We start from the raw sequence: 56,203 nt of genomic DNA, 5'->3' as shown, positions 1-56,203 counted from the left end.
CGGGCACCGCCCTGCCGTTGCGCGCCGTGCACGCCGCGCAGGCCCTCGGCTTCCTCCGCTCGGACGCCCCGGCGACGGTGCTGAGCAGCGGCGCCTGGCTGCGGCTCGGCACCCCGCTCGGCTCGATCGCGGTCCGCGGCTCCGGCGTACGGGGACTGTCGGTCACCCCGCTGTAGCATGGGTTGTGCGTGGCGCACCACGGAGCGCGATGCGCAACAGACCACGACGGGGTGCGCATGACGGACCTGGATGACCGGCGCGCGGGTTCCGCGAGGTCCGCGGGTCGCGGGCGGGACCCTGAGCGAGCCGGAGCCGGAGAGCGGGCCAGCTCCGTGCAGTCCGTGGACCGCGCCGTCGGGGTGCTCGAGGTGCTCGCCCGACACGGCGGTGCCGGGGTGACGCAGATCGCGGACGAGCTCGGGGTGCACAAGTCGACGGCGTTCCGGCTGGTCGGCGTGCTGGAGCAGCACGGTCTGGTGGACCAGGAACGGGAGCGAGGCAAGTACCACCTGGGGGCGGGCATCCTGCGGCTGGCCGGCGCGGCCGCCATCCGGCTCGACGTTTCGCAGGAGAGCGGCCCGGTGTGCCGGCGGCTGGCCGAGGAGGTCGGCGAGACGGCGAACCTCGCGGTGCTCGACGGCGACGCGGCGGTCAACATCACGCAGGCCAGGGGCGCGGCCGAGGTCAGCGCCCACAACTGGCTGGGCCGCCGCACCCCGCTGCACGCGACGGCCAGCGGCAAGGTGCTGCTGGCCCAGCTGCCGACGGCGGTGGGTGACCGGCTGGTCGCCGGCGTCCTGCCGCGCTTCACCGACGCCACGGTGACCGACGCCGGGGAGCTGCGCGCGCAGCTGGAGACGGCCCGCCGGGACGGCTACGCCGTCACCAGCGAGGAGCTGGAGGAGGGCCTCAACGCGGTCGCCGCGCCGGTGCGCGGGCACGACGGCGGCGTGATCGCCGCGATCGGCGTCTCCGGCCCCGTCTACCGCATGACCGAGGACCGGCTCCCCACCCTCACCCAAGCCACGGTCACCGCCGCCGCCGACCTCTCCCACCGCATGGGCTACCCCGGCCCCTGACCCGGGCCCTGCCGGCCCGCACCCCGCGCCCGTTCGGCCCGGCGGCCGGCTCGCGTCCCGCGTCCGGTGGGCGGGGCTGTGCCGCCGCGTGGGCGCCGTCCGAAAGACGTCCCGCGCGGGGCCTGGCGACGGCCCGCCTGTCCCCGCGCCCACGCGAAGCCGCACGGGCCTGCCGGCCCGGGCCGCCCACTCGGCCTGGCGGCCGACCCCGGGCAACGCACCGCCGGCGAGGGCGGCCCGACCGTAGCGCCGCACCTGGTCGGCCTGGCGGCCGGTCCGCGGCTCCGCCGCGTTCTGCTGACGTGTCCCGCGTCCGGCGTGCGGGGCTGTGCCGCCGGGTGGGCGCCGTCCGAAAGACGTACCGCGCGGGGCCCGGCGACGGCCCGCCTGTCCCCGCGCCCACGCGAAGCCGGATGGGCCTGGCCGGCCCGGGTGGCCGCTCGGCCTGGCGGCCGACCCGCGGGCGTGGCGGTTCGCCGACGTGCGTGCCGCGCCCGCCTTGTCCGCCTCGGACGCCCCCGAACCGGGCGTCCGAGGCCGCGCTCGCGCGGGGCCGCGGCGTCGCGGCTGGCGAAGAATGCCGGCAAGGCAGCTGTGGGGCCTTGACGGGTGGTGGATCGCGTTCCCATCATGTCCCACATAGCGCAACCTTCCGCGTAGTACGCAACAGAAGGGCGGCGGTCATGGTGCAGAGGCCGGCGGACGCCGGACCGGAGGTCGTCGTCATCGGGGCCGGCATCGTCGGCTGTGCCCTGGCCGACGAGCTGACCGCGCGCGGCTGGCGGAACGTCACCGTGCTGGAGCGCGGCCCGCTGCCGACCGAGGGCCGCACGGTCGGCTCCAGCGGCCACGCGCCGGGTCTGGTCTTCGCCACCAGCCCGTCCCGCACCCTCACCCACCTGGCGCGCTACACCATCGAGAAGTACGCCGCGCTCGGCTGCTTCGACGCCGTCGGCGGCCTGGAGGTGGCCACCACCCGGGAGCGGTGGGCGGACCTGGCGCGCAGAGCCGGGCTCGCCGCCTCCTGGGGGGTGACCGCCGAACTGCTCACACCCGAGCAGTGCGGCCGGCGCTGGCCGCTGCTGGACGCCGCCCGGGTGCTCGGCGGCTTCCACACCCCGGGCGACGGCCTGGCCGACTCGCCGCTCGCCTGCCGGCGGCAGGCCGAGCGCGCCATCGCCCGCGGCGCCACGTTCCTGGGGCGGCACGCCGTCACGGGCGTCGAGCGGACGCCGGACGGCCGCCGGGTCGCGGGCGTCGTCACGGACCAGGGGACGTTCGCCGCCGACGTCGTGGTCTCGGCCGCCGGCTTCTGGGGTCCGGTGATCGGCGCCCTGGCCGGGCTCTCCGTGCCGCTGCAGCCGCTCGCCCACCAGTACGCGCGCAGCACCCCGGTGCCCGGCCTGGACCCCGGGCCGAGGCTGCCGATCCTGCGCCACCAGGACCGCGACCTCTACCTCAGGCAGCACGGCGACCGGCTGGGCATCGGCTCCTACGCGCACCGGCCGATGCCCGTCGATCCTTTCGCCACCCCCGCCTCGGAACTGCCCTTCGGTGCGGAGGAGTTCGCCGCCTCCTGGGCCGACGCCGCGGAGCTGGTCCCGGCGTTGGCCGAGGCCCGGATCGCCGAGGGCCTGGACGGCGTCTTCTCCTTCACCCCCGACGGCATGCCGTTGCTCGGCGAGTCGCCCGAGCTGCGCGGCTTCTGGCTGGCCGAGGCCGTCTGGGTCACCCACTCCGCCGGCGCCGCCCGGGCCGTCGCCGAATGGCTGGTCGACGGCCGGCCCGGCAGCGACGTGCACGCCTGCGAGGCCGACCGCTTCGAGGAGGCACAGCGCTCCCCGCGCTACGTGGCCGAGCGCGGCGCGCAGAACTTCGTCGAGGTCTACGACGTCATCCATCCCCTGGACCCGCCGGCCCGCCCCCGCCCGCTGCGCACCAGCCCGTTCCACACCCGGCAGCGGGAGCTCGGCGGTTACTTCCTGGAGGGCGGCGGCTGGGAGCGGCCGCACTGGTTCGAGGCCAACGCCCCGCTGCTGTCCGCCCTGGAACCGGGCGCCGTGCCGGCCCGCGGCGCGTGGGCCGCCCGGCACTGGTCGCCGATCGCCGTGGCCGAGGCGCGCGCCACCCGGGAGCGGGTCGCGCTGTTCGACATGACCCCGCTGACCCGGCTGGAGGTCACCGGGCCCGGCGCCCTCGCCCTCCTGCGGCGGCTGACCACCGGCCGGCTGAACCGCAGGACCGGCTCCGTCACGTACACCCTGATGCTGGACGAGGCGGGCGGCGTGCGCTCCGACATCACCGCGGCCCGGCTCGGCCCCGAGCACTGGCAGATCGGCTGCAACGGCCCGCGCGACCTGGTCTGGTTGCGCCGCCGGATGCCGGACGACGGCTCCGTGGCGGTGCGCGACATCACCGCCGGCACCTGCTGCCTGGGCGTCTGGGGCCCGCGCGCCCGGGACCTGGTGCAGCCGCTGACCGACGAGGACTTCTCGCACCGCGGCTTCCCCTACTTCACCGCGAAACGGGCGTTCGTCGGCCACGTCCCGGTCACCGCGCTGCGGGTGAGCTACGTCGGCGAGCTGGGTTGGGAGCTGTACACCACCGCCGATCTCGGGGCGGCGCTGTGGGACACGCTGTGGCGGGAGGCCGAGGAGCGGGGGCTCGGGCTGGTCGCGGCCGGCCGGGCGGCGTTCGACAGCCTGCGCCTGGAGAAGGGGTACCGCGCCTGGGGCCGGGACCTGAGCTACGAGCACGACCCGTACGAGGCGGGGCTCGGCTTCGCCGTCCGCGAGGACAGGGCGGAGGACTTCGTCGGCCGGGCCGCGCTCGCCGGGCGGTCCGCGCGGACCGCCCGGCGCCGGCTGGTCTGCCTCACCCTGGACGATCCGGCCGCCGTGGTCCTCGGCGGGGAGCCCGTCAGGCTGCCGGGCGAGACCGCCGCGGCGGGCTACGTCACCAGCGCGGGGTACGGGGCCACCGTGGGCCGCACCGTCGCCTACGCCTGGTTGCCGGCCGCGGCGGCCGACCCCGGCACCGCCGTGCACGTCGAGTACTTCGGGGAGAAGGTGCCGGCCACCGTGCGCGAGGAACCGCTCGTCGATCCGGAGATGGCCCGCCTACGCTGCTAGGCGGCCGGCCGCGCGGCGTCCGCGCCGCGCGCCGCACCTCCACCCGCACCGCCCACCCCGGGAGACCACCGTGCCCCCTACCACCCACGACGGCCACGACGGCAGCAACGGCAGCGCCGGCGGCGCCGGTTACGACGTCATCGTCCTCGGCGTCGGCGGCATGGGCAGCGCCGCCGCGCACCACCTCGCCGCGCGCGGCGCCCGGGTGCTGGGCCTGGAACGCTTCGGGCCCGCGCACAACCGCGGCTCCAGCCACGGCGGCTCCCGCATCATCCGGCAGTCGTACTTCGAGGGCGCCGAGTACGTGCCGCTGCTGCTGCGCAGCTACGAGCTCTTCGAGCGGCTGGAACGGGACAGCGGCCGGGACCTGACGCTGCTGTGCGGCGGGCTGATGCTGGGCCGCCCGGACAGCACCACCGTGGCCGGCAGCCTGCGCTCGGCCACCGCCTGGGACCTGCCGCACGAGATGCTGGACGCGGCGGAGGTGCGCCGCCGTTTCCCCACCTTCACCCCCGCCGACGACGAGGTGGCGCTGTTCGAGGACCGGGCCGGGCTGGTCCGCCCCGAGGCGACGGTGGCCGCGCAGATCGAACTGGCCACCCGGGCCGGGGCGGAGCTGCGCTTCGAGGAGCCGGCCACCGAGTGGTCGGAACTGCCCGGCGGGGCCGGGGTGCGGGTGCGCACCCCGGCGGGCAGCTACACCGCCGGACACCTGGTGATCTGCCCGGGCGCCTGGGCGCCGGGGCTGCTCGCCGACCTGGGCGTGCCGTTCACCGTGGAGCGGCAGATCATGCACTGGTTCCAGCCGACGGGCGGCACCGAGCCCTACGCGCCCGACCGGCACCCCATCTACATCTGGGAGGAGCCGGACGGCATGCAGGTCTACGGCTTCCCGGCCATCGACGGACCCGACGGCGGCGCCAAGGTGGCGTTCTTCCGCAGGGGCTCGGCGTGCACCCCCGACAGCATCGACCGGACGGTGCACCCCGAGGAGGTCGCGGCGATGGCCGAGCACGCCGGACGCCGGCTGCCCAGCCTGCCCGGCCGCCCGCTGCACGCCGCCACCTGCATGTACACCACCACGCAGGACGAGCACTTCGTGATCGCGCCGCATCCCGCGCACCGGTCGGTGACCGTGGCCTGCGGCTTCTCCGGGCACGGCTTCAAGTTCGTGCCCGTGGTCGGCGAGATCCTGGCCGACCTCGCGCTCACCGGCACCACGGACCACCCCATCGAGCTCTTCCACCCGCGGCGACTGACCTCCGTCTGAGCGCCCGTCCGCGCCCCGCGCGCGCCCGGCTCCCGTGCGGAGCGGACCGCGAGGAGAGAAAGGAGCACCGGCCATGACCGCACCGCCCCGGCCCAGCCTGCTGCCCACCCTGCCGGGCTCGGCCTACACGGACCCGGAGATCTTCCGCCGGGAACAGGAGCTGATCTTCGAACGCCGATGGTTCTGCGCGGTGCGCGCCGGCGACCTGCTCACCCCGGGCTCCTTCCGCACCGCCACCGTCGGCCGGGAGAACGTGCTGGTGATCCGCGGCAGGGACGGCCGGCTGCGGGCGTTCCTCAACGTCTGCCGGCACCGCGGCGCCCGGCTCTGCACCGAGGAGGCCGGCGAGGTGCGGCGGAACCTGCGCTGCCCGTACCACGCGTGGAGCTACGCGCCGGACGGCCGGCTGGTCGCCGCCCCGAACCTCAGGGAACTGCCGGACGTCGAGCGGCGGGACTACGGGCTGGTCCCGGTCGCGCTGCGGGAGTGGCTGGGCTACGCGTGGCTGTGCCTGGCGGACGAGCCGCCGTCGTTCGAGGAGACCGTGGTCGACGCGGTCACCGAGCGGCTGGGCGACCCCCTGACGGTCGAGCGGTACCGGCCCGCCGACCTGGTGCTCGGCCGGCGCGTCGGCTACCGGGTGCGGGCCAACTGGAAGCTGATCGTCGAGAACTTCATGGAGTGCTACCACTGCGCCACCATCCATCCGGAGCTCGTCGGCGTGCTGCCGGAGTTCGCCGGGGGGTACGCGGCGCAGTCGTACGTCGGCCACGGCGCGGAGTTCGCCGAGGACGTCACGGGCTTCACGGTCGACGGGGGAGCCGGCTTCGGGCGGCTCCCCGGTCTGACCGACGCGCAGGACCGGCGCTACTTCGCCGCCACCGTCCGCCCCCAGGTCTTCCTGAACCTGGTGCCCGACCACGTCATCCTGCACCGGATGTTCCCGCTCGCCGTGGACCTCACGGTGGTGGAGTGCGACTGGCTGTACGCGGCCGAGGTCGTCGACGCGGGCGTGGACGTCTCGCGCTCCGTCGAGCTGTTCCACCGCGTCAACGAGCAGGACTTCGCCGCCTGCGAGCGGACCCAGCCCGCCATGAGCTCCCGCGCGTACCGCGCCGGCGGCGTCCTGGTGCCCACCGAGCACCATCTCGCGGAGTTCCACGGCTGGGTGCGCGGCCTGCTGTCGGCCGGCTGACGCCCTGCCCCGCAGGGGTCCGCCGGGGCCGCGGCCGGGGCTACTTGCCGCCCTTGCTCAGCCGGTTCGCCTCGCTCTGCGCGTTCACCTTCTTGACCTTCTCGCGCAGCTGGTCCGCGGTGCTCGATGAGTCGTTCTGACTGCCGGGGGTGGTCGGTTGTGGTGCGGTCGACATGTGAGGTGCCCTTCGCCGTTGGGGAAGCAGCCTCGCGAGGGTGTCAGAGACCGGGCACCGCCCCGGCTCGCTGACGTACAGCAACGGTAGCGCTACAGGACGGCCACGGCAACAGTATCCCGGGATACCGTTGTCAAATTGCTCGCCGTTTTGATATAGAGCGATTGCCTCGCATATGACCGCCGCACGTCGGTGCGCGAGTCGAACATGAGGAAGGCCCCTCGTCCGGTGTGGGGAGGGGCCAGGGGGAGCGTCGCGTCGGGCGGTCAGTCCGTGAGGCGGTCGAAGCCTCCCCTCTTGGAGCTGGCGAGCAGCGCGGCGAGACGCGCTCGGCTCGCGGAGATGACGATCTGCGGTGCGTCACTCTCCCTGATCGCGATGTCCGCCCCGTGCCACGCGATCTCGACGCAATTGTCCCCAGTGCTCGAATAGGTCGACTTCTGCCAGGTGAACTCTGCGGTCATACTCCTGCTCACATCTCTCGGGTGATGTACCGGACGAGCTGCCGTGAGTCCTCTGGATCCAACGCCAGGGCGCTGGCCGTCTCGAACAGGGTCCGATACTTCTTCAGTTCGGGCTCGGTGTGCAGGAAGGCGCCGCCGAACGGGGTGTCCACCTGCACGGTGTCCAGTTGCGGTACCGGCCCTTCCGTATAGAGCATAGACTGCGCGTGACCGGGGATCTCCTCCAGCGCGAACGGGATCACCCGTAGGGTGACGGACGGCCAGTCCGCCACCACCAGCAGGTGTTCCAGCTGGGCACGGGCCACGCTCCGGCCGCCGTATCGCATGCGCAGCGCGGCCTCGTGGATGATCGCCTCGCAGGGCGGCGGGTCCTGCCGATGAAAGATCTGACTGCGACTCACCCGGTGCTCCACCCGGGCGTCGAGTTCCTCCTCGCGCGGCCGGGGGATGGCGCTGCCGAAGATCGCCCTGGCGTATCCCGGAGTCTGGAAGAGACCGGGAACGAGAAGCATGTGCACGATGTTCAGACGGAGCGCGTTGTGTTCCAGTTCCGCCATGTCGAGTGCGCCGGGTGGCAGAATTCCGCGATACCGCTCCCACCAGTGCTGCCCGCGGTGTTCGCGCGCGATGGCGCACAACGCCTCGATCAGGGGCTCGTCGTCGCACAGATAGAACGCGGAGAGCGCGCGAATGCGCTCCTCGCTGATTCCGCGCCGTCCCGACTCTATGTTCGACATTTTCGCCCGGTCGGTGCCGATGTGCGCCGCCGCCTCGTGCGCTGCCTTCCCGGCCCGTTCCCGCAACTTGCGCAACTCGGCACCGAGGCGTGCCTCGCGTGCGGTCGGAACGTCCCTCGGCGGCATGTGGCCCCTCCAGTCCTGAGGCTGTCCTGATGATCAAGCCCGGCGCGTCAAGCCCTGAAGTCTGCCGCTCCGCCTCGGGTCCGGTCCACTTGGAGGGAAGAATGCTACGGGGCACAGGTGCCCCGCTCTGCGCCCCGTGCGCCGTCGGAAACGGGCCGCCGCCGGCCGTTCCGGGGGATCTGCGACCATGGGGGTGTGACGGAGATGCCGGAGCAGTCTTTTTACGACCAGGTCGGGGGCGAGGAGACCTTCCGGAAGCTGGTGCGCCGCTTCTACGAGGGGGTCGCCGCGGACCCGGTGCTGCGCCCGATGTACCCGGAGGAGGACCTCGGCCCGGCCGAGGAGCGTCTTCGACTCTTCCTGATGCAGTACTGGGGCGGGCCCCGGACGTACAGCGACAGTCGGGGCCATCCGCGGCTGCGCATGCGGCACGCCCCGTTCACGGTGAACCGCGCCGCCCACGACGCCTGGCTCGGACACATGCGCGACGCGGTGGACAGCCTCGGTCTCCCACCGGAGCAGCAGCGCCAACTGTGGGACTACCTGGTCTACGCCGCCGCCTCGATGGTCAACACGCCCGGCTAGGCCCTGTCCGGGCCTCGGCGGCCCGGGCCGGATGCGTGCTGGCCGGAAAGCGCCCTAGGACCGGGGCCCGGCGAGCGCCGGCGCCTCGCCGGGATCGGGGAGCACCGTCGACGGCGCGATCGGGATCTGGGAATCGGTGACGCGGGTGCGTTGTCCCTCGCCCGGCCGGTCGGGGCCGGCGGGCGGCGCCGGTTCGGCGCGGAACAGCCACGGCAGGCGCGGCTGGACCAGCGGCCTGGCCAGCCAGCGCACCGGTGGCGAGGCCAGCACGGTGGCGAGCACGAAGGCCAGGCCCAGCATCGCCACCTGGTCGAGGTTGGAGTCGATCCAGTCGAGGGCGCCCCGGTCCTGCAGCGGCCTCAGCACCAGCGGGTGCAGCAGGTAGATGTACAGGCCGCCGGCGCCGAGGTAGGTGATCACCGGCAGCCGCCGGCGCGGCACCAGCCGGACGAAGCTGAGCGCGACGACCATGCCGCCGAGCAGGACGGCGCCGCGGATGGTCCACGCGAACGGGTCCTGCCAGGGCGCGCCGCCCTCGTACGGCCCCTTCATCCGCAGCCAGTTCGCGCTGATGTCCAGGTGCGCGTACGCCATGACCAGGAAGGTGGTCGCCAGCACCCCGACCGCCGCCGGCTTCGTCCAGGCGGCCCGCAGTTCCCGGGCGAAGAGCCCCTGGCGGAGCTTCCAGCCGAGCAGGAAGAACGGCAGGAAGGACAGCGTCCGGGAGAGCGAGCCCGCGGTGCCGAAGTCGGAGACGTAGCCGGCCACGAGGGCCACCAGCACGGACGTGGCCATCGGGTAGCGCAGCCGGGCGAGGTACGGCAGCGCCATCCGCCAGCACATCAGGGACAGCAGGAACCACATGCCCCAGGCCGGCTCGACGATGTGGAACCGGAACTCCCCGTCGGGGGCCCGGCCCATCTGCGCGGTGTGCAGCAGCCCGATGAGCAGGTACGGCACCAGGATCGACTCGATCAGCCGGCGCGCCTCCCGGTTCGTCAGCGCGTCGGCCCGGCTGAAGTAGCCGGCGACGATCACGAACGCCGGCACCCGCATCGCCCAGGTGGACATGTACAGCCAGTGGAACAGCTCCAGCCGGCTCAGCTCGTTCGTCATGTGCACGAAGAGCACCAGGGTGCCGGAGAGGAAGCGGATGTTGTCCCAGTGCGGGTTCCGGCTCGTCCCGCGTCGGGCGGTCGCGGCCCGCCGTTTCCTCAGTCGTTCCAACATCCGCCAGCCCCCGTGCCGGTCCGCGTCGGCGTGCCGCCGAACGCGTTGCTGCCTGTTCACGTCCTGTTGGACGACCGAAAGGCGGCAGGGGATGTACTCCAGCGGTGTATGTAGCGCAACGATCTTGTCACCGGATTGCGATACGTGCCGATCAGGTGCCCGTCACGTGCCCGGTCGGGTGAACCCCGACCGTCTCGTCAGGCGCGATAGACCGTCAGCGTCGTCCAGGCGCCGATGTGGATGCGGTCGCCCTCCTTCAGCGACACCGGCACGAAGGGCTGGATCGGGTCGTCCGCGCCGTTGACCGTGGTGCCGTTGGTGGAATCCTGGTCCACCACCGCCCAGCTGCCGTCCGGCTGCTGCACCAGGATCGCGTGCTGGTGCGAGACGCCCGGGTCCTCCGGGGGGCGGGCCAGGTCGATGTCGGGGGACTCGCCGGTCGACTGCCGGCGCCGGCCGATGGTGATCTGCGGCTTGTTCAGCGGCACCTGCTGTTCGGGCGAGTACGCCGGCAGGTTCAGCTGCGACGCCTCGGGCCCGGAGCGGCGCATCATCGCCGAGAAGTACTGCGGGTCGGCACCTATCGACACCATCCAGCCCGCGGGCTGCGGGCCGCCGGGGTAGCCGGGCTGCGGAGGCCCGGGCTGCGGCGGGACGCCCTGGTACTGCGGCGGGGCCCCGGGGGGCGCGCCGGGGGGCGCTCCAGGGCCGCCGGGCGGGGAGATGACCCAGTCGCCGGTCTGCCCCGGGCCCTGTCCGGGGTGCTGGCCCGGGTGCTGTCCGGGGTGTTGTCCGGGCGGCGGCTGCGGCGAGGGGTACATCGGCTGGCCGGGGCCGCCCATCGGCGGTCCGCCCATCGGCTGTCCGGGCTGGCCCTGCGGTCCGGGTGGCGTCGGCGGTATGTAGGTGGTGGGGGAGTTGGTCAGGAAGTTGAACCGGCACCCCTCACAGAACGGCGCCTGCGCCTCGCGCGGCGTGCCGCACTGCGGGCAGAGCTCGCCGGGGGCACCGGGCATCCCCGGGCCGCCTCCGTGCATCGGGGCGCCGCCCGGAACTCCGGGGCCGCCGGGGCCCCCAGGGCCCGGGGGAGGGTAGCCGTAGCCAGCGGGCGGAGGGGGCGGGGGCATCGCGGCCGCCGCCGGCGCGAGCATGCGGTGGCCGCACACCTCGCACCAGTCCTCGGCCACCGTCTGGTGGCCGTTCGGGCAAGTCGGCATGGTTATGCCTCCCCCTTACGTCACAACGTCTCGGGGTGTGGCCACACCCCGAGCACTTCTCTGCGGTCCTGACTACGTCTGCCGCGTCACTTCTTCACCCGGACGGTCTTCGTTGACCGCGTCTCCAGGGTCATCTCGTCGGCCTCGGTCACTCGGGCCTTCAAACGAACAGTACCTCCCGCCGCGTCCTCCACGTCCACCACCTTCGCAAGCAGTTTCGCGGTGTCCCCGTTTCCGGACTCGTGGGCCAGCTGAACGGCCCGCCCCAGCCTGGCCGTCGCGCCCTCCACATCGCCGTCCTTGCGCAGCTGGAGACCCTCCTGGATGGCGTCGGCCAGCTCCGCCTGCCCCGTGTAGTGGGCCACCTGGGAGTTGATCCGGGTCGAGGCCGCCAGGTCGTCGGTCCACACCGCGCGGATCAGGCCCTGCCCCAGCGTGGTCGCCGGTGGGCCCGCGGGGGCGGCCGGCTCCCGGATGACCAGCGCGACCCGGGCCGCGAGCATCTCGTGACCGACCTCCGCCGTCGGCACCCGGACGCACACGTGATAGTCACGGGACTCGTCGCCCCAGGAGCCGGTCGGATAGTCGCCGGAGCGTGGCGGGGACTCGGTCCGGCGCCCGGTGAGGTCCTCGACGGCGGGCGCGACCTGCTTGACGAACTGGACCTCCGCGCCCTGCGGGGTCCACAGCCGCAGGCTGACGTCGCCCACCTCCTTGCCCATCGCCGTCTCCATCATCGCGGTGAAGTCGGCGGCCAGGCCGTCCGGCTCGGCGACGATGTCGGCGGTGCCGAGCAGCGCCGAGGCGATGCCGGTGACCTCCCTGACCTCCCAGTCGGTGCCGACCCCGCGGGCGTCGCAGGTGAACCGGCCGGCGCAGGCGTCCAACGCCTCCCGCAGCTTCTCGGGCTCCTCGTGCTCGTTGCGCCCGTCGGTCAGCAGGATGCCGTGCCGGATCTCGGCGTTCGACGAACCGAACAGCCGCTCGGCCAGCCGCAACCAGGTGCCGATCGCGGTGCCGCCCGAGGGCGTCAGCCGGCGCAGCGCCTGCCGGGCGTCGGCGCGGGTCTCGTTCGAGGCGAGTGCGAGTTGGCCGTCGCCCGGGTAGATCTCGACGGCCTTGTGGGTTCCGGCGATCACGGCGAAGGCGACGCCGTCGCGGAGCGTGTCGATGGCCGCCTCGGTGGCCTGCCGGGCCCCGCGCATCTTCGTCGGCGGATAGTCCATGGAGCCCGAGCAGTCCACCATGATCACCACGGCGGCGTGCGCGCCCCCTCCGGCGCTTCCCCCAGGCCCTTGGGGGCCTGGGAGGTGCCCCCATCGCTCACTCGCCGGCAGCGGGCGGCCGCCGGTCGTGCCACCGCCGGTCGAGGTGACCGTGACGATGGCGTTGACCTCCCCGGCGGACTGCGGCAGGTACTCGTTCTGGTAGACGTCGATGCTGAACCGCGGCACGTTCGACTTGGCGAAGTTGGCCATCAGCGGACCCTCCTCCTCGCGCGGAACGGGGGCACCTCCCGGGCCCCCTGGGGCCGGGGGGCGCACTGCCGCCTGGTCAAGCCGTTCCTGCCCGGTCGGTGGTCACCGGGAACGGGATGACCGCCACCGTTACGTTGTCGTGGCCGCCCGAGTCGAGCGCGTGTTGCACGAGGCTGCGGGCCGAGGTCAGCGGCGCCACGCGCGCCTCCGACGGCACGATGTGGGCCATCTGCTCGGCGCTCTCCGCGTAGTTCCACAGCCCGTCCGTGCAGACGATGACCACTCCCGGACGGTCCGGCTTGAACGAGGCGGTGTGCGGGTCGATCTCCTGCGCGTCCGCGCCCAGCCAGGCGGTGATGGCGTGCGCCCGGTGGTCGGCCATCGCCTCGGCCTCGCTCAGCAGCCCGGCCGCCACCATCTGCGCGGCCCAGGAGTCGTCCTCGGTGAGCCGGGCCGGGGCGCCGCCGCCGGTGCGGTCCTCCGGCACCCAGTAGGCCCGGCTGTCGCCGATCCAGCCGACGGTGAGGGTGCCCTGCGCGGTCACGGCGCTGACGATGGTGCACGCCGGGGCGTTGCGTCCGGGCTGCCGCTCCTCGCTGGTCGCCAGGTCGGTGACCGCGTGGGCTGCGGCGAACAGGGCGTCGTGCATCGCCTGTTGCCCGGACACCCCGCGCGGCAGCGCGATCAGCAGCGACTCCTGGGCCGCCTCTGCGGCGGCGGCGGACGCGTCGTCGGGGCGGCTGGAGGAGGACACGCCGTCGCAGACCACGGCGATCACCGCGGGTGAGCCGTCGGGTAGCGCGGTGGCGGAGACGGCGAACGCGTCCTCGTTGCGGTGGTGGCGCAGGCCGAGGTCGCTGACGGCGGCCACGCCGCCCAGCGCGCGTTCCACGTGGTCCCGCTCGCCCGGCTGGGCGCGCCCGCATTCCTCGCAGTAGCCGTCGTGATCGATCCGGCCGGTGCCGCACACGGTGCAGGTGACCGGGTGGGTGTCGCGTCCCGGCGGGCTGGCGTCCCGGGTGCGGGGGTCCTGTGCGGCGGGCTGTGCGGCCGGCGCGGACCGGGGGTCGGCGGCGGCCGCCGGGGCGGGTGCCGGCGGGGGAGCGGGTGGGGCGGGGGAGTTCCGCGGGTCGAAGGAGGGCAGCCGGGTGCCCGCGGGCCGCTGCGGCGGTGGCTGCACGGGCTGGGCGGGCTGCGGATGCGGCCGCGGCGGCTCGGCGGGCGGATGGGGCGCCAGCTGCGGCTGCGGCTGCGGGGGCGGCAGGGTGAAGTCGGGTTCGGTCGGCGTGCGCACCGGCTCGCGGGGCGGCGCGGCCGCCCCGGCCTGCTCCCGGGAGCCGGCCTCCGCACGGGCAAGCGTTTGCAGATCGGTCCCGCAGACGCCGCAGTAGCGGTCGTCCTGCTCCAGCGGCTCACCGCAGCCGGGGCAGGCGGAGACTTGGTCGAGCTGCGGCATTGTCACACCCATGTCCTAGGGCGGAAGCGGTTGGCCGCTTCCACTAGTTCGATCCGTTCCGTGCTGCTGGGCGCCAGCCTGGCCAGCCGCCGGTAGCAGCGTTCCAGGCCGAGCCGGACGCCGGTCTCGTCCAGCGTCACACCAAGCAATTGCTGTTGCACATGCATTTGCTGTTGCGACTGATTTTGCCGTCCTGCGAGCACCCAGTCCAACGCGGAACCCAGCACTTCACAGGACAGCTGTTCACCCAGTGACGGTTCCAAGCCTGCCGCACGCAAACTGGCAACCTGTCGTCCGGCGGCCAGCAGATCGGGCAGCAGGTCCTCGTGCGGCGACCGCTGCCGCAGCCGGGCCCGCACCGCGGCCACCCGGGCGGCGGTGCAGTGCGCCGAGGTCTCCGGCACCGACTCCAGGGCGGCCACCGCGCGGAGCCGGTCCCCGGACGCCAGCCGGACCCGGGCGAGGCCGAAGCCGGCGCTGACGTGGCTGGGGTCGGTGCGCCACACCAGTTCGTAGTAGTCGGCGGCGTTGTCCAGCTGACCCAGCACCTCGGCGCAGACGCCGAGCGCCAGCTTCGGCGCCACCTCGCCGGGGAACGCGTCGTAGACCGCGTCGAACGCCAGCGCGGCCGTCTCCCAGTCCTCGGTCACCAGCGCGGACAGCCCGCGGTACCACACCACCCGCCAGTCGTCGGCGTGCTGGTCCTCCAGCTCGGCCAGCGCCTGCCGGGCCGAGGCCACGGCGGACGCGTCGGCCAACTCCAGCCAGGCGCGGAGCTCCCGGAGCCGGCGCTCGACCGAGTCGGTGGGCGCGGAGCGCAGCGCCGTGATCAGGTCGGCCGAGGAGGTCGCCATCAGCCCGGCCAGGAAGCCGGCGTTCGGGTCGCCGGGGTCGACCCGGGGCACCGGCAGGGCGAGCGCGGTCTCCCGCACCGCCGGCGGGACGGTCCGCGGGGCGCCCGCGGGGACCTGGAAGGTGCCCCCGTGCGGGACGGCGGGATGCGTCGCGGCGGGGTGCGCCGGCGGACCGCCGGGTCCGGGAACGGCCTGCGGCGGGCGCTGGCCGGGCAGCGGCAACGCCCCCTGCCCCGGCGGTCCGCCGGGCGCGGGGACCGCCGTCGCGGCGGCGATCCGGCGGCGGTCGTTCCGCCCGCCGAGCGCGGACTCCTCGCCCTGCCGGCGGGCCGGCACCAGCTCGGTGTCCACCACCCGCAGCTCGGGTCCGAACAGCTGGGACATCGCGGGCTGCGGCTGCCCGGTGTCGATCGCCACCACCTCGCGCAGCACCCCGGTCAGCTGCTCGGCCATCTCCTGCGCGGAGGCGAACCTGCGCTGCGGGTCGGGGTCGGTGGCCCGCACCAGGAAGCGGTAGAACGACTCGTAGCGTTGGAAGACCTCGACGCTGTCCGGCTCCGGCAGGCCGTCCGCGTAGACCGAGGTGTAGCCCTGGAAGTCGAAGGTCAGCACGGCCAGGGTGCGGGCCACCGTGTACAGGTCGGAGGGCACCGTCGGGCCGGTCTCGGCGACCTCGGGCGCCTGGTAGCCGATGGTGCCGTATATGGCGCTCTCCTCGTCGTCCGCCCGCCGCACCGCGCCCATGTCGATCAGCTTCAGCTGGTCGTCCTGCTGGATCGCGTTGTCCACCTTGAAGTCGCAGTACAGCAGGTTGCGGCCGTGCAGGTAGCCGAGCGCGTCCAGCGCCTCGATGCCGTACGCGCAGGCCTGGGCGACCGGCAGCGGGTCCCGGCGACCCTCCGGGGTGCGCCGGGAGTTGGCGATCTCCTTCAGCGACTTGCCGCCCACGTACTCCATGACGATGTAGCCGTCGAGGCTGCCGGTGCGCTGGTCGAGGTGCTCGACGAAGTTGTAGATGCGCACGATGCTGGGGTGCTGGATCTCGGCGAGGAACTGCCGCTCCGAGATGGCCGCGGCCCGCGCGTCCTCGTCGCCGGTGTCGAGCAGGCCCTTGAGCACCACCCACCGGTTCGACACCCTCAGGTCCTTGGCCAGGTAGATCCAGCCGAGGCCGCCGTGCGCCAGGCAGCCGGCGATCTCGTACTGGCCGTGGTGCACCGCGTCGCCCGGGCTCAGCTTCGGGACGAACGAGTACGGGTGGCCGCACTTGGTGCAGAAGCCCTCGGTCCGTCCTGGCCGGCCGCCGCGGGCCCGGCCCACGGGCGCGCCGCAGTCGCTGTTCCCGCAGAACCGCTTGCGCTCCGGCACCTCGGCCTGCTCCAGCACCGCCTCCCGCGGATCCGGGCGCGGCACCTCGGGCACCGCGACGACGCCCACGCCGAGCCGGGAGCGCCCGCCGGCGCCGGTGGAGGAGCGCGAGCTGCGCACCGAGACCGAACGCGAGGTGAGCTGCCCGGAGACGGAGCGGGACAGCCGGCCCGAAACCGAGCGGCGGGAGAACTGCGACCGGGAGGACCGCGAGGACCGCGAGGACTGGGACGACTGGGAGGAGCGCGACGAACTGGGCGTGGAGCCGGAGCCGCTCCCGCTGCTCCGGCCGCTGCCCGAGCTGCCGGAGCCGGCGGCGGCGCCGGTCACGCCGGTGGGCGCGGAGCCGATCATGCCGCCCGGCGAGACCACCGGCGCCATGCCGCAGGTGTCGCAGTACAGCTCCCCGCCGCCGACGTCCTCGTAGGACCCCTCGCATCCAGGCCGCTGGCAGGGTCGGGTCCGCAGGTTCGTCTGGTCGCTCACGGCGCACCCTCCGAAGGGGTAGGGGGCTGAGGGCTCAGGACCTCCAGCGTGGCGTCCTGGTAGCGGCGGACCGCGTGCTCCGCGGCCCGGAGATCGCACGGGGCGGTCCACAGCATCCGCCGGGCCACGTCGTAGCGCTCCACCAGCAGCGGTTCCTCGGCCCTGCCGAGCCGGGCCGCCTTCGCCTTGTACGCGTCGAGCCGGCCGCGCAGCTCCGCCCGCACCGCCAGCGGCGCGGTGACCGCGGACAGCGAGTCGCGGGCGCGTTCCAGCTCCTCCTCGGCGCGCTGCTCCAGCGACTCCAGCAGCGGCGAGAGCCGGTGCCACTGGGCCCTCCTGCGGAACTCCGCCGCCGCCGAGAGCTGTTCGTGCAGGGCGGTGGGCGGGCCGTTGACCGCCGGCACCTCGGAGGCGGCGATCTTCGCCAGCACCTCGCCGCGCGCCGTGCGGGCCTCGGCGAGCGTGCGGTCGGCGCGCGAGAGCACGTCGCGCAGCCGGGCCAGCCGCTCCTCCGCGTCCTTCCGCACCCCGATCACCGCGTCCACCTCGCGCCTGATGTCGTCGAGCGCGCGGGCCGACTGGTCGTACCTGGTGGTGTCCGGGCGCCCGCCGCCGGGGGCGCTGCTGCCGCCGGCCGGGCGCCAGAACGCCAGCGGGTCGGCGATCACCTCCGCGCGCAGCGAGGTGAGCTCCTCGGTGACGCGCCGCAGCTCGTCCCCCGCGGGGTGGGCGCCGGGGCGCACCCCGACGGAGTGGGCGAGCTCGCTGAGCCGGTGCAGCTCGGCGGCGAGCAGGTCTATCCGGGCCGGCAGCGCGGACCACACCGCGTCGGCGGCGACCACCACGTCGAGCACCTGGGCGTAGCCGGTGTTCATCCGTTCCACGAGCTCGGGCCAGCCGAACCGCTCGGCCAGCCGGTCGCCACCGGAGACCAGCAGGTTCTCGCCGTCCAGCAGTTCGCTGAGCCGGACCAGGTCCTCGCGGTTCGGGGAACGCCGGCGGGACCGGAGCTCCCGCGCGGTGGTGATGGCCTCGGTGCAGGTGTCGAAGTACGACCACAGCAGGGTCACGGTCCGCTCGGCCCGCGCCCAACGGTCCCTGGTGAGGCCCGTGAGCTCGGCGCCCTCCAGCAGTCGACGGCCCGCGTGGTCCTGCAGGGCGAGCAGGGAGGACTCGATCGCCTCGTGTTCGGCGCCGAGCCGCACCAGTGCGCGGTCCACCTCCTCCCGGCTCAACACCGTGCCGCCGGAATCCGGGGCCATCGCTCTCCCCTCTGGCCGCTCAAGCCGGCCACCACAGTTGCTTCCCTCTTCGCGTGGACATCAGTCCAGGTACAGCGGCTCCGGCGCCGTCGACTGCCCCTCCGGCAGGTAGGCGGCGAGCCAGTCCGCGTACGACTCGGCCCACGCGCCGCCGGTCGTGTAGTCCTGCAGCACCTCGTTGACCCGGCGCACCAGGTCAACGTCCTCCAGGTTCATGGCGACACCGTAGGACTCGACCGTGATCGGCTCTCCCACCAGGTGCACCGTCGGGTCCTGGGCGGCGTGTCCGGCGGCCAGTGCGCTGTCGGTCATCAGCGCGTCGGCCTGGCCGAGCTGGATCGCCACCAGGCAGTCCAGATGGTTGCCGCGGGTGATCAGCTCCACGTCCAGCGCCTGCGTCCTGGCCCGCAGCTCCGTCTCGGCGGTGGTGTCCTCGCCGCTGCACACGGTGGTGCCGTTGAGCGACTCGTTGACGCCGTCGATCCCGGAGTTGACGGGGGCCAGCAGCTGCTGCCCGGTCTCGAAGTAGGCGGCGGAGAAGGCGACGTCGTCCCACCGGTCGCAGGTGATGGACATCGACCGCACCACCATGTCCACGTCGCCCGACTGGATCGCCGGGATCCGCTGGGCGGTCGGGATGGCCTTGAAGACGATGTCCGGGTTCGGGCCGAGCAGGTCCTCGCCGATCGCCCGCACCAGGTCGATGTCGAAGCCCACGATGTCGCCGGTGTCCGGCTCCCGGTAGCCCCAGCGGTAGCTGTTCTGGTCCACGCCCACCACCAGCTGGTCGGCGTCCTGGATGCGCTGCACCGCCTCGCCGTCGATGCCGTCGGGCGCGTAGCTCTCCGCGGGGTTCCGGCCGTCGTCGCAGACCTCGGGCTCGGCCACCGCGCCGATCTCGCCCGGGGCGTCGTCGACCTGGTCGAGCAGCATCCGGCGGGTGAGATCGCCGCCGGCGGCGTCGACGGAATCCTCCGCGGCGCCCGGGTCGGACGGCGGCAGCGACGCCACGACCATCGTGCCGGCCAACACCAGCCCGCTGACGGCGATGGCCAGGGCGCGCGCGTTCGGCGAGCCGTACCGCCGCGATCCGGACCCCGCGGCCCGGCCGGCCCTCCGCTCGGCCTCCCTCTCGACCTGCCCCTCCATGGTCACTGGCTCGCCCTCCCTCGCCCCGCGCACCGGCCTCACCGGTACTCCGACAGCCGGCGGCCGATGCCCTGCAACGCTCCCACCGCGCCCAGCACGGCGAGCGCCGCGGCACCGACGACCAGGCCGGTCAGCGCGCCGCGCCCGCTCTCCGCCGCCTGGTCGAACTCCGCCTGCTCGTGCTCCACGGCCTGCCGCAACGACTCGTCCACCGCGTCGAACGCCTCGCCCGTCGAGCCCTCCGCGCCGATGACCAGCTCCAACGCCGCGTCGTACTCGCCGGACGTCTCCTGGCCCAGCGCGCTCTCATGCCGCTCCCGCCAGTCCGCCGTCGCGTCGAGCGCGTCCCTGACGGGCTGCCTGCCCTCCGCGTCGTCGGCCAGGTCGGCGGCCTGCTCCAGCAGGTTCGGGCCGCCGTCCTCGCCGTCGCCGGCGACCCTGGTCATGTGTTCCTGGTAGTCCTGCTCGAACTCGTCGCCCGCGCCGCGCGCCACCAGCCACAGGTTCTCGAAGCCGCGGGCCTTCAGCGACTCCGTCCACGCCGCGTTGATCGCGCCGAGCGACTCGGCGGCGCCGGCGTCCGCGTCGGACAGGTGGCCGCGGGCCAGTGTCTGCGACCCCGCCAGCCACACCAGCAGCACCAGGGTCGCGGCGCTGGCGCCGAGCAGGCCGGGGTTGAACACCCGGTTGGTGCGGCGGTAGCCGCGCCGCTGGGCCCAGCCGAGCACGAGCAGCGCCGCCACGCCGGTGCCGAGCGCCAGCCACGGCCAGGCGGTGGCCTCGGCGAAGTCGTCCCGCAGCCGCGCGGTCTCCAGTTCGTACAGGTCCTCGGCCAGCGGCAGCATCTCCTGCATCCGCTCGTCCGCGTAGCGCAGGTAGGCGCCGCCCAGCGGGAAGCCCTGGCGGTTGTTCGCCCGGGCCGTCTCGACCAGACCCGTGTAGACCGGAAGCTCCTGGCTGAGGCGCTCGATGAGCTCCTGGGAGCTGCCGGTGCCGGAGCCGTGCGCGGCCGCCTCGGCGAGCAGCCGTCCCGCGCGTTCGACGTCCTCCTCGTACCGGTCCCGGACCACCGGGTCCTCGTCGGCGCCGGCGAGGAAGCCGGTGGCGGCCATGGTGTTGGCGTCGGCCAGGCTGCGGTAGATCTCCGCGGCGTCCGCGCTCAGCGGCTGGCTGGACTCGACCACGGTGTCGGCGGCCGCCGAACGGGCGGACACCTGCCACGCGGTGACCGCGCCGAACAGCACCAGCAGACCGGCCACGACGGCCCCGATGATGCGGAGCCTGCCCGGCTCGGTGCGGGCGGCGGCGCGGAGCCGCGCCCTGCCGTCGGCGAACGCGGAGCGCCTGGGCGGTTCGGGACCCGGAGCCGAACCGGGCGGCGCGTGCGGGTGGGGCGGTGCCGTCGCAGCCGGCGGTCGCGCGGGCGGTGCGGTCGGCAGATGCGTCACGGTCCGGGCCCTCCCCCTTACGAATCCGGTCGCCCCACCCCGCCACGACGGGCGACGGCACGAGCCACGGCCAGCAGTATGACCGCTCGGTGCGGCAACGACACAGCCCTTTCCGGGATCTTGTCAAGACCGGGTTCCGGCGGCCGGCGGCGCGGCGCTTGTCCCTTCCTAGTGGACACGCGCCGGATTCGCGGGCGGTTCCGTGTTTTCCGCTGGGTCGTACGGATTTTCGCGGGTGCGCGACGGTGCGTCAGTCCAGCCGGTAGCCGAGACAGGCGATGGAGTCGTCCCGGTCCTCGGTCAGGGGGAGTTCGGTGAAGCCGATGCGGTCGTAGAAGGCGGCGGCGTCGGTGTTCTCGCGGCTCATGTTGAGGTGCACGCCGGGCACCCCGCGCTCGCGCAGGGCGTCGAAGAGGGTGTGCATCAGGCGGCGGCCCAGGCCCTGCCGCTGGCCCTCGGGCAGCAGGTCGATGTGCAGGTGGGCGGGGTAGTCGTCGGCGATCTCCGGGACCAGCATCCGCTCGGCGTGGTGCAGCAGGTCGGCGAAGACCTCGTCCAGGTCCGCGGGCGGTCCGGCGGGGGCGGGGAAGCGCTCGGCGTAGCGGGGCAGCCAACGGGCGCGCAACTCGGCGTAGTGGGCGGCGGAGTCGGCGGCGCAGACGACGTAACCGATGACGCGTCTGCCGTTGTCGGCGACGAAGACCAGGCCGGGATCGAACTCCGCGTAGGGCGCCGCGAAGAGCACGGGCAGGATGTCCGGGTCCCTGAGGTGCCCGGTGGCGTCGCGGCCCACCAGGCCGGTCCGTATACAGATGTCGTGGAGGTCGTCGAGGTCGGCCGGTCGGTAAGGGCGGATGAGGGTGCTCATGGCGGTCATTGTGCTCACTGGTTCGACGGGTGTGGACAGCCGGCCCCGGGCGACTTAGTGTCAACACGAGTTGGCCTCTGGGCGTGGGTCAACCAGGGCAACGGCTGCGGCGCGGGTGGCACGGAGGCACGATGAGCGGCGACGAGGTGCGGGTGGACGACGTGGCCTGGGCACCCCGGCGTCGCTTCGGGCCGCGCTCCGCGCCCGCCAGGCGGGCGATCCTGGAGGCGGCGAGGTCCCGCTTCGCGGCCGACGGATACGAGCGCACCACGATCCGCGCCATCGCGACCGACGCGGGCGTGGACCCCGCCATGGTGATGCGGTACTACGGCAGCAAGGCGGATCTCTTCGCCGCGATCGTGCAGGTGACCAGCGATCTGGCCGACCTCTCCCAGGTGCCGCGAGCGGAGGTCGGCGCGCGGCTGGCCCGCGCCATGCTCGGGCGCTGGGAGCGCGGCGAGAACCAGCCGGAGGCGGCGGTGCTGCGGGCGGCCCCCACCCACCCCGAGGCGGCCCGGGCCATCCAGACCATCTACGAGGAGCAGCTGCGCCCGGCGCTGGGCCGCGCCTTCCCCGACGACCCGGACCTCGACGTCCGGGTCGGGTTGGTGCTGACCCAGGGCATCGGCGTCGCCCTGCTGCGGTACGTGCTGCGCATCGAGCCCGTCGCGTCCATGGACTTCGAGCAACTGGTCGACGCGATCGGCGCCAGCATGCAGCAGCACCTCACCCGCCCCATGGGGGGCGGGAAGTAGGCGCGCGCCCGGCCTCGCCCACGCGCGTTACGGCCCTCGGCGGCCCGCGCGCCGGGACCCGGGCCGAGCCGGACCCGAGCGGCCCCGGGTTCCTGCCCGTCCGAGGACAGGAGGGCCGCCCCGGGCGCGGCGTCTCCCGGCCTGTGCCTCGGCCGTTGGGTCCTGCCCGGTGGGTCGATGGGGGCACGGGGCACCTCCCAGCCTTCCAGGCTGAGCCAGGCCCTCAGGGCCTGGTGGATGCCCCCCATCCGCTGGTGTCGGGGGGCGCGAAGCTCCACCGGACAGGGCCTGGCGCCGAGCGGCGCTTCGTCCCGGCGTTTCTCGGACTCGGGAGCACGGAGCCTGCCACCTCCGGCGCCCCGGGCCGCGGGGGCCTTCGCGGCCGATGGGCCGACGGTCCGGGGCCCGCGCCCGGGAAGGGCCACGTCAGGGCTGCAGGCGTTGGTGAGTCCAGTTCCAGCGGGGAGAGGGGCCGCGTTCGTAGCGGAGGCGGCGGTGGAGGCGGTCGGGGCTGCCCTGCCAGAACTCGATGGTCTCGGGCACCAGCCGCCAGCCGGTCCACCGGTCGGCCCGCCGCACCGTGCCGTCGCCCGCCGCCTCGGCGACCTCCCGGGCCGCGGCGCGGAACGCCGCCTCGTCGGGCAGCGGCTCGCTCTGCCGGGAGACGGCGGACACCGCCAGTTCGATGTTCCGGCCGCCCTTCGCGAAGAGCCTGTCGGACTCCTCGGGGGCGAGGCGCTCGACCACGCCGGCGACCGTGAGCTGCTGGAACGTCTCGAACCAGAAGAACGTCGCCGAGGCGTAGGGGCGGGCGGCCAGGTCCCTGCCCTTCCGGCTCTCGCCGTCGCCGCCGAAGACCAGGCCGCGGCTGTCCGGCTCGGCGAGGTGCAGCACCCGGGTGGACGGCCGCCCGTTGGCGTCCGCCGTCGCGAGCACCGCGGCGAACGGGTCGGCCACGCCGTACTGGACCGCACCCTGTATCCAGCCGCGCATCAGCTCCCAGGGGCTGTCCGGCGGGTTGTCGAACTCCGGCAGGCGCGGCGCCTCCGGGGCACCCTCCGCGCGCTCCCCGCTCGAACGGTTCGCGGCCGTCTCCGTGTCAGTCATGCGACGGGCACCTCGTCTCCCTCACGGCGTCTCTCCGGTCCGGCGCCGGCTTCCGACTCCCGGCCCACCCGCCGAATGGTGGCGGGCTCCGCTTGGACACCGCTCGTATCACGCTCGTGGCCGGCGTCGGCGTCGCCGACCACGCACCGCCACCTGGGCGTTCGGGAGCCGCCGGAAGCCGGGCGGCGAGCCGACGCGGGGTCCCGTCCCGGTCAGCCGAGGTGCGCCGGAAGGGACGGACCGCGCTCGTCCCGTCCGTCGCCCTCGCCGGCGAGGCGCTCCGCGTCGGGCCGGCGCCGCGGGCGCGGGGTGTTCATCAGCACGCCCACGATCAGCGCGGCGGCGACCAGGATGCCGGAGGCCCAGGCGAACGCCGTGGTGTAGCCCTCGACCAGCCCCTCGTCGACCAGCGTCGGATCGCCGGCGGCGCGCGGGCCGAGCGCGGCCAGGTGGTCCTCCGTGGCGTTGGTGGCCAGGGTGTTGAGCAGCGCGGTGGCGATCGACCCGCCGACCTGCTGGGCGGTGTTGACGGTGCCGGAGGCGACGCCGGCGTCCGCCGGGAGCACGCCGTGGGTGGCGTAGTTCATGGCCGGGGCCATGGTCAGCCCCATGCCGGTGCCGATGATCAGCATTCCGGTCAACGGGCCCGCCGCGTAGGAGGTGTCGGGCCGCAACGTGCTCAGCCAGCCGAGCCCGCCGGCGACGATCAGCAGGCCCGGCACCATCAGCGCCCGCGGCGCCACCCGCGGCAGCAGGCGGGTGGCGATCCCGCCGGCCGAGACGCCGACCGCGAGGGTCAGCGGCAGGAACGCCAGACCGGCCTTGACCGGCGAGTACCCCATGATCAGCTGCACGTGGTAGGTGAGGAAGAACAGCGTGCCGAGCATGCCGACGAGGGCGAAGCCCACCGCCAGGTACGCGCTGCCGCGGGTGCGGTCCAGGATCACCCGCAGCGGCAGCAGCGGGTGCGCCGAGCGCCGCTCCACCAGCAGGAAGACGACCAGCAGCAGGACGCCGGCGAGCAGTGGCGTCAGCACCGTGCCCGAGGTCCAGCCCTCCGACTCCGCCTCGCTCAGCCCGTAGACCACGGCCACCAGGCCGACGGTGACCAGCAGCGCGCCCGGGATGTCGAGCCGGGGCCGCTCGGCGGGGCGCGACTCCCGCATCAGCCCGGTGCCGGCCAGCGCGGCGACGGCGATCAGCACGTTGACGTACATGCACCAGCGCCAGTCGAAGGCGTCGGTCAACCAGCCGCCGAGCAGCAGGCCGATCGCACCGCCGCCGGCCGAGATGCCGCCGAAGAAGCCGAACGCCCTGGCCCGCTCCCGGGTCTCGGTGAAGCTCGTGCTGATCAGCGACAGCGCGGCCGGGGCCAGCAGCGCCCCGAAGACGCCCTGCAGGGCGCGGGCGGCGAGCAGCAGTTCGAAGCTGCCCGCGGCGCCGCCCAGCGCGGAGGCGCCGGCGAAACCGACGGCGCCGATGGCGAAGGCCCGCCGGCGCCCGGTGTAGTCGGCGATCCGGCCGCCGAGCAGCAGCAGGCTGCCGAAGGCCAGCGTGTAGGCGGTGACCACCCACTGGCGGTCGCCGTCGGAGAAGCCGAGGTCCCGCTGGGCCGAGGGCAGCGCGATGTTCACGATGGTCACGTCGAGCACGACCATCAGCTGCGCCAGGCAGATGAAGAACAGCGCCAGCCAGCGCCGGCCGTCCGGCTCTGCGGAGGGGGAGAGGGCGGGGGACGGGCCCTGGGGTGGGGCGGAGCCTGCTGCGGCCATGACGACGACCCTTCCTGAAACCAGCGACGCCAACGAGCTGTGCCAACGTCGATTGCCAACGACTGTTGTCAACGCTCGTTGTCACCGTAGCCCCGCCGGAGGTCAACGTCAACGGGCGTTGGCACATATGCGTTCGGTGACTCTTGGATCACGGATCGTCCGGATCGCTGGTGGGGTTCGCCCGGGCGTGACACGATCCGCCCATGTTGACGACAGCCAGTACTGGATTGATGAAGGTCCTGGCCGATCCGCTCCGACTGCGGATCGTCACCCTGCTGGCCGGCGAGACGCTCTGCACGTCGCATCTCGTCGCCGAGACCGGCGCGCGGCAGACCAACCTCTCCAACCACCTCCGCGTGCTGCGCGAGGCGGGCGTGGTGGACACCGAGGCGTGCGGCCGTTTCACCTACTACCGGCTCAGGCCGGAGGGCCTGGCCTGTCTGGCCGGCCACTTCGCGGAGCTGGCCGAGTCCGCGCACACCACGGCCGTGCTCGACCGCCGACGGCCCTGTCCCTGAACGTGAACGGCCGGGTCAGCGGGCGGTGAGCAGCGCCCCCATGGCGGCCAGCACCGTGGGCGCGACCCGGTAGTAGACCCAGGTGCCCCGCCGTTGCGAGGTCAGCAGCCCGGCCTCGCGCAGCTTCTTCAGGTGGTGGCTGACGGTCGGCTGGGACACCCCGACGTCGGAGATGTCGCAGACGCACGCCTCGCCGCCCTCGTGCGAGGCGATCAGCGAGAACAGCCGCAGCCGCACCGGATCGCCCAGCGCCTTGAACATCGCCGCGGTGCGCTCCGCCTCGGGGGCGGTCAACGGCCGCTCGGTCAACGGCGGACAGCAGGGCTCGACGCCCGACTCCACCAGGTCGGCACTCGGGTGCGACATGGCCTCATGGTGACACGCGCGCGGCGTCCTCACTCCGGCGCCGACTCCCCGGTCAGCTTGCGCAGGGTCAGGCCCGGCTCGTCCACCTGCTCGATGCCGGCCGCGTCCAGCGCCCGCTTGACGCGCCAGCGCAGCTCGCGCTCCACCTGAAGGGCCTTGCCCGGCTGGGTCTTGGCGACGACCTTGATCACCATCGTCTCCATCGAGACGGAGTCCAGGCCGAGCACTTCGACCGGCTCCCACAGCAGTTCGTCGAACGGGGACACGTGGGAGAGCTCCTCGCCGGCGTCCGCGATCACCTTGCGCACCCGGTCCAGATCGGCGTCCGCGCTGACCTGGACGTCGAGCGACGCCGTGGACCAGCCCTGGCTGAGGTTCCCGACCCGCTTGATCTCGCCGTTGCGCACGTACCACATCTCGCCGCCGTCGCCGCGCAGCGTGGTGACCCGCATCCCGATCTCCAGCACCGTGCCGGTGGCCTCGCCCACGTCGATGCGGTCGCCGACGCCGTACTGGTCCTCCAGCAGCATGAACATGCCGCTGAGCACGTCGGTGACGAGGTTACGAGCGCCGAAGCCGATCGCCACGCCGATGATGCCGGCGCTGGCCACCAACGGGCCCAGCTCTATGCCGAGCTGGGAGAGCACCATCAGCGCCGCCGTGCCGAGCACCAGCACCGAGCCGGCGCTGCGCAGCACCGAGCCGATGGTCTCCGAGCGCTGCCGGCGGCGCTCGGAGTTCGCCAGCAACAGGCCGCCGCGCTGCCGGTCCTGGCGGTTGAGCCGGCGGAGCAGCCGGGTGATCGCGCGCCGCAGCAGGAAGCGCACGGTGAAGGCGATCACCAGGATCAGGAGGATGCGCAGACCCGCCGCGAGCCACGCCTCCCAGTTGTCTCCCATCAGTCCTCTTCAGGTCGGCTCTTCGGGTCGGCTCTTCGCGTCGGCCTCTTCGGCTCATGCGGTCGTTCGCGCCGTCGGTCCGCGCTCCCGGTTCCGCCGGGTGCGGGTCCACCGTAAGTGGCCGGCGCGTGGGGCCCGTGGGGAGGATGAGAAGGATGTGGTGAACGACACAATCGGCGCATTTCGCGATCGTGGTGGCGCTGACGGCCCGACCCGGGACACACTGTGGGAGATCGTCCCGGCGCGAGCCACGTGCCGCCGACGGAAACGGAGGGCGTTCGTAGTGCCACACGTCTTGGTCCTCAACGCGTCGTACGAACCACTCGGTGTCGTGCCGGTCCGCCGCGCACTCATCCTGTTGCTGAACGACAAGGCCGTCAGCCTGGAGAACTCGGGCGCCCTGATGCGTAGCGCCACCCACGTCATACCCACCCCGAGCGTCGTGCGGCTCAAGCGCTTCGTCCGGGTACCGTACCGCAGCGCCGTGCCGCTCACCCGTCGAGCGCTCTTCGCCCGGGACGGCGGCCGCTGCGCCTACTGCGGCGGCGTGGCCACCAGCGTGGACCACGTGATCCCGCGCAGCCGCGGCGGCGAGCACGCCTGGGACAACGTGGTCGCCGCCTGCCGCAGCTGTAACCACATCAAGGCCGACCGGCACGTCGCCGAGCTCGGCTGGAGACTCCGACACCAGCCGGGCCCGCCCTCCGGGCTGGCCTGGCGGATCATCGGCACCGGCCACCGCGATCCGCGGTGGCTGCCGTACCTCAGGCCCTATGGCGCGGACGACGCGCTGGCCCGGATCGAGGGGCGCAGCGCCTGACCGGGGTGGGCGGGCCGTCACGCCAATGGCGGCGCGTGTAAGAAATGTCAGCAGGAGGGTCACGGGCGGCAGCTTTTGCGCGGAATCGGGGGTGAGCTCGGCCACTTTTCTCGCGGGAACCCATAATTTCCGGCCGCTGTCCGTGGCAATCCCGGATGGGGTGGCGTTGACTGGGTAGGGACGACCGCAGCCCGCACCGCCCCTCCGCGATCGGAGTGAACTTCCGTGGCCGCAGCCACCAGGCTCGAAGCTCCCCCGCTGATCTCGCTGCCCGCCTCCTCCGAGCGGGTGCCGCTGACCAGCGAGCCGCCGCTGGCCGACGCGGCTCCCCTCACCAGTGAGCCGCCGCTCGGCGGCGAGCCGGCCCTGACCGCGGAGTCCACCGTGACCTGCCACTGCTGCGCGGACGACGAGGACATGTGGGTGCCGCCCGGGCCTCCGGCTCTGTACGGGGCCGGGGGAGGCGCGGAGGCCGCCAGACCCTGATGGAGCACCTGGCACGGCTTGCCGCCGCGCACGGCGTCGCCACCCACCACGAACCCGGCCCCGGGATCAGGGCCGCCGTGCCCGAGTCCACGCTGCGCGCCGTGCTGCACGCCCTCGGCGTGGACCCCGCGGCCCCGCCGTCCGCCGAGCCGGCCGAGCTGCTGCCGCCCGTCGTCGCGTTATCCCGCGGCGGCGGGCCGCGCGCGTCCGGGGCCACGGACCCGGGGCCGCCCGAACTGCCGGAGCTGCCGGAGCTGCCGGGCCTGCCGGTCGGCAGCGAGGTCGGCGTCACCACGGAGGACGGGCGCGAGCTGTCCTGGGGCGCCGAGCCGTTGCCCCCGGGCTACCACACGCTGCGCGCGACCGCGCCGGACGGCCGCTCCGCCCGGGCGCTGCTGATCGTTCCGCCGGAGCGGCTCCCGGTCCCCGAACGCCGCGGGCTCGGCCTGCTGGTGCGGCTGGACTCGGTGCTCTCCACCCGCTCCTGGGGCATGGGCGACCTGGTCGACCTCGCGGAGCTCACCAGCTGGGCCGGGCACTCGCTCGGCGCCTCGTTCGTCCAGCTCGACCCCCTGCACGCGGCCGTGCCCGACATCGCCGACGCCGCCACCCCGTGCCGCCCGGGCAGCCGGCGCTTCGCCGACCCGGTGCACCTGCGGATCGAGGACATACCCGAGTACGCGTACCTGGACGCGACGGACCGGCGACGCCTGGAGCCGCTGCTCACGCGGGCCGCCGCGCTGCGCGAGGCGGTGCTGGAGAAGCGCGCGCCGATCGACCGGGACGCGGTCTGGGACCTGAAGCGGCGGGCGCTGGAGATCGTCAGGACCGTCCCGCTGGGACCCGGCCGGGCCGCGTCCTACCACGCCTTCCTCGCCGCCCAGGGCCAGGCCCTGGAGGACCACGCCACCTGGCACGCCCTGGCCGAGTTACACGGCCCCGACTGGCGCTCCTGGCCGGTCGGGCTCCGCGACCCGCGTTCGTCGCGCACCGCCAGGGCCCGGGCCGAGCATCTGGAGCGCATCGACTTCCACAGCTGGCTGGCCTGGCTCGCCGACACCCAGCTGGCCCGCGCCCGCCGGGTCGCGCAGGCGTCGGGGATGACCGTCGGCCTGATGCACGGCCTCGCGGTCGGCGTGCACCCGCACGGCTCCGACGCCTGGGCGCAGCAGGCGGTGCTGGCGCCCGCCATGTCGGTGGGCGCGCCGCCGGACGCGGACCACCCCGAGGGCCAGGACTGGGGGATGCCGCCGTGGCGTCCCGACGCGCTGGCCCGCGCCGGGTACGCGCCGTACCGCGAGTTGCTCGGCTGCCTGCTGCGCAACGCGGGCGCGCTGCGGGTCGACCATGTGACGGGGCAGTACCGGCTGTGGTGGATCCCGCGGGGGGCGGAGCCCGCCGCGGGCACCTACGTCTCCTTCGACGCCGACGCCATGTTCGGCGTGCTGTCCCTGGAGGCGCAGCGGGCCGGGGCCGTGGTGGTGGGCGAGGAGCACGGCACGGTCGATCCCGGGATCCGCGAGGACCTGCGGCGGCGCGGGATCCTGGGCAGCTCGGTGCTCTGGTCCGAACGCGACCACGGCGGCCCGCCCCGCGCCCCCGCCCCGCCGCCGCTGGCGCCCGCGGCGTGGCGCGTCGACTGCCTGGCCACGGCGGCCCGGCACGACCCGCCGCCCACGGCGGCGGAGCGCGCGGAGTGGCTCCAGTTGTTCGCCCGGCTCGGCCTGCTGCCGCCGGGCGCGGACGAGGAACGGCGGATCGCCGCCGCCTACCGGTTCCTGGTGCGCACCCCGGCCCGGCTGATCGGGGTCTGGCTGCCGGACGGGGTGGGCGACCGCCGGCGGCGGAACGTGCCGGGCCCCCGGCGCGCGCCGGCCGAGGCGCGGCTGCCGATCGCCGATCCGGCGGGCGTCCCGCTGACCCTGGAGCAGCTGGCCGCGTCCCCGCGGATGGCGGCCCTGATGCGGATGCTGCGCGAGGACCTCGCGGCCTCGCCCGGTCCTGGTCGCGGCTCCGCCCGGGGCGTTGGTTAGGGTGTGGGTGTGGTCGACATCAGTGAGAAGCGCCAGAAGAACCTTGAGAAGAACGAGGCACGCCGCGGGCGCCGCGCGGTGCGCGCGACCGGCGTCGCCGGCGGCACGGTGCTGGTCTCGCTGCTGGCGTCCCCCGCGGCGCAGGCCCTGCAGCGGGACGACGGCGACGATCCGGGCACCGGCCTGAGCATCTTCGAGACCCTGAGCCTCTTCGTGGTGGCCCCGATCCTCCTCTTCGCGGTGATCGCCGGCCTGGTCGTCCTCGCCGAGCGCAAGAGCGCGTAGCCGCTTCCCGCGGCGGCCCGGCGCGGTCGGCTCCTGGGGTCTGTCCCCCGATCCACGAAGATCCGAACGCCAGATCCTGAGGCTAGACTGAGCGAGATTTCTCGCATTTCGGTCAAAGCATGAGAAACGGGTCCGATCGATGGCCGCATCCGACCGTGCGGGGCAGCAGGCGGGTGACGCCGAGGTCGGCCCGCTGCTGGCGGCGCTCGTGTACCGCTCTCCGGTGGGCGTCAGCATCTACGACACCGAGCTGCGGCTGCGCTGGATGAACGACACGTCCGCACGGCAGACGGAGCGGTCGGAGCGGCATCTCGGGCACCGGCTCGCGGAGCACCCCGCGGGTTTCGACGCCCCGTCCCTGGAGGCGATCCTCCGGCGGGTGCTCGACGAGAACGCCCGGGTGCCCTCCGGGACGGAGGGCACCCGCGCCGGACCGGCCGGCTAGGCCATCTCGCTGGCGGCGTCGTCCGCGGCCTGGGCGGCCAGCGCGCGCACGACGCCGGCCCGGGACTCCATGGTGAGGCGGCGCAGCGCGGGGGAGGGGTCGGCCTCGGCCAGCCACGCGTCGGTGGTGTCCAGCGTCTCCTGGCTGACCTGGAGCACCGGGTAGAGACCGATGGCGATCTGCTGGGCCATCTCCCGGCTCCTGGTCTCCCACACGTCCGCCAGCCGCGCGAAGTACATCGGGGTGTACGGGGCGATCAGCTCGCGCTGGTCCGTCTGCACGAAGCCGCCGATGACCGCCTCCTGGAGCGCGTTGGGCAGCGCGTCGTCGCCCGTCGCCTCCACCACCGAGGCCCAGGCCGCCGCCTTCGCCTCCGGGGTCGGCCGGGCGGCCCGCGCGGTCGCCGCGTGCCGCTCGCCGGCCGCCGTGGCGTCGCGCTCCAGCTCCTCCGCGATGGCCTTCTCGTCGGCCCGGCCGGTGGCGACCAGCCGGTGCAGCAGCGCCCAGCGCAGCTCCGTGTCCACGGCCAGGCCCTCGATCGTCTCGGTGCCGTCGAGCAGGCCGGCGATCAGCCCGAGCTGCTCCTCGGAGCGGGCGGTGGCTGCCAGCGCCCTGGCCCAGGCGAGCTGGTGGTCGCTGCCCGGCGCGGCCGCCCGCAGATGCCGCAGGGTGGCCTCCGACCAGGTGTCGAGACCGGTCTCCCGCCAGGCCGGCGCCGCGTACAGGTCGAGCGCCAGCTTCACCTGCCGCTGCAGCGACTGCACCACGCCGATATCGGTCTCCTGGTCGATGCCGGAGAGCACCAGCTTCAGGTAGTCCCGGGTGGGCAGTTCGCCGTCCCTGGTCATGTCCCAGGCGGACGCCCAGCACAGCGCGCGCGGCAGCGACTCGGTGAAGCCGCCCAGATGCCCGGTCACCACGGCGAGCGACTCCGGGTCGAGGCGCACCTTCGCGTACGAGAGGTCGTCGTCGTTGAGCAGGACGACCGCCGGCCGCGGCCGGCCGACCAGCTGCGGCACCTCGGTCCGCTCGCCGTCCACGTCCAGCTCGATCCGGTCGGTGCGGCTCAGCACGCCGTCGTCGCCGAGCTCGTACAGCCCGACGGCGATCCGGTGCGGGCGCAGGGTCGGCTGACCGACGGCGCCCTCCGGCAGGTCGGGCGCCTCCTGGCGGATCGCGAACGAGGTGACGACGGCGCCGGGTCCGTCCCCCTCGGTCCTGATGTCGGGGCGCAGCACGTTGATGCCGGCCGTCTCCAGCCATGCCTTGGACCACGTCTTCAGGTCCCGGCCGCTGGTCTCCTCCAGCGCGCTCAGCAGGTCGGTCAGCCGGGTGTTGCCCCATGCGTGGCGCCGGAAGTACGCCTGCACGCCGCGGAAGAACTCGTCCATGCCCACGTACGCCACCAGCTGCTTCAGCACGCTGGCGCCCTTGGCGTAGGTGATGCCGTCGAAGTTGACCATGACGTCGTCCAGATCGCGGATCTCCGCCATGATCGGGTGGGTCGACGGGAGCTGGTCCTGCCGGTACGCCCAGGTCTTCATCGAGTTGGCGAACGACGTCCAGGCGTGCGGCCAACGGCTGCCCGGGGCGTGCGCCATGCAGGCGACGGAGGTGTACGTGGCGAACGACTCGTTCAGCCACAGGTCGTTCCACCACTCCATGGTGACCAGGTCGCCGAACCACATGTGGGCCAGCTCGTGCAGGATGGTCTCGGCCCGCATCTCGTACGCGGCGTCCGTCACCTTGGAGCGGAAGACGTACTGGTCCCGCAGGGTGACCGCGCCCGCGTTCTCCATCGCGCCGGCGTTGAACTCCGGGACGAACAACTGGTCGTACTTGACGAACGGGTACGGGTGGTCGAACTTCTCCTGGAACCAGTCGAAGCCCTGCCGGGTGACCTCGAAGATCGCGTCGGCGTCCAGGTGTTCGGCCAGCGAGGGCCGGCAGTAGACGGCCAGCGGCACGGTCCGGTCGGGACCCTCCCAGCTGCTGTGCACCGCGTGGTACGGGCCGACGATCAGCGCCGTGACGTAGCTGGACAGCCGCGGGGTCGGGTCGAAGCGCCAGGTGGCGCCGTCGGGCTCCGGGGTGGGGGAGTTGGAGATCACCGACCAGCCCTCGGGGGCGGTGACGGTGAACTGGAAGGTCGCCTTCAGGTCGGGCTGCTCGAAACAGGCGAAGACCCGCCGCGCGTCGGGCACCTCGAACTGCGTGTACAGATAGGCCTGCTGGTCCACCGGGTCGACGAACCGGTGCAGCCCCTCGCCCGTGTTGGTGTAGGCGCAGTCCGCCACCACGCGCAGCTCGTTGCGGCCCTCGACCAGACCCGGCAGCGCGATCCGGGAGTCCGCGAAGACCTCCGCCGGCGACAACGACTGCCCGTTGAGCACCACCTCGGAGACCTCGGGCGCGACCAGGTCGACGAAGCTGGTGCCCGCCCTGCGCGCGGTGAAGTGCACGGTGGTGGTCGAGCGGAAGGTGCCGCCCTGCTGCGCACCGGAGAGGTCGAGCGCGATCTGGTAGCTGTCGACGCTGAGCAGCGCCGCGCGCTCCCGCGCCTCGTCACGGGTCAGATTCGTACCAGGCACCTGTCGGTCTCCTTTTTCGGGCTTCTCGGTGTCGCCATCCTCGCACGCGCGCCCCCGCCGGAACGGCCGTGGCCGCCCCGGCGGGGGCGCGTTCTCGAGGCCTGGTGAGCGCCCGTCGGGGACGGGCGCTCACCAGCCTTCCCTCAGCGGGGTGAGGTCACTCGGATGCCGCTCCCCCGCCTCCCTGCACCACGTGTTCGATGGTGATGTCGCCGGTGCCGGTCGGGGTGCCGGCACCGTTCCGCAGCTCGACCGCGCCGAAGAACTCGCGGCCCTCGGGCGCCGAACCCGTCACCGTGACCTCGGCGCCGACCTCGGTGCTCTCGCCGGTGTCCAGGCTGATCAGGCCCTCCTCGACGGCCACCGTGCCGAGCCCCGGGCTGAGATACGCGTCCCGGTAGTCGTACTCGGTGCTGCCGGCCGGCACCGCGTAGCCGTGCACCTCGATGGTGTAGGTGCCGGCCTCGGGGTCGACCAGGGTGATCGCTTCCTCGGAGGCCGAGGAGGCGGACGAGCCGATCAGCTCCGCGTCGTCGCCCTCTCCGTAGTAGATGAAGAGGTCGAGGTCGGCGGCGGGATCGGACGGCGAGCCGATGACGGCGGAGAGCTCGGAGACGTCGGCGGGCAGTTCCACCGTGTGGGTGGCGTACTCGCCGTCGGCGATGGTCGGGCGCTCGGTCAGCGCCGAACCCAGTTCGCCGGCGGCCAGCGAGCCGTTCTCGATCGGCGCGAAGCCGTTGGTCACCTCCCAGTCGACGGGGGTCGGGGTGCCGATCTCGGCCTCGTCGATGGTGACGGTCTCCGGTTCGAAGGTGGTGCCCAGCGCGGTGGCGGTCACCTCGTAGCGGTTGTCGAGGATCGGCGAGGTGCGCCGCGACTCGACCTCGATCTCCCACACGCCGGGGATCGGGTCCTCGTACGACCGCAGGTCGGGTCGGCAGGTGTTGCCCGACTCGTTGTAGTGCGGATAGCAGAGGTTGCTCGCCGCGTCGTCGGCCAGCGTGCCGTACGGGGTGATGGCGATCCACCGGGTCTGGCTGAGCTCGGCCAGGCCGCTCATGGCGACCTCCAGCGTCTTGGTGCCCTCGGGGACGTTCACGAAGTACGAGGTGGTGTCGTTGCGCTGCACCTCGTCCGCGTTGGTCACCGAGAAGGAGGGCTCCGCGAGGTCCTCGGCGGTGACCACGGTCGCCAGGATCTGGGTGTCCGTGCCGCCGGTGCGGCCGTCGTCCACGGTCAGCAGGGCGCTGTGCGCGCCGCCGGACCGCGGCCGGGCCTCGACCGTGACGGTCACCGGCTCGTTCAGCGGCAGCGTCACCGAGTCACTGTTCCGGCCCACCAGCCGGAAGGTGCGCTCGTCGTTGTTCGCGAGCTCCAGGCTGTGCCGGACCGGGCGGTCGGGCCCCGTGGTGCGGGTGATGGTGACGTCGTACCGCTCCGACTGGCCGACCGTAGGGGCGCTCTCCCGGTCGTAGACGCCGCTGCCCACGCCCGGCGTCGCCAGATACTCGTCCATGGCGTGGTCGACCGGGGCCTCGACGGTGTACTCGTGCGCGTCGGCGCCCCGGGTGAGCTGCCGCCAGGCGGCCTCGGTGTTGATGAGGCCGGCGCCCTGCTCGTGCGCCTGGGTGCCCCGGATCGTGTCGGCCGAACTGGTGAGGGCCGTGCGCAGGCTGGCCGGATCGGCCTCGACGTCGTACCGGTTCGCCGCGGAGAGCAGCAGCGCCGCGGCGCCGGCGGCCTGCGGCGAGGCCATCGAGGTGCCCTGCAGCATGCCGTAGCCGGGCGGCAGGTCGTAGCCGGCCTCGGGGACCGGGCTGCCGGCCTGCCAGGTGGGGATCGCGTTGATCGACGCGCCGGGGGCGGCGATGGTCGGCTTGAAGCCGCCGTCGTCGCGCGGGCCGGCCGAGGAGAACGGCATCATCGCGTAGTTCCGCTCGACGCCCGAGCCGTAGTTGGCGGCCCAGGTGTCGTCGGAGATGGCGGCGCCGACGCTGACCACGTCGTCGGCCACGGACGGGTCGCCGACGGTGTTGGTGCCGGGGCCGTCGTTGCCGGCGGAGATGAACATCTGCACGCCGTAGGTGTCGATCAGCTCGTTGTAGAGCCAGGCCCGCGCGTTGTTGCCGTCGTTGAGCGCGGGCAGGCCGCCGATGGAGACGTTGACGACGTCCACGTCCCGGTTGACGACCAGGTCGATCATGCCCTCGGTCAGCGCGGTGTAGGTGCAGCCGCCACCGAACGAGCAGGCGCGCGAGGAGACGACCTGCGCGCCGGGGGCGGCGCCGTCCATCTCGCCGCCGAACAGCCCGTTGGCGGCGGCGATGCCGGCGACGTGGGTGCCGTGCCGTCCGGAGACGATGCCGATGTTGACGAAGTCGGCGGTCTGGCCGACCCAGTCGCCGCCGTACGGGTCCATCGGCACGTCCTCGCGGATCTCCACGACGAACGGGATCGCCTCGGCGATCTCGGTTGCCTCGTCGTCGGTGCCGAAGTAGCCGACGTCGTGGCTCTCACCGTACGGCGTCATGGCCTCGTCGTTGGTGAAGTCGGCGTCGGCCGCGAGGTCGACGCGGACCGAACCGGCCTCCGGGTCGTACAGCAGGGCCCAGGCGTCGGTCGTGTCGCCGTCCCGGTTGAGGTCGCCGCCGATCTCGCCGCTGGCGGCGTTCTCCCGGAAGGTGTTGATCAGGTAGTCGCCGGCCGGCGCGGTGTACGTCCGGCCGTTGTACTCGAAGGAGGGGCCGGAGACCTCGGTGATCATCGAGCGCCAACTGCCGTCCAGATCGATGATCGGGTCGGTCGCGGTCACCCAGTCGGTGATCTTGGGCTTGCCGTTGCTGGTCTCCTGGAGCGCCGGGTGCGCCAGGTCGACGCCGGTGTCGAGCACGCCTATGGTGACGCCGCGGCCGTCGGCCCGCGGGTGGTCCTCGACGAAGTCCACCGCGCCGGTCTCGTGCGCCGGCTGGTACGGGTTCGCCGCCGGGGTGTCGGCGTCGGGGCCCGAGTACTCCCGGCTCACGCTGGCCTCGCCGACGTCCGTGGACTCGGGCACCGGATCGGGGATCCGGATCTCCTCGTTGAGGTCGATCGCGCGCACCGCGTCCATGCCGGTGGCCTCGGCGATGGCGGCCTCCGCCTTGCCCGTGCGGACGGTGACGCGGACGTAGCCGACGGACTCCTCGGTGTAGCCCACCGAGGCGCCGTCCAGCGCCTCGATCCGGTCCGCCACGGCCTCGGTCTCGCCCGGTTCGGCCGCGATCATCATGGTCACGTGCGGCTCGCCCGCGGCGCGTGCCTCGGCGAGCAGGGTGGCGTCATGGGTGGAGAACTTCTCGCCGAGCGGCTTGTCCGCCGTGGGCGGCGGGACGTCGCCGGCGTGGGCTGGGGCGGCGCCGAACGCCGCCGGGGTCATCGCCAGTGCGGCCACCAGGCCCGCCGCGATCGCGGTGCGGGAGGGCCGTCGGGACGTCAACGGGGTCAGTTGCGGTCTGAGTGGCATGAGCATCCTTGGTCGGCTTGCGTGAAACCCGGAGCAGGATGACCGGCCATCTTACGGAAGTGATCAATTTGACGGGGTGAGTTGGGTCAAACTTGTCGCGTCCCGATCAGTAACGATTGGGTCACCGGAGGACGGATTGACCCGCGTCCATCAGCGGGGGAGCACCACCAGATAGCCCCCCGGATCCTTGGCCGCGGCGCGCAGCAGCGTGGCGCGGAGCAGCGAGACCTGTGGCTCCGCGGGCTCCCGCAGCTTCCGCGGCGTCAGGTGCAGCACGGTGACGCCGAGTCGTTCCAACGAGGCACGCCGGCGCATCCGTTCGGCCCATGCGGGGTCCTGGTCGGAATCCCCGTCACCGGCGGCCTCGTCGGACCCCCACGCCCCCGCGGCCCGCCCTTCCTCCACCCACCTCTCGAAGGCCTCCGCCTCCGACGCGGACGCCTCCGACGTCGGCGTCTCGGAGCCACGCGTATCCGGCGCGGGCGTCCGGGAGGACTTCGTCTCCCGCGCTGGCGTCTCCGTTCCCGACGTCTCCGTTCCCGGCGTCTCGGAGCCCGACCGAGAGCCCGGCGTCTCGGAGGTCCCCGGCTCCGTTCCCGGCGTCTCCGCGGCCCATGGCTTCGGAGACCGGGTCTCCGGTCCCCGCGTGGACGGGTGTTGGCCCTCCGCCACCAGGGTCCCCCGTTCCGGAACCCTCGGTTCCGCCGGGGTGGGGCCTCGTCGGGAAGGCGCCCGCGCGTCGATCTCCACGACCACCCCGTGGTCCGGCCAGTACGCGTCGACCTCGCCCAGGCAGGGCCCGCCGGGCAGCCACAGCTCCACGTTCCAGCACGGATCGGGCAGCCCGCCCACCCGCACCAGCTCCATCAGCCGCTCCTCGGCCATCCCGCGCGCCTCGGCCAGCAGCGCCTCGACCGCCCCGGCCACCTGCGGTCGGCCGCGTAGCCGGGCCCGGGTGAACTCCCGTACCACGGCGTACGGCTCGCAGTGCCCGCCGCGCACCGCCTCCACCATCAGCCGCCGCACCGCCAGCGGGTCCACCAGCCGGACCACCGCGTCCACCAGCGCCCGGGGCGCCGGCGCCACCGGGAAGCCGCCCACCTCGACCGGGCGCGGCAGCCGGTGGGTGCGCACGATCCGGGCACACCCTGAGGAGCGCAGCCGCCGGGTGCGCGGCACCAGCACGTCCACCCGGTTGAGCGCGGCCAGCGGCGGCACGGCGGAGAACCCGTGCAGGGCCAGTGCGGCCAGCCCGCTGACCATCGCCTCGCCCGGCCGCCCGCCGGTGTACCTGAGCACCGCGTGCAGGGTCTCCTCGGCGGTGGGCGGGCCCGCGTGCAGCAGGAAGACGCCGGGCAGCGGCATCTGCCACGGCCCGCCGGGGCGGCAGCGCTCGTGCGCGGCGGCACTGCTGACCCCGTGCTCGCGCAACTCCTGAACGGTCATCACGCGGCACCTGGCGTCGGCGAGTTCGTGCAGCGGGCGGGGTGTGATCGGGTTCCTGGAGGCACTCATGACCGGCCGATTCCCGGTGGGGACCCGGATCGCTCCCGTTGTTACACGCCCGTCGCCAAACGCGGACAACCACGTACTAAAGTACGCGCGTTCGAGTGGCGAGTCGGAACTGACTGGTCGTCAGTAGCCATGATCCGGTCGCCAACGGTCGAAAACGGTCGTGGGGCCCGGCGCGACCCGAACACCCCGCGCCCCACCGGGCGCGGGGTGGCGCACGTCCTCAGTCGGCCGCCGCGGCCTGTGCGCGGAGAGCGCGTGCCAGATCGTCGCGCGCCTCCAGGACGAGGCGGCGCAGCGCCGGCGCCGCGTCCTGGTGCGCGGCCAGCCAGGCGTCGGTGGCCTCCAGGGTCGCCGCGTTCCCCTGTTCCATCGGGAACAGGCCGCGGACCACGGCCATCGCGATCTCGATCGTCCGCTCCCGCCAGACCCGTTCGAGGGCCTCGAAGTACCTCGGCACGTACGGCGCCACGAGCTCCCGCTGACCCGGCTGAGCGAAACCGGCGATGACCGCCTCCACCAGGGCGTTGGAGAGCGTGTCGGTCTCCACCACCCGCTCCCAGGCCCACGCCTTCACCTCGGGTTCCGGACGGGCCGCGAGGCAGCGCATGTGGTGGCGTTCGCCCGAGGCGGTGTCGTCCCGCTCCAACTCGGCGTCCAGCTCCGGCCGGCCGGCCCGTCCGTGCGCGGTCAGCGCGCGCAGGAACGCCCAGCGCAGCTCCTGGTCGATGGCCAGGCCGCCGATCGTCTCGGTGTCGTCGAGCAGGTGGGCCAGCAGCCGCAGCTCGGCGTCCGAGGCGGCCACCACCGCGAAGAACCGGGCCCAGGCCAGTTGGTGGTCCCCGCCCGGCGGGGCCTGCCGGAGCTCGGCCAGCGCCGCCTCGGCCAGCTCGGCGCGGACCGTCTCGCGCCGCTCGGGCACCGTGTAGTGCTCCAGCGCGGACAGCGCCCAGTCGTGCACCATCTGGAGCACCCCGATCTCCGTCTCGGCACCGGCGAACCGCCGCACCAGGGCGAGGAAGTCGCGGGCCGGCAGCAGGGCGTCGCGGGTCAGGTTCCACAGCGCGGACCAGCACAGCGCGCGGGCCAGCGGGTCGGTCATCCGGCCCAGATGCTCGCGCAGCGTCGCCAGGGAGCGCTCGTCGAAGCGGGTCTTGCAGTACGTGAGGTCGTCGTCGTTCACCAGGACCAGCTCGGGCGCCTCGGCGCCGGCCAGCTCCGCGACCACGGTCTCGGCGCCGTCCACGTCCAGCTCGGCGCGCCGGTACCGGACCAGCGCGCCCGTCTCGTCGCGCCGGTACAGGCCGACCGCGACCCGGTGCGGGCGCAGCGTCGGATGGCTGGCGGCCGCCGCCTGGACCACGGTCAGCTCGGCGATCCGCCCGTCCTCGGCGTACGTGAGGCGCGGCGTCAGCGCGTTGACGCCCGCGGTCTGCAGCCACGCCTCGGCCCAGGCGGTCATCGACCGCCCCGAGGTCTCCTCCAGCACGGCGAGCAGGTCGGCCAGCCGGGTGTTGCCGTAGGCGTGCCGCCGGAAGTACCGCCGCGCGCCCTCCAGGAACGCCTCCCGCCCGGCGTAGGCGACCAGCTGCTTCAGCACGCTGGCACCCTTGGCGTAGGTGATGCCGTCGAAGTTGAGCTTGGCGTCCTCCAGGTCCCGGATGTCGGCCGTGACCGGATGCGTCGAGGGCAGCTGGTCGGCCCGGTAGGCCCACGCCTTGCGCCGGTTGGCGAAGGTGATCCAGCCCTCCTCGAAGCGGGTGGCCTCGACCAGCGAGAACGCGCCCATGAAGTCGGCGAACGACTCCTTGAGCCACAGGTCGTCCCACCACTCCATGGTCACCAGGTCGCCGAACCACATGTGCGACATCTCGTGCAGCAGCGTGTTGGCCCGCCCCTGGTAGGAGGCGCGGGTGGTCCGGCCGCGGAAGACGAAGTCCTCGCGGAACGTCACCAGGCCCGGGTTCTCCATCGCGCCGATGTTGTACTCCGGCACGAACGCCTGGTCGTACTTCCCGAAGGGATACGGGAAGCCGAAGGCGTCGTGGAAGAAGTCGAACCCCTGTTTGGTGACGGTGAAGATCTCCTCGGGGTCGAAGTGCCGGGCCAGGCCCTTGCGGCACAGCGCGCTCAGCGGGATGTCCAGCGTGCCGCCGTCCGGGAGCTTCCGCGCGTAGTGGTCGCGCACCACGTGGTACGGGCCGGCCACCACGGCGGTGATGTAGGTGGAGATCGGGCGGGTGCGGGCGAAGCGCCAGGTCGCCGCCGTGCCGTCGGCCAGCTCCTCGCGCGCCTCCTCGACCCCGTTGCTCAGCACCGTCCAGTGCGCCGGCGCGGTGATCTCGACGTCGAACGGCGCCTTGAGGTCGGGCTGCTCGAAGGTGGCGAGGACGCGGCGCGCGTCCGCCGGCTCGTACTGCGTGTAGAGGTAGGTCTCGCCGTCCTCCGGGTCGGTGAAGTGGTGCAGTCCCTCGCCGGTCCGGCTGTACGCGCACCTCGCGTCCACCGTCAGTTCGTTCTCCGCGCGCAGGCCGGCCAGGGCGATGCGGGTGCCGTCGAAGATCCGGTCGACGGGCAGGGCGTCGCCGTTCAGGGTGACCGAGTGCACGCGCGGGGCCAGCAGGTCGACGAAGGTCTCCGCGCCCTCGCGGGCGCAGCCGAAGCGGATCGTGGTGGTCGAGCGGAACGTGCGCGGCCCGGAGCCGGGCGGCGGCTCGGTCGCCGAGCGCAGATCGAGGGCCACCTGGTACCCGTGGACGGTCAGCAGGGCGGCCCGCTCCCGGGCCTCCTCGCGGGTCAGGTTCTCTCCGGGCACGGGCCACTCCCTTGCTGCGCGGTTGGTCCAGCGATGTTCGCTCGGCGGTGCGGTGCGTGGCGGTGCCCCGCCCGCACGGCGCGTGCCAGCATTCCATCCCGCCAGGAATGCGTCGCGGTCCGGTCGGGTTGTCGCCATGGACGTCCGCCACCACCATCGCCGCAGAACACGTTCAGCCGAGGAGACAGGGCATGTCCGACAAGACCCCAGCCGACTTCTGGTTCGATCCGCTGTGCCCGTGGGCCTGGATGACCTCCCGCTGGATGCTGGAGGTCGAGAAGCAGCGCCCGGTCGAGGTGCGCTGGCACGTGATGAGCCTGTCGGTGCTGAACGAGAAGCGGCTGGACGACCTGCCGCCCGACTACGCGGAGGCGATGCGCGCCGCCTGGGGTCCGGTGCGGGTGTGCGTCGCGGCCGAGCAGGAGCACGGGTCCCAGGTGCTCGGGCCGCTGTACACCGAGATCGGCACCCGCTTCCACAACCAGGGCCGCCCGAAGAACGCCGAGACCCTCGCCGAGGCGCTCGCCGCGGCCGGGCTGCCGACCGATCTGGTCCAGGCCGCGGACTCCGACCGGTACGACGCCGAGCTGCGCGCCTCGCACGCCTCCGGCATCGATCTGGTCGGCCAGGACGTCGGCACGCCGGTGATCGCGGTGCCGGGCGCGGACGGCGAGCAGATCGCGTTCTTCGGCCCGGTGGTCACGCCGGCGCCGAAGGGCGAGGCCGCCGCCCGGCTGTGGGACGGCACCCTGATGGTGGCCTCCACGCCCGGCTTCTACGAGATCAAGCGCACCCGGGAGGCGGAGCCCCGGTTCGACTGAGCCCGGGCACCGCACGAGGCGGCCCCCGCACGTCAGGTCCGTGCGGGGGCCGCCTCTTCTTCCGCCTGTCCCGTGAAGGGTGAGAAGACGATCACGAGAGCAGGAGGTTCTGGGCGCGCTCCCTGGCGGCGGTGTAGCGGGCGGTGACGTCCTGCCAGTTCACCACGCGCCACATGGCCTCGACGAAGTCCACCTTCTGGTTGCGGTACTGCAGGTAGAAGGCGTGCTCCCAGGCGTCGAAGACCAGGATCGGCACGGACGCCTGGCCGACGTTGCCCTGGTGGTCGTAGACCTGCTCGACGATCAGCCGCCCACTCACCGGCTCGTAGGCCAGCACGCCCCAACCCGAGCCCTGCGTCGTGGCGGCGGCCCTGGTCAGCTGCGCCTTGAGGCGGGCGAAGGAGCCGAAGGACTCGGCGATGGCGTCGGCCAGCTCCCCGGTGCCGTCCCGCTCCAGCGGCTCACCGCCGCCGTCGCCGGTCATGTTGCGCCAGTAGATGGAGTGCAGGATGTGGCCGGAGAGATGGAAGGCGAGGTTCTTCTCCAGCCCGTTGATCGATCCCCACTGGTCGGTGGCGCGCGCCTCCTCCAACTGCTCCAGGGTGTCGTTGGCGCCCTTGACGTACGCGGCGTGGTGCTTGTCGTGGTGCAGCTCGATGATCTCGCCGCTGATGACCGGCTCCAGCGCGGAGTAGTCGTAGGGGAGCTCGGGGAGGGAGTAGGTGGCCATGCCGTTGCCCATCTCGACTAATTGCGAATTTATTGCAGTAGCGACCCTACCGCAATCGGAACTGATGGGGCGTGACGGCGCGTGACGGCGCCTTCCGCCGGCTGACGCCGCCCGATGTCGCGAAGACCACAGCCGGCGCCCAAGAGGCGTTCGAGCTTGGTCGGCTAGCGTCGGAGGGTTCCCGTACGCGTTCCACCGACCCGCTGGAGCACCGCATGAGCACAGCCGCCGCCCCTCTCGCCGCCGGCGTCGCCCGCCGACCAGGAGCCGTACTCGCCGACCTGCTGCCCGCCGCCACCGAGTCCCGTGCCCGGGTCCGCGACCTCGCGCTGATCCTCGGCGGCGCGGCGCTCACCGGTGCGGCCGCGCAGCTGTCCGTGCCGGTGCCCGGGTCGCCGGTGCCGGTCACCGGGCAGACCTTCGCCGCGCTGCTCGTCGGCGCCTCGTTGGGTCCGGTCCGGGCCCTGCTCTCGCTGCTGCTGTACGCGCTGGCCGGCATGGCGGGCACCCCGTGGTTCGCGGAGGGCACCTCGGGTTACGGCATGCCCAGCTTCGGCTACGTCATCGGCATGACGCTCGCCGCCGGCGCCGTCGGGGCGTTGGCCCGCCGGGGCGGCGACCGCACGGTGCCGCGCACCGTCGCCACCATGGCCGTCGGCACCGCCATCACCTACGCGGTGGGCGTGCCCTATCTCGCGCTGGCCACCGGGATGTCGGCGGCCGAGGCGGTGGACGCCGGGCTCGTGCCGTTCCTGCTCGGCGACGCGCTCAAGGCGGCGCTGGCCATGGGCGCCCTGCCCGCGGCCTGGCACCTGCTCGGCCGCGACCGCGGCTGACCGTTCGGTGGTCCGGCGCGGTCGCGGCCGATGGCAGACTCGTCGCCATGCGCGTCTACCTCGGCTCCGACCACGCCGGTTACGAACTGAAGGCCCATCTGCTGGACTGGCTGGCGGAGCACGGGCACGATCCGGTGGACTGCGGGCCGCAGGCGTTCGACCCGCGGGACGACTACCCGCCGTTCTGCCTGCGCGCCGCCGCCCGCACGGCCGCCGACCCGGGCGCGTTCGGCATCGTCATCGGCGGTTCGGGCAACGGCGAGGCCATCGCCGCGAACAAGGTCCGCGGCGTGCGCTGCGCGCTGGCCTGGAGCGAGGAGACCGCGCGGCTCGCCCGCGAGCACAACGACGCCAACGTGCTCGGCGTCGGCGCCCGCCTGCACAGCGCGGACGAGGCGACCTCGTTCGTGGCGGTCTTCCTCACCACGCCCTACTCGGGCGCGGATCGGCACGCCCGCCGCATCGCCATGCTCAGCGCCTACGAGGCCGACGGCACGCTGCCCCCTCTGCCGGACCCCGGGCGCGGCTGATGCCCGAGGGCCACACGATCCACCGGCTGGCCGCCGACCTCGACGAGCGGTTCGGCGGCCGGGCGGTGCGCGCGGACAGCCCGCAGGGGAAGTTCGCCGACGGCGCCGCGCTGGTCGACGGCCAGACGCTGGCCGTCGCCGAGGCACACGGCAAGCATCTGCTCCTCGGCTTCGGCCCCACGACCGGCCAGGGCACCGCCGACCCGGACGCCGAGCCGGGCGCGTGGATGCACGTCCACCTCGGCCTCTACGGGAAGGTCGCCCTCGGCGACGGCCCACTTCCGCCGCCCGTCGGGCAGATCCGGCTGCGCCTCTGGCGGCCGCCGGCCGCCCCGGACCCGGACGACGGCGGCAAACCGTACGCCGAGCTGCGCGGCCCCAACACCTGCGCGCTCGTCACCCCCGAGGAGCGGTTGGCGATACGGGACCGCCTCGGCCCCGACCCGCTGCGCCCGGACGCCGACCCGGAGCGGGCCTGGCGCCGGATCAGCGCGAGCCGCACCCCGATCGCGGCGCTGCTGATGGACCAGCGGGTGCTGGCCGGCGTCGGCAACGTCTACCGCGCCGAGGTGCTGTTCCGGCACGGCGTCGACCCCCGGCTGCCCGGGCGCGACCTCGACCGCGCGACGTGGCTGGCGCTGTGGGCCGACCTGGGCGCGCTGATGACCGAGGGGGTGCGCACCGGACGCATCGACACGGTCAGACCCGAGCACACGCCCGAGGCGATGGGCCGCCCGCCCCGGGTCGACGACCACGGCGGCGAGGTGTACGTCTACCGCCGCTCCGGGCAGCCGTGCCTGGTGTGCGGCACCCAGGTGCGGGCCGCGACGCTCGCGGCCCGCAACCTCTTCTGGTGCCCGCGCTGCCAGCCCGGCTGACGAAGCCTCCGTCCCGCACCGCGCTCCTGACCCCCGCCGCCGGTGCACCGCGACGACCGGCGGAGCGTGGATGCACCGGCGCGCGTGGCGGCCGGGCGGCGCGCCGCCGGATCCTGCCACCCCGGGCGTGCGACCGTCGGGGCGCGGTCAGAAACCGTGCGGCAGCCAGGGCGCGAGCGGATGCGAGAACGCGACGGACGCCGCGTCCAGCGCGCCCTGGCGCAGCTCCGTCACCAGGCCGGCCCTCGCGAGCTCGGCCAGCGACGCGCCACCGAGATACGCCGCGCCCAGCTCCCGGACGGAGAGGGCCAGGTCGGCGGGGTCGCTCGTCCGTTCGCACACCGCGCCCTTGGGGCCGCCGGACAGCCGCCACCTGCCCTCGTTCCACGGGCAGAACGCGTCGGCGACCTCGAACACCACGTCCACCTCGGTGGCGTACGCGCGCGCGGCCAGCGCCGCCCCGACCTCGACCGGACGCAGGTAGAGCCGGTCCTCGACCCGCAGGTCGCAGCGCCGCACGTCCGAGACGAGGTGCGTCAGCGGATCGTCCAGCGGGCGGGCGCGCAGCGACACCGTCGACATCAGGTCAATGTTGCGCAGGAAGTCGAGCAGCGCCGCGTAGGCCGCGGGCTCCGCCGCGTCCAGGTCCCGGACGAGCACCGTGCCGGCCGGCACCTGGCCCGCCCACTCCGGCTTCAGCGCGTAGCGCGCGTACCCGACCAGCTCGCCGTCCGCCCGTTCGGCCAGCACGCACTGCCGGGCCGAGGCCCCCTCCCGGTCCTGCTTCGGGTCGAGCAGCGCCAGCCGCTCCCATCCGGGACGGCGCCGCAACATGCCGGGGCGCCCCGGCACCAGCCGGTGGTACAGCTCCTCGCACCGGGCCAGCTCCGCCTCCGGCTCCACCACCCGCAGCCGCAGGGCGTCGGCGCCCGGCGGCCGCGCGATCGCCACCCGATCCGCGTCGATCCGCGCGCTCATCCCCCGGCTCGCCACCCCGAAGCCGAACCGCCCGTAGATACCCGCCTCGGAGGCGGTCAGCACGGCCAGCGGTTCGCCGGCCGCCCGGACGTCCTCCAGGCCGCGGGCCATCATCCGGCGCAGCAGGCCGCGCCGCCGGTGCGTGGCGGCGACGCTGACCATCGTCACGCCGCCGGTCGGCACCACCGCGCCACCCGGCACCGCGAGCTCGAACGTGAAGAGGCCGTAGGAGCCGACGATCCGCTCGCCGTCCCAGGCGGCCAGGGAGCGCTCCGGTTCGGTCAGCCCGCGCCACAGCGCCCGTTCCTCCGTGGACTCGGGCAGCCCGCCGAAGGCCCATTCCAGCACTCCGTACCAGGCGTCCCAGTCGGCCGGGTCCAGGGCACGAACGTCAATCGTCATATCACCATGCCTATCAGCGCAGAGGCCGCGGTGCGACACAATTTCCTTGCCCAGAAGCCGAGAGACCGCTCCCCGGGGTTCGACGCCCGCCCGAACAGCTGGATAGGGTCGCCAACCATGGCACGTGGTGCGGAGTCCGCTCCCCGAGGTGTCCGGAGATCCCGGGCCCAACGATCGCTTCACCGCGTCCGCACCGGGCTGCGCCGGGCGGCCGTCGACTACTTCAGGGGCGGCACCTCCGACTGGCTGGCGTTCAGCACCCTGTTGCTCACCGTGCCCGTGCTCTCCGGCCTGACCGTCGCCTGGCCCGAGTGGTGCCCGCCCGAGTCGTTGGTGATGCCGCTGCTCCTCGGCGGGCTGCTGCTGCGCCCGGCCAGCCTGCTCGGCCTCTACGTGGTCACCGCGCTCGCGCTGCTGCTGGAGGCCGTGATGATCGTCGAACGGCGCTCCGAGCCGGACCTGGTGACCCCGGGCAGCATCCTGGTGGTGGCCAGCGTGGCGCTCGCCGGCCTGCTGATAGCCCAGTTCCGCAGCCGGGTGGGCGTGCCCTGGCGGGGCGGCGGCACCATGCTGTTCGACCTGCGGGAACGCATCCACGCCCAGGGCCGGCTGCCGCGTCTGCCCGCCGGCTGGCACCACGAGATGTCGCTGCGGCCGGCCGGCGGACAGTCGTTCTCCGGCGACTTCGTGGTGGCCTCCCGCACCGGCCCCGGCCGGCGGACGCTGGAGGTGGTGCTCACCGACGTGTCCGGCAAGGGGATGGACGCCGCCTCCCGCTCGCTGCTGCTCTCCGGCGCCTTCGGCGGCCTGGTCGGCTCGCTGCCGCCGCACGCGTTCCTGCCCGCCGCCAACGGCTATCTGCTGCGGCAGGACTGGGACGAGGGCTTCGCCACCTCCATCCATCTCGTGCTGGACCTGGACACCGGGGACTTCGAGCTGCTCTCCGCCGGACACGTCCCGGCCATCCAACTCAACGCCGGCACCGGCCGCTGGTCGGAGATCGCCGCGGAGGGCCCGCTGCTCGGCGTCTACGAGGGCGCCGAGTTCCACCCGGCCAAGGGCACGCTGCGCCGCGGCGACGTGCTGATGCTGTTCACCGACGGCCTGGTGGAGCGGTCGGGCCGCGACCTGTCGGAGGGCGTGGACCGGCTGACCGGCGAGGCCGACCGGTACGTGCTCTCCGGTTTCCGCGGCGCCGCGTGGCATCTGATCGAGGCCGTCGCCAAGGACGTCAACGACGACCGCGCGCTGGTGCTGATCAGCCGCGAGTAGCCCATCCGGCACGCCGGTGGGCCGAACTCGTGATCACCTTATGGAGCGGTCGCGCCGGCCGCCCACCCGCGGTCTGACGGACCGTCCTGAGCTGCGCGGACGTGGCGGAGCCCGCCGCGTGCGGTGTCCGCCGATCGGCGGTGCGGCGCCGCCCGGCCCTGATGCGCCGCGCGCCGCGCTGGCCTTGGCTCGTTGACATGAGCGATGACACCTGCCCGCGACGCACGTCGCACCCGAGTCAGCAGTCGCATCCACTTCCGAGCGCGCCCGGCGACTCCCGCCGCGGCCCGGGACGCCGCCGGCGCCGCCGCGGGGCCGGATGCGAGCCGGGCCCGGCCAGGATGGCCCGCCGGGCCGCGGCCAGCGCGCTGCTGGGAGCCGTGGTGATAACGGGACCGTGGACCGTGCCGGCCGTCGGCCACGAGGCCCTGCCGCACCTCGGCGAGCGCGGTGAGCAGGGGCACCTCTCGGGTCCCACCGGAGTGCCCGTCGAGCCGTACGCGCCGTACGCGCCCTACGTACCGCATGCGCCGCACGTGCCGTACGCGCCGTTCGACGGCTACGGGGGCTACGGCGACGGCGCGCCCTGGGCCGCCTTCGCGACCGAGACCCGCACCGCCCCGGTGACCGGCTACCCGGTCTCCGCGGCCTACGGCATCCCCGGCGGCTGGGCCGCCGGCTACCACACCGGCGTCGACTTCGCGACGCCGGTCGGCACCCCGGTCAGGTCCGTCGGGCCGGGCACCGTGGTGCTCGCCGAGGACTCCGGCGACTACGGCAACACCGTGCTGGTCGAGATGACCGACGGCTACTACGCCCTCTACGCCCACCTGTCGGAGATCTCCGTGTCCCTGGGGGAGTGGGTGGACACCGGCGAGGGAATCGGCGAGACCGGTGACACCGGCCGCACCAGCGGCCCGCACCTCCACTTCGAGATCCGCACCGGCCCCGGATACGGCACCGACGTCGATCCGCTGGCCTATCTGGCGCGGTACGGCGCGAGCATCGACTGAGCCGCGCCCGACAGCGCCGGTGGGCGCGCCCCGTGTGGGGCGCGCCCACCACCGTCGATCTCAGCTCCCCGAACGCGCCGGGCGCCGCGCACCGTGCCCGTGCCCGTGCCCGTGCCCGTGCCGAGTGTCCGTCTCGCGCTTGAAGGCCCAGTGCAGCGAGGGCTCCACGGCGAACCGGAAGACCCGGCGCACCGGGGCGGTGCACAGCGCCGTCATGACCGCCGCGCCGATCAGCGTCACCCCGACCCGGCCGGCCGGGGTGTCGATCCAGTCCGCCGCGTACCAGTCCCACCAGCGGGACGCCTTGGCGATGAAGCCGTGCAGCAGATAGCCGTAGATGGTGCCGGCGCCCAGCGCGGTGTACCAGGTGCGACGGCGCGGCACCCAGGACAGGAAACACGCGCTGAGCAGCAGCCCGCAGCCGAACAGCGCGAGGCTCATCACCACCCCGACGAACCACGGCGCGGCCAACTCCTGGGCACTGTCCGAACGGTAGAACCACGCGTGGTTCATGCGCGGCACGGCCCAGTAGGCCACGGCCAGGGCGGCGAGGAGGACCGGCACGGACAGCATCCGCATCTCGCGGCGCCGCACCCAGTCGAAGTGCTCCCGGCGCAGCAGCGTGCCCAGCACGAAGAACGGCAGGAACTGCAACACCCGCTGCAGGTTCAGGTCGTTTCCGAGGTGGGGGGAGACCGAGGCCACCGCCGCGACCACCAGCGCGAGCGGCAGCGGCCAGCGGACGACCCGCCAGATCGGCGCGGACAGCCGCCAGACGAAGAGCGCGACCAGGAACCACGTGACGTAGTAGGGGTCCAGCACGCTGAACGGGCGGAACACGCCGTCCGGGTCGTTGCTCAGCCGGCTGAAGAGCACGTAGCCGACCTCGAACACCAGGTAGGGCACGCCGATCCCGGTCACCAGCCGCCGCAGCTGGTCGGGGCGCGCGGCGAAGCCGCGGGAGAAGTAGCCGGCGATCAGGATGAAGGCCGGCATGTGGAAGGCGTAGACGAACATGTACAGAGCGGACGCGGCGCGCGAGTCGTCGCGCAGCGGCGTCCAGGTGTGGCCGATCGCCACCAGCAGGATGGCCAGGTACTTGGCGTTGTCGAAGTACGGGTCGCGCGGCGTCGCCCGCGCCGGGCCCTCCGTGCCCCGCGCGGGAGGAGCCGCCACCTGCTCCCCGGCGGCCGTCGGCTGGTCTCGATGATTACGGACGCGCAACATCGAGCGCACGATAGTCCGTGCCGCGCGCTTCCCGAAATTCATCCGCGGGGCGCCCGGGGGAGATATGGAGGTTCCGTTCGTGTAACGAAACCGCGACGTGCCGCCACGGTGGCATCCGTCTCACATCTGTCCGTAATATGACGGTTTCGATCGGGGCAAAAGGGTGATATGTTCCCGCACGTCCGGCCGGTCGCCGGGCCCGACGGGCCTCCGCGGCGCCGCTCCCGTGGACCTTGCGTGGAAAACCGCGTACCTCGCCGGGTCCCCTGGGAATTGGGGGAATTGGGGTGTGTCGAGTGGCTGGTGCGGCTAACGGACTGGTTACGCGCGACCTCGGTACCCAGGGTGTTTTTCCAGCCGCGGGCGCTGCCAGCTCCCTCCACGCGCCGGTGAGTTGATGGCACGATGGTTCCTGCGGGGGTGCGGCGGCCGTGGTCAAGCCCCTGGTGGTGCAGAGGCGAACCTTCCGAAGGTGTGATCAGTTGTGGAAATCTCGTTCTCGCTGGCCTTGTTGTTCGGCGTGATCCTGTTCTTCTTGATCCGCGGAGGGACCATGAAGTGGGGTCCGGCCGTCGTTGCCATGCTGTTCGGCTTCACGCTGGCCTCCACGGGCGCCTCCGACCCGATAGAGGACTTCCTGAACTCCGTCACCGACTCCGTGGCCGAGGTGGACGACTCGATCACCGACGACAGCAGCGACGGCCAGTAGGCGCCGGTATGACACACGGAAGGCCCGGCATCCGCGAGGAAGCCGGGCCCGAACCATGGGAGCGGGCGACGGGAATCGAACCCGCGTAGCTGGTTTGGAAGACCAGGGCTCTACCATTGAGCTACGCCCGCGAGCGCCGGTCGGCCGCGGGATGGAGCCGGGTCCGCGGCAGTCGGCACGATCGGCATCGTACCAGCGCCCTCCGCCAGGCCAGGCCGCTTGGAGCCCTCGCCCTCGGGACCTGTACGCTACGTGTCGCGACGTGAGCCATTGACGGGGTGTGGCGCAGCTTGGTAGCGCGTCCGCTTTGGGAGCGGAAGGCCGTCGGTTCGAATCCGGCCACCCCGACCACGTACCATGAGAAGCTCACGCGACTGCGGCGTGCCCGGATGCGGGACGCCCCAATCCTCCCAAGATGTCAGCCCAAGGAGACCAGACCGTGAAGAGCGCCGTGGAGACCTTGAACCCGACCCGGGTTCGGCTCACTGTCGAGGTGCCCTTCGAGGAGCTCAAGCCCAGCCTCGACGCGGCGTACCGGAAGATCAACCAGCAGGTCCAGGTGCCGGGCTTCCGCCGCGGCAAGGTGCCTTCGCGCGTCATCGACCAGCGCTTCGGCCGCGGCGCGGTCCTCGAACAGGCGGTCAACGACGCGCTCCCCAAGTTCTACTCCGACGCGGTCAGCGAGGGTGAGCTCAGCACGCTGGGCCAGCCCGAGGTGGACATCACGGAGCTTCGCGACAACGAGTTGCTGACCTTCACCGCCGAGGTGGACATCCGTCCCGAGATCGAGATCCCGGACTACTCCGGCGTCGAGGTCACGGTGGACGCGGTCGAGGTGGCCGACGAGGACGTGGACCAGGCCGTGGAGCGGCTGCGCGACCGCTTCGCCTCCACCACCGTGGTGGAGCGGGCCGCCGCCGAGGGCGACGTGGTCCGGGTCACGCTGCAGGCCGCCGCGGACGGCGAGCCGGTCGAGGGCCTGGTGCCGCCCACCGCGAACCACACGCTCGGCGGGGGCGAGCTGGTGGAGGGCCTGGACGAGGCCGTCAGCGGGCTGTCCGCGGGCGACACCGCCACCTTCACCACCCGCATCCCCACCGGGGACTCCGCCGACGCCGAGACCGACGCCGACGCCGAGGCCTCGGACGAGGCGGACGCCGAGGCGGACGAGGCCGCCGCGGAGACCGGCAGGGAGGCGCGGATCACGGTCACCGTGGAGACCGTCTCCTCCCGCGAGCTGCCCGAGCTCGACGACGACTTCGCCCAGCTGGCCAGCGAGTTCGACACCCTGGAGGAGCTGCGAGAGGACAGCCGCCGGCGGCTGACCGAGCAGCGCAGGTACGAGCAGGCCACCGACGTCCAGGAGAAGGTGCTGGCGGCGCTGCTCGAGCTGATCGAGATCCCGATGCCGCAGAAGCTGCTCGAGGACGAGATCGAGACCCGCAAGCACAACCTCGTGCACCACCAGCTCGGCCAGCTCGGCATGGACCTCAACGCGTACCTGACGATGCGCGGCCAGTCCGCCGAGGAGTTCGACGCCGAGCTGCGCGAGCAGGCCGAGAAGGGCATCCGCACGCAGTTCGTGCTCGACGAGATCGCCAAGCGCGAGGAGCTCAACGTCAGCCAGGAGGAGCTCACCGAGCACCTGGTGCGCCGGGCCCAGTCCGCCGGCATGACCCCCGACCAGTTCGTCAAGGCCGTGGTCGAGAGCAACCAGGTGCCGATGCTGGTGGGCGAGGTCAGCCGCGGCAAGGCGCTCGCCGCCGTGGTGGACGCGGTCACCGTGACCGACACCAACGGCGAGAAGGTCCAGCTGGACGACGAGGCGGAGGAGGCCGACGAGGCCGCCGCCGACACCGCCGAGGGGACCGCGGACGCCGCCGAGGCCGCCGAGGCGAGCACCGACGCCGACGACGACGCCGACGCCGACGACGACGCCGACTCCGACAAGGACCGCTGACCGCGGTCGCACCAGGGCCGGATTCCCGCGCGGTCGCCAGGCGGCGCGGAAATCCGGCCCCCGTGCGCCGTACCCCCGGACCCTGCGCTCACAGCGAACAGTTCCCTGGTCGGGATGGGTCGCCGAGCACCGCGCGTTAGGGTCCGTAGATACCAACGCAGACGCCGTCGACGAATGAGCAGGTGGACACGTGACGCTCTTGACGCCTTCCGCAATGGCGGAGCCGGCCAACGGCAGCCTCGGCGATCAGGTCTACAACCGGCTGCTCGGCGAGCGGATCATCTTCCTGGGGCAGGCGGTGGACGACGACATCGCCAACCGGGTCACCGCGCAGCTGCTGCTGCTGGCCGCAGACCCCGACAAGGACATCTACCTCTACATCAACAGCCCCGGCGGCTCGATCACGGCCGGCATGGCCATCTACGACACCATGCAGTACGTGAAGAACGACGTGGTGACCATCGCCATGGGCCTGGCCGCCTCGATGGGCCAGTTCCTGCTCACGGCCGGCGCCCCCGGCAAGCGGTACGCGCTGCCGAACGCCGAGGTGCTGATCCACCAGCCCTCCGCCGGCCTGGCGGGTTCGGCGAGCGACATCAAGATCCACGCCGAGCAGTTGCTGCGCACCAAGCGCAAGATGGCGAAGCTCTCGGCGGCGCACTCCGGGGTGTCCGAGGAGCAGTGGGATCGTGACGCCGACCGGGACCGCTGGTTCTCCGCCGAGGAGGCCCGGGACTACGGCCTGCTGGACCAGGTCATCACCAGCGCGGCGGACATCGCGGGCGGCGGCGGTACCGGCGCCTGAGGCGCCCCGTCCCCGGGCCGGACAGGCCCGGGAGACGCCCCGCAGCCCCGACGTTCGCAGCCCACTCATCCAAGGCGGTAGACAACCGATGAACAACATCCCCGGCTCCGGCATCTACGATCGCCTCCCAGCGGAGTCGCGCTACATCGTCCCGCGCTTCATCGAGCGCACCTCGCAGGGCATCCGCGAGTACGACCCGTACGCGAAGCTCTTCGAGGAGCGGGTGATCTTCCTCGGCGTCCAGATCGACGACGCGTCGGCCAACGACGTGATGGCGCAGCTGATCTGCCTGGAGTCGATGGACCCCGACCGGGACATCTCGATGTACATCAACAGCCCGGGCGGCTCCTTCACCGCGCTGACGGCCATCTACGACACGATGGAGTTCGTGAAGCCGGACATCCAGACGGTCTGCATGGGCCAGGCGGCCTCCGCCGCCGCCGTGCTGCTGGCCGCGGGCACCCGCGGCAAGCGGCTGGCGCTGCCCAACGCGCGGGTGCTGATCCACCAGCCGTACTCCGAGACCGGCCGGGGGCAGGTCTCGGACCTGGAGATCGCGGCGCGCGAGGTGCAGCGGATGCGCACCCAGCTGGAGGAGCTGCTGGCGAAGCACTCCACCAGGCCGATCGAGCAGATCAGCGAGGACATCGAGCGCGACAAGATCCTCACGGCCGAGGAGGCCGTGGAGTACGGCCTCGTGGACTCGATCGTCACGACGCGCTCCTCCACGATGTGAGATGGTCGTCCCCGGGGACCCTCCACAGGACGGCCCCGAGGACGGCGAACCGGACAACGATCAGACGACAACTGGCCACCCCCTATTGACGGGACGGCCCCGGCAGGGGAATCCCGCCAAGGGGGGCCATTCCGCCGGGGCGACAGGGTACCGTCGTCTTCAGCAAGCACCAGGCACCGCTCCCCGGCGGTGCGCAGGCGAAGGGGAAGCACCTCGTGGCACGCATCGGTGACGGCGGCGATCTGCTCAAGTGCTCGTTCTGCGGCAAAAGTCAGAAGCAGGTGAAGAAGCTCATCGCGGGGCCGGGGGTCTACATCTGCGACGAGTGCATCGACCTCTGCAACGAGATCATCGAGGAGGAGCTCGCCGACTCCCCGGAGTCGGAGCTGGGCGAGCTGCCCAAGCCCCGGGAGATCTACGACTTCCTCGACTCCTACGTGGTCGGCCAGGAGGACGCCAAGAAGGCGCTCTCGGTGGCCGTGTACAACCACTACAAGCGGGTGCGGGCGAGCGAGGCCGAATCGGGCCAGTCGCGGGACGAGGAGATCGAGCTCGCCAAGTCGAACATCCTGCTGCTCGGCCCGACCGGCTCGGGCAAGACCCTGCTGGCGCAGACGCTGGCCCGGATGCTGAACGTCCCGTTCGCCATCACCGACGCCACCGCCCTCACCGAGGCCGGGTACGTCGGCGAGGACGTGGAGAACATCCTCCTCAAGCTGATCCAGGCGGCCGACTACGACATCAAGAAGGCCGAGCAGGGGATCATCTACATCGACGAGATCGACAAGGTCGCCCGCAAGAGCGAGAACCCGTCGATCACCCGGGACGTGTCGGGCGAGGGCGTGCAGCAGGCGCTGCTGAAGATCCTGGAGGGCACCACCGCCGCCGTGCCGCCGCAGGGCGGGCGGAAGCACCCGCACCAGGAGTTCCTGCAGATCGACACGTCCAACGTGCTGTTCATCGTCGGCGGCGCCTTCGCCGGACTCGACGACATCATCCGGGCCAGGTCGGGGGCGCGCGGCATCGGCTTCGGCGCCGACATCCGCTCCAAGCGCGACCGCGACACCGCCGAGCTGCTGGCGGACGCGTTGCCCGAGGACCTGGTGAAGTACGGCATGATCCCGGAGTTCATCGGCCGGCTGCCGGTGATCACCTCCGTGCACAACCTGGACCGCGAGGCGCTGCTGCGGATCCTGGTCGAGCCGCGGAACGCCCTGGTGCGGCAGTACCAGAAGCTCTTCGAGCTGGACGGCGTGGAGCTGGAGTTCGACCTCCCGGCGCTGGAGGCGATCGCCGACCAGGCGCTGCTGCGCGGCACCGGCGCCCGCGGCCTGCGGGCGATCATGGAGGAGGTGCTCCAGTCGGTGATGTACGAGGTGCCCTCCCGGCAGGACGTGGGCCGGGTCGTGGTGACCGAGGCCGTGGTCCGCTCCAACGTCAACCCCACGCTGGTCCCGCGCTCCCGGCTGGCCAAGCAGCGCGGCCCGTCCGCCCCGCCGCAGGAGAAGACGGCCTGAGCGCCCGTTCGGCCGGCGACTGACAGGGGTGGGCCCGGAACGCGATCGCGTTCCGGGCCCACCCCTGTCAGTCCCGCATCACGGCGGGTCGCGTGCTCAGCCGTCCGAGCCGCCGTCGCCGCCGCCCTCGGCCTCCTGGATCGAGTCCGTGCGCAGCTGCCTGGTGTACTCGGCCGCGTCGTCCACCGAGACCGGCTCGGGCGCCGACAGCTCCGGCGTCTCCTCGGACTCCGGGTCGAAGCCCTCGGGCAGGGTGGGCATCGGCGCGTAGTAGACCAGGCCGACCGTGCTGTAGTCGGACCAGA

47 protein-coding genes, 2 tRNA genes and 1 pseudogene (2 of these 50 only partly in view) are annotated in these 56,203 nt (G+C 73.3%); 25 read left to right on the top strand and 25 right to left on the bottom strand.

All coding sequences use genetic code 11. The features are described 5' to 3' along the window. The 5 genes from ABGB06_RS30615 to ABGB06_RS30595 form a co-directional block, all read left to right on the top strand. A protein-coding gene (locus ABGB06_RS30615) for a hypothetical protein (RefSeq protein WP_347595518.1) crosses the window boundary here: on the top strand, positions 1-176 show its final stretch. Its footprint begins 535 nt before the window's first position; the window shows 176 of its 711 coding nt (coding positions 536-711); its start codon lies beyond the left edge, outside the window; its stop codon occupies positions 174-176. 156 nt (positions 177-332) lie between these two features. After that, the gene (locus ABGB06_RS30610) at positions 333-1,079 is read left to right on the top strand and encodes an IclR family transcriptional regulator (protein WP_347595515.1); all 747 of its coding nucleotides are present in this window, start codon (positions 333-335) and stop codon (positions 1,077-1,079) included. Positions 1,080-1,762: 683 nt separating this feature from the next. Continuing rightward, positions 1,763-4,210, top strand: a complete 2,448-nt coding sequence (locus ABGB06_RS30605) for an FAD-dependent oxidoreductase (RefSeq protein WP_347595512.1) — start codon at positions 1,763-1,765, stop codon at positions 4,208-4,210. Positions 4,211-4,280: 70 nt separating this feature from the next. Next, positions 4,281-5,480, top strand: coding sequence for an N-methyl-L-tryptophan oxidase (gene solA / locus ABGB06_RS30600; RefSeq protein WP_347595510.1), 1,200 nt, complete (start codon positions 4,281-4,283; stop codon positions 5,478-5,480). A gap of 73 nt (positions 5,481-5,553) precedes the next feature. Continuing rightward, entirely contained in the window at positions 5,554-6,675 is a 1,122-nt protein-coding gene (locus ABGB06_RS30595) for an aromatic ring-hydroxylating dioxygenase subunit alpha (RefSeq protein ID WP_347595507.1), read from the top strand. 40 nt (positions 6,676-6,715) lie between these two features. On the opposite strand, the gene ABGB06_RS30590 is transcribed toward ABGB06_RS30595, so the two are convergent. The 3 genes from ABGB06_RS30590 to ABGB06_RS30580 all read right to left on the bottom strand — a co-directional run bounded on the left by ABGB06_RS30590 (position 6,716) and on the right by ABGB06_RS30580 (position 8,177). Further along, on the bottom strand, positions 6,716-6,850 hold the full coding sequence (locus ABGB06_RS30590; protein WP_347595504.1) for a hypothetical protein: 135 nt from the start codon (positions 6,848-6,850) through the stop codon (positions 6,716-6,718). A gap of 266 nt (positions 6,851-7,116) precedes the next feature. Further along, a complete protein-coding gene (locus ABGB06_RS30585) occupies positions 7,117-7,314 on the bottom strand; it encodes a DUF397 domain-containing protein (RefSeq protein WP_347595501.1) in 198 nt (65 codons plus the stop codon). 8 nt (positions 7,315-7,322) lie between these two features. Next, positions 7,323-8,177 (bottom strand): helix-turn-helix transcriptional regulator, encoded by an 855-nt coding sequence (locus tag ABGB06_RS30580; protein ID WP_347595498.1) that lies wholly within the window; start codon positions 8,175-8,177, stop codon positions 7,323-7,325. A gap of 204 nt (positions 8,178-8,381) precedes the next feature. Here ABGB06_RS30580 and ABGB06_RS30575 point away from each other — a divergent pair, with 204 nt between their 5' ends. Beyond that, a complete protein-coding gene (locus ABGB06_RS30575; protein ID WP_347595731.1) occupies positions 8,382-8,762 on the top strand; it encodes a globin in 381 nt (126 codons plus the stop codon). A 54-nt stretch (positions 8,763-8,816) separates the two neighbouring features. On the opposite strand, the gene ABGB06_RS30570 is transcribed toward ABGB06_RS30575, so the two are convergent. The 9 genes from ABGB06_RS30570 to ABGB06_RS30530 all read right to left on the bottom strand — a co-directional run bounded on the left by ABGB06_RS30570 (position 8,817) and on the right by ABGB06_RS30530 (position 21,578). Next, positions 8,817-9,992, bottom strand: a complete 1,176-nt coding sequence (locus ABGB06_RS30570) for an acyltransferase family protein (protein ID WP_347595495.1) — start codon at positions 9,990-9,992, stop codon at positions 8,817-8,819. A 197-nt stretch (positions 9,993-10,189) separates the two neighbouring features. After that, positions 10,190-11,209, bottom strand: a complete 1,020-nt coding sequence (locus ABGB06_RS30565; RefSeq protein WP_347595492.1) for an FHA domain-containing protein — start codon at positions 11,207-11,209, stop codon at positions 10,190-10,192. A gap of 86 nt (positions 11,210-11,295) precedes the next feature. Continuing rightward, on the bottom strand, positions 11,296-12,687 hold the full coding sequence (locus ABGB06_RS30560; protein ID WP_347595489.1) for a VWA domain-containing protein: 1,392 nt from the start codon (positions 12,685-12,687) through the stop codon (positions 11,296-11,298). A 76-nt stretch (positions 12,688-12,763) separates the two neighbouring features. Next, on the bottom strand, positions 12,764-14,143 hold the full coding sequence (locus tag ABGB06_RS30555) for a PP2C family serine/threonine-protein phosphatase (protein WP_347595728.1): 1,380 nt from the start codon (positions 14,141-14,143) through the stop codon (positions 12,764-12,766). A 2-nt stretch (positions 14,144-14,145) separates the two neighbouring features. Further along, positions 14,146-16,851 (bottom strand): tetratricopeptide repeat protein, encoded by a 2,706-nt coding sequence (locus ABGB06_RS30550; RefSeq protein ID WP_347595486.1) that lies wholly within the window; start codon positions 16,849-16,851, stop codon positions 14,146-14,148. After that, complete coding sequence (locus ABGB06_RS30545) at positions 16,848-18,113, bottom strand: hypothetical protein (RefSeq protein WP_347595483.1); 1,266 nt, start codon at positions 18,111-18,113, stop codon at positions 16,848-16,850. The genes ABGB06_RS30550 and ABGB06_RS30545 overlap by 4 nt, the downstream gene beginning before the upstream one ends. 60 nt (positions 18,114-18,173) lie before the next feature. Beyond that, the gene (locus ABGB06_RS30540) at positions 18,174-19,262 is read right to left on the bottom strand and encodes a glutamate ABC transporter substrate-binding protein (protein WP_347595725.1); all 1,089 of its coding nucleotides are present in this window, start codon (positions 19,260-19,262) and stop codon (positions 18,174-18,176) included. Between the two features lie 38 nt (positions 19,263-19,300). Next, positions 19,301-20,710 carry a hypothetical protein gene (locus tag ABGB06_RS30535; RefSeq protein WP_347595480.1) on the bottom strand — a complete coding sequence of 470 codons (1,410 nt, stop codon included), beginning with the start codon at positions 20,708-20,710 and terminating at the stop codon, positions 19,301-19,303. 250 nt (positions 20,711-20,960) lie between these two features. After that, the gene (locus tag ABGB06_RS30530; protein ID WP_347595478.1) at positions 20,961-21,578 is read right to left on the bottom strand and encodes a GNAT family N-acetyltransferase; all 618 of its coding nucleotides are present in this window, start codon (positions 21,576-21,578) and stop codon (positions 20,961-20,963) included. A 131-nt stretch (positions 21,579-21,709) separates the two neighbouring features. Here ABGB06_RS30530 and ABGB06_RS30525 point away from each other — a divergent pair, with 131 nt between their 5' ends. Next, positions 21,710-22,333 (top strand): TetR family transcriptional regulator, encoded by a 624-nt coding sequence (locus ABGB06_RS30525; RefSeq protein ID WP_347595475.1) that lies wholly within the window; start codon positions 21,710-21,712, stop codon positions 22,331-22,333. A gap of 426 nt (positions 22,334-22,759) precedes the next feature. Here the strand turns inward: ABGB06_RS30525 and ABGB06_RS30520 are convergent, their stop codons facing one another. Both ABGB06_RS30520 and ABGB06_RS30515 read right to left on the bottom strand, forming a co-directional pair. After that, the gene (locus ABGB06_RS30520) at positions 22,760-23,440 is read right to left on the bottom strand and encodes a pyridoxal 5'-phosphate synthase (RefSeq protein WP_347595472.1); all 681 of its coding nucleotides are present in this window, start codon (positions 23,438-23,440) and stop codon (positions 22,760-22,762) included. 212 nt (positions 23,441-23,652) lie between these two features. Then, positions 23,653-25,212: an MFS transporter gene (locus ABGB06_RS30515; protein WP_347595469.1), complete on the bottom strand. Its 1,560-nt coding sequence runs from the start codon at positions 25,210-25,212 to the stop codon at positions 23,653-23,655. Between the two features lie 203 nt (positions 25,213-25,415). On the opposite strand from ABGB06_RS30515, the gene ABGB06_RS30510 reads away from it, so the two are divergent. Next, positions 25,416-25,730 (top strand): metalloregulator ArsR/SmtB family transcription factor, encoded by a 315-nt coding sequence (locus ABGB06_RS30510; RefSeq protein ID WP_347595466.1) that lies wholly within the window; start codon positions 25,416-25,418, stop codon positions 25,728-25,730. Between the two features lie 15 nt (positions 25,731-25,745). Here ABGB06_RS30510 and ABGB06_RS30505 read toward each other — a convergent pair whose 3' ends face one another. Further along, positions 25,746-26,096 (bottom strand): metalloregulator ArsR/SmtB family transcription factor, encoded by a 351-nt coding sequence (locus tag ABGB06_RS30505; RefSeq protein ID WP_347595463.1) that lies wholly within the window; start codon positions 26,094-26,096, stop codon positions 25,746-25,748. Positions 26,097-26,125: 29 nt separating this feature from the next. Continuing rightward, positions 26,126-26,995: a mechanosensitive ion channel family protein gene (locus ABGB06_RS30500; protein ID WP_347595460.1), complete on the bottom strand. Its 870-nt coding sequence runs from the start codon at positions 26,993-26,995 to the stop codon at positions 26,126-26,128. A gap of 283 nt (positions 26,996-27,278) precedes the next feature. On the opposite strand from ABGB06_RS30500, the gene ABGB06_RS30495 reads away from it, so the two are divergent. From ABGB06_RS30495 to ABGB06_RS30475, 5 genes are all read left to right on the top strand, one after another. Further along, the gene (locus ABGB06_RS30495) at positions 27,279-27,815 is read left to right on the top strand and encodes an HNH endonuclease (RefSeq protein ID WP_347595457.1); all 537 of its coding nucleotides are present in this window, start codon (positions 27,279-27,281) and stop codon (positions 27,813-27,815) included. 258 nt (positions 27,816-28,073) lie between these two features. After that, the gene (locus ABGB06_RS30490; protein WP_347595722.1) at positions 28,074-28,301 is read left to right on the top strand and encodes a hypothetical protein; all 228 of its coding nucleotides are present in this window, start codon (positions 28,074-28,076) and stop codon (positions 28,299-28,301) included. Then, entirely contained in the window at positions 28,301-30,334 is a 2,034-nt protein-coding gene (malQ, locus tag ABGB06_RS30485; protein WP_347595454.1) for a 4-alpha-glucanotransferase, read from the top strand. The genes ABGB06_RS30490 and malQ overlap by 1 nt, the downstream gene beginning before the upstream one ends. Before the next feature lie 9 nt (positions 30,335-30,343). Next, on the top strand, positions 30,344-30,619 hold the full coding sequence (locus ABGB06_RS30480) for a hypothetical protein (RefSeq protein WP_347595451.1): 276 nt from the start codon (positions 30,344-30,346) through the stop codon (positions 30,617-30,619). A gap of 139 nt (positions 30,620-30,758) precedes the next feature. Next, the gene (locus tag ABGB06_RS30475; protein ID WP_347595448.1) at positions 30,759-31,064 is read left to right on the top strand and encodes a PAS domain-containing protein; all 306 of its coding nucleotides are present in this window, start codon (positions 30,759-30,761) and stop codon (positions 31,062-31,064) included. Here ABGB06_RS30475 and pepN (ABGB06_RS30470) read toward each other — a convergent pair. The 4 genes and pseudogenes from pepN (ABGB06_RS30470) to pepN (ABGB06_RS30455) form a co-directional block, all read right to left on the bottom strand. Next, on the bottom strand, positions 31,061-33,655 hold the full coding sequence (gene pepN / locus ABGB06_RS30470; protein ID WP_347595445.1) for an aminopeptidase N: 2,595 nt from the start codon (positions 33,653-33,655) through the stop codon (positions 31,061-31,063). The genes ABGB06_RS30475 and pepN (ABGB06_RS30470) overlap by 4 nt on opposite strands. Before the next feature lie 157 nt (positions 33,656-33,812). Further along, complete coding sequence (locus ABGB06_RS30465; RefSeq protein WP_347595442.1) at positions 33,813-37,157, bottom strand: S8 family serine peptidase; 3,345 nt, start codon at positions 37,155-37,157, stop codon at positions 33,813-33,815. Positions 37,158-37,883: 726 nt separating this feature from the next. After that, positions 37,884-38,672 (bottom strand): annotated as a pseudogene (locus ABGB06_RS30460) (hypothetical protein); the annotation flags it as partial. A 220-nt stretch (positions 38,673-38,892) separates the two neighbouring features. Next, positions 38,893-41,484, bottom strand: a complete 2,592-nt coding sequence (gene pepN, locus ABGB06_RS30455) for an aminopeptidase N (protein WP_347595439.1) — start codon at positions 41,482-41,484, stop codon at positions 38,893-38,895. A gap of 191 nt (positions 41,485-41,675) precedes the next feature. Between pepN (ABGB06_RS30455) and ABGB06_RS30450 the strand changes: the two genes are divergently transcribed. Continuing rightward, positions 41,676-42,305, top strand: coding sequence for a DsbA family protein (locus tag ABGB06_RS30450; RefSeq protein WP_347595436.1), 630 nt, complete (start codon positions 41,676-41,678; stop codon positions 42,303-42,305). Positions 42,306-42,396: 91 nt separating this feature from the next. Here the strand turns inward: ABGB06_RS30450 and ABGB06_RS30445 are convergent, their stop codons facing one another. After that, complete coding sequence (locus ABGB06_RS30445; RefSeq protein ID WP_347595433.1) at positions 42,397-43,035, bottom strand: superoxide dismutase; 639 nt, start codon at positions 43,033-43,035, stop codon at positions 42,397-42,399. Between the two features lie 215 nt (positions 43,036-43,250). Between ABGB06_RS30445 and ABGB06_RS30440 the strand changes: the two genes are divergently transcribed. Genes ABGB06_RS30440 through ABGB06_RS30430 form a run of 3 tightly spaced genes read left to right on the top strand, consistent with a single transcriptional unit; the run spans position 43,251 to position 45,279 of the window. Continuing rightward, positions 43,251-43,871, top strand: coding sequence for a biotin transporter BioY (locus ABGB06_RS30440; protein WP_347595430.1), 621 nt, complete (start codon positions 43,251-43,253; stop codon positions 43,869-43,871). Positions 43,872-43,918: 47 nt separating this feature from the next. Then, positions 43,919-44,401, top strand: coding sequence for a ribose-5-phosphate isomerase (locus ABGB06_RS30435; RefSeq protein ID WP_347595427.1), 483 nt, complete (start codon positions 43,919-43,921; stop codon positions 44,399-44,401). Then, positions 44,401-45,279: a DNA-formamidopyrimidine glycosylase family protein gene (locus ABGB06_RS30430; RefSeq protein ID WP_347595424.1), complete on the top strand. Its 879-nt coding sequence runs from the start codon at positions 44,401-44,403 to the stop codon at positions 45,277-45,279. Before ABGB06_RS30435 ends, ABGB06_RS30430 begins: the two co-directional genes overlap by 1 nt. A gap of 147 nt (positions 45,280-45,426) precedes the next feature. Here the strand turns inward: ABGB06_RS30430 and ABGB06_RS30425 are convergent, their stop codons facing one another. Continuing rightward, complete coding sequence (locus ABGB06_RS30425; RefSeq protein WP_347595421.1) at positions 45,427-46,659, bottom strand: GNAT family N-acetyltransferase; 1,233 nt, start codon at positions 46,657-46,659, stop codon at positions 45,427-45,429. 117 nt (positions 46,660-46,776) lie between these two features. Here ABGB06_RS30425 and ABGB06_RS30420 point away from each other — a divergent pair, with 117 nt between their 5' ends. Continuing rightward, positions 46,777-47,931: a PP2C family protein-serine/threonine phosphatase gene (locus ABGB06_RS30420; protein ID WP_347595418.1), complete on the top strand. Its 1,155-nt coding sequence runs from the start codon at positions 46,777-46,779 to the stop codon at positions 47,929-47,931. A 197-nt stretch (positions 47,932-48,128) separates the two neighbouring features. Next, positions 48,129-48,944, top strand: a complete 816-nt coding sequence (locus tag ABGB06_RS30415) for a M23 family metallopeptidase (RefSeq protein WP_347595415.1) — start codon at positions 48,129-48,131, stop codon at positions 48,942-48,944. 60 nt (positions 48,945-49,004) lie between these two features. Here the strand turns inward: ABGB06_RS30415 and ABGB06_RS30410 are convergent, their stop codons facing one another. Continuing rightward, positions 49,005-50,171, bottom strand: coding sequence for an acyltransferase family protein (locus ABGB06_RS30410; RefSeq protein WP_347595412.1), 1,167 nt, complete (start codon positions 50,169-50,171; stop codon positions 49,005-49,007). Between the two features lie 484 nt (positions 50,172-50,655). Here ABGB06_RS30410 and ABGB06_RS30405 point away from each other — a divergent pair, with 484 nt between their 5' ends. After that, on the top strand, positions 50,656-50,880 hold the full coding sequence (locus ABGB06_RS30405) for a hypothetical protein (protein WP_347595409.1): 225 nt from the start codon (positions 50,656-50,658) through the stop codon (positions 50,878-50,880). A 60-nt stretch (positions 50,881-50,940) separates the two neighbouring features. On the opposite strand, the gene ABGB06_RS30400 is transcribed toward ABGB06_RS30405, so the two are convergent. Then, positions 50,941-51,011 (bottom strand) — tRNA-Gly (locus ABGB06_RS30400). Between the two features lie 143 nt (positions 51,012-51,154). Between ABGB06_RS30400 and ABGB06_RS30395 the strand changes: the two genes are divergently transcribed. The 5 genes from ABGB06_RS30395 to clpX all read left to right on the top strand — a co-directional run bounded on the left by ABGB06_RS30395 (position 51,155) and on the right by clpX (position 55,898). Then, positions 51,155-51,231: transfer RNA gene (locus tag ABGB06_RS30395), tRNA-Pro, on the top strand. An 88-nt stretch (positions 51,232-51,319) separates the two neighbouring features. Then, positions 51,320-52,840 (top strand): trigger factor, encoded by a 1,521-nt coding sequence (gene tig, locus ABGB06_RS30390; RefSeq protein WP_347595719.1) that lies wholly within the window; start codon positions 51,320-51,322, stop codon positions 52,838-52,840. Positions 52,841-53,030: 190 nt separating this feature from the next. After that, positions 53,031-53,645 carry an ATP-dependent Clp protease proteolytic subunit gene (locus tag ABGB06_RS30385; RefSeq protein ID WP_347595406.1) on the top strand — a complete coding sequence of 205 codons (615 nt, stop codon included), beginning with the start codon at positions 53,031-53,033 and terminating at the stop codon, positions 53,643-53,645. Between the two features lie 88 nt (positions 53,646-53,733). Continuing rightward, complete coding sequence (locus tag ABGB06_RS30380) at positions 53,734-54,381, top strand: ATP-dependent Clp protease proteolytic subunit (RefSeq protein WP_347595403.1); 648 nt, start codon at positions 53,734-53,736, stop codon at positions 54,379-54,381. 215 nt (positions 54,382-54,596) lie between these two features. Beyond that, positions 54,597-55,898, top strand: coding sequence for an ATP-dependent Clp protease ATP-binding subunit ClpX (gene clpX / locus ABGB06_RS30375; RefSeq protein WP_347595400.1), 1,302 nt, complete (start codon positions 54,597-54,599; stop codon positions 55,896-55,898). Between the two features lie 96 nt (positions 55,899-55,994). On the opposite strand, the gene ABGB06_RS30370 is transcribed toward clpX, so the two are convergent. Then, positions 55,995-56,203, bottom strand: partial view of a hypothetical protein gene (locus ABGB06_RS30370; protein ID WP_347595397.1) — the 3' end only. The gene runs 874 nt beyond the window's last position; 209 of the gene's 1,083 nt are visible here — the last part of the coding sequence; the start codon falls outside the window, past its right edge; the stop codon is at positions 55,995-55,997.

It is taken from the genome of Streptomyces sp. B6B3, from assembly GCF_039871525.1.
Lineage (GTDB): Bacteria > Actinomycetota > Actinomycetes > Streptomycetales > Streptomycetaceae > Streptomyces.
Note: the sequence above shows the minus strand (reverse complement) of the source record. Positions and strands in the feature narration are given on the sequence as shown.

What these genes read in the sequence shown, in the direction of transcription:
- ABGB06_RS30440 (WP_347595430.1), top strand. Translation starts at nt 43,251, where the DNA reads ATGAGCACAGCCGCCGCCCCTCTCGCCGCCGGCGTCGCCCGCCGACCA.
- ABGB06_RS30575 (WP_347595731.1), top strand. Translation starts at nt 8,382, where the DNA reads ATGCCGGAGCAGTCTTTTTACGACCAGGTCGGGGGCGAGGAGACCTTC.
- ABGB06_RS30510 (WP_347595466.1), top strand. Translation starts at nt 25,416, where the DNA reads ATGTTGACGACAGCCAGTACTGGATTGATGAAGGTCCTGGCCGATCCG.
- ABGB06_RS30565 (WP_347595492.1), bottom strand. Translation starts at nt 11,209, where the DNA reads ATGCCGACTTGCCCGAACGGCCACCAGACGGTGGCCGAGGACTGGTGC.
- ABGB06_RS30445 (WP_347595433.1), bottom strand. Translation starts at nt 43,035, where the DNA reads ATGGCCACCTACTCCCTCCCCGAGCTCCCCTACGACTACTCCGCGCTG.
- ABGB06_RS30380 (WP_347595403.1), top strand. Translation starts at nt 53,734, where the DNA reads ATGAACAACATCCCCGGCTCCGGCATCTACGATCGCCTCCCAGCGGAG.
- ABGB06_RS30595 (WP_347595507.1), top strand. Translation starts at nt 5,554, where the DNA reads ATGACCGCACCGCCCCGGCCCAGCCTGCTGCCCACCCTGCCGGGCTCG.
- ABGB06_RS30530 (WP_347595478.1), bottom strand. Translation starts at nt 21,578, where the DNA reads ATGAGCACCCTCATCCGCCCTTACCGACCGGCCGACCTCGACGACCTC.
- ABGB06_RS30505 (WP_347595463.1), bottom strand. Translation starts at nt 26,096, where the DNA reads ATGTCGCACCCGAGTGCCGACCTGGTGGAGTCGGGCGTCGAGCCCTGC.
- ABGB06_RS30425 (WP_347595421.1), bottom strand. Translation starts at nt 46,659, where the DNA reads ATGACGATTGACGTTCGTGCCCTGGACCCGGCCGACTGGGACGCCTGG.
- ABGB06_RS30590 (WP_347595504.1), bottom strand. Translation starts at nt 6,850, where the DNA reads ATGTCGACCGCACCACAACCGACCACCCCCGGCAGTCAGAACGACTCA.
- ABGB06_RS30465 (WP_347595442.1), bottom strand. Translation starts at nt 37,157, where the DNA reads ATGCCACTCAGACCGCAACTGACCCCGTTGACGTCCCGACGGCCCTCC.
- ABGB06_RS30525 (WP_347595475.1), top strand. Translation starts at nt 21,710, where the DNA reads ATGAGCGGCGACGAGGTGCGGGTGGACGACGTGGCCTGGGCACCCCGG.
- ABGB06_RS30585 (WP_347595501.1), bottom strand. Translation starts at nt 7,314, where the DNA reads ATGACCGCAGAGTTCACCTGGCAGAAGTCGACCTATTCGAGCACTGGG.
- malQ (WP_347595454.1), top strand. Translation starts at nt 28,301, where the DNA reads ATGGAGCACCTGGCACGGCTTGCCGCCGCGCACGGCGTCGCCACCCAC.
- ABGB06_RS30410 (WP_347595412.1), bottom strand. Translation starts at nt 50,171, where the DNA reads ATGTTGCGCGTCCGTAATCATCGAGACCAGCCGACGGCCGCCGGGGAG.
- ABGB06_RS30475 (WP_347595448.1), top strand. Translation starts at nt 30,759, where the DNA reads ATGGCCGCATCCGACCGTGCGGGGCAGCAGGCGGGTGACGCCGAGGTC.
- ABGB06_RS30545 (WP_347595483.1), bottom strand. Translation starts at nt 18,113, where the DNA reads ATGGCCCCGGATTCCGGCGGCACGGTGTTGAGCCGGGAGGAGGTGGAC.
- ABGB06_RS30540 (WP_347595725.1), bottom strand. Translation starts at nt 19,262, where the DNA reads ATGGAGGGGCAGGTCGAGAGGGAGGCCGAGCGGAGGGCCGGCCGGGCC.
- ABGB06_RS30555 (WP_347595728.1), bottom strand. Translation starts at nt 14,143, where the DNA reads ATGCCGCAGCTCGACCAAGTCTCCGCCTGCCCCGGCTGCGGTGAGCCG.
- ABGB06_RS30500 (WP_347595460.1), bottom strand. Translation starts at nt 26,995, where the DNA reads ATGGGAGACAACTGGGAGGCGTGGCTCGCGGCGGGTCTGCGCATCCTC.
- ABGB06_RS30605 (WP_347595512.1), top strand. Translation starts at nt 1,763, where the DNA reads ATGGTGCAGAGGCCGGCGGACGCCGGACCGGAGGTCGTCGTCATCGGG.
- ABGB06_RS30450 (WP_347595436.1), top strand. Translation starts at nt 41,676, where the DNA reads ATGTCCGACAAGACCCCAGCCGACTTCTGGTTCGATCCGCTGTGCCCG.
- ABGB06_RS30415 (WP_347595415.1), top strand. Translation starts at nt 48,129, where the DNA reads ATGAGCGATGACACCTGCCCGCGACGCACGTCGCACCCGAGTCAGCAG.
- ABGB06_RS30580 (WP_347595498.1), bottom strand. Translation starts at nt 8,177, where the DNA reads ATGCCGCCGAGGGACGTTCCGACCGCACGCGAGGCACGCCTCGGTGCC.
- ABGB06_RS30430 (WP_347595424.1), top strand. Translation starts at nt 44,401, where the DNA reads ATGCCCGAGGGCCACACGATCCACCGGCTGGCCGCCGACCTCGACGAG.
- ABGB06_RS30435 (WP_347595427.1), top strand. Translation starts at nt 43,919, where the DNA reads ATGCGCGTCTACCTCGGCTCCGACCACGCCGGTTACGAACTGAAGGCC.
- ABGB06_RS30515 (WP_347595469.1), bottom strand. Translation starts at nt 25,212, where the DNA reads ATGGCCGCAGCAGGCTCCGCCCCACCCCAGGGCCCGTCCCCCGCCCTC.
- ABGB06_RS30520 (WP_347595472.1), bottom strand. Translation starts at nt 23,440, where the DNA reads ATGACTGACACGGAGACGGCCGCGAACCGTTCGAGCGGGGAGCGCGCG.
- ABGB06_RS30560 (WP_347595489.1), bottom strand. Translation starts at nt 12,687, where the DNA reads ATGGCCAACTTCGCCAAGTCGAACGTGCCGCGGTTCAGCATCGACGTC.
- ABGB06_RS30420 (WP_347595418.1), top strand. Translation starts at nt 46,777, where the DNA reads ATGGCACGTGGTGCGGAGTCCGCTCCCCGAGGTGTCCGGAGATCCCGG.
- ABGB06_RS30570 (WP_347595495.1), bottom strand. Translation starts at nt 9,992, where the DNA reads ATGTTGGAACGACTGAGGAAACGGCGGGCCGCGACCGCCCGACGCGGG.